Origin of the sequence: Streptomyces flaveolus (assembly GCF_014648815.1) — a bacterium.
Taxonomy (GTDB): domain Bacteria; phylum Actinomycetota; class Actinomycetes; order Streptomycetales; family Streptomycetaceae; genus Streptomyces; species Streptomyces flaveolus.
Genome location: NZ_BMRV01000001.1, coordinates 115344 through 172807, shown reverse-complemented (window position 1 = coordinate 172807; position 57464 = coordinate 115344). Strand labels below are relative to the sequence as shown.

At 73.4% G+C, this 57464-nt stretch carries 45 protein-coding genes, 3 tRNA genes and 1 pseudogene (2 of these 49 cut by a window edge); 28 read left to right on the top strand and 21 right to left on the bottom strand.

Going from position 1 to position 57464, the window contains the following annotated elements; all coding sequences use genetic code 11:
- Positions 1–643 carry the end of an NAD(P)/FAD-dependent oxidoreductase gene (locus IEZ05_RS00740; RefSeq protein ID WP_229869545.1) on the top strand. It extends 761 nt beyond the left edge of the window, so 643 of the gene's 1404 nt are visible here — the last part of the coding sequence; its start codon lies off the left edge, out of view; the stop codon is at positions 641–643.
- A gap of 192 nt (positions 644–835) precedes the next feature.
- Here the strand turns inward: IEZ05_RS00740 and IEZ05_RS00735 are convergent, their stop codons facing one another.
- Together IEZ05_RS00735 and IEZ05_RS00730 are read right to left on the bottom strand one after the other, a co-directional pair.
- Complete coding sequence (locus IEZ05_RS00735; protein ID WP_189227956.1) at positions 836–1684, bottom strand: SMP-30/gluconolactonase/LRE family protein; 849 nt, start codon at positions 1682–1684, stop codon at positions 836–838.
- Positions 1681–2454, bottom strand: coding sequence for an IclR family transcriptional regulator (locus IEZ05_RS00730; protein WP_189227955.1), 774 nt, complete (start codon positions 2452–2454; stop codon positions 1681–1683). The genes IEZ05_RS00735 and IEZ05_RS00730 overlap by 4 nt, the downstream gene beginning before the upstream one ends.
- 162 nt (positions 2455–2616) lie before the next feature.
- Between IEZ05_RS00730 and IEZ05_RS00725 the strand changes: the two genes are divergently transcribed.
- The gene (locus IEZ05_RS00725) at positions 2617–3216 is read left to right on the top strand and encodes an RNA-binding protein (protein WP_189227954.1); all 600 of its coding nucleotides are present in this window, start codon (positions 2617–2619) and stop codon (positions 3214–3216) included.
- On the opposite strand, the gene IEZ05_RS00720 is transcribed toward IEZ05_RS00725, so the two are convergent.
- On the bottom strand, positions 3167–4081 hold the full coding sequence (locus IEZ05_RS00720; RefSeq protein WP_189227953.1) for an ATP-grasp domain-containing protein: 915 nt from the start codon (positions 4079–4081) through the stop codon (positions 3167–3169). The genes IEZ05_RS00725 and IEZ05_RS00720 overlap by 50 nt on opposite strands.
- A 128-nt stretch (positions 4082–4209) precedes the next feature.
- On the opposite strand from IEZ05_RS00720, the gene IEZ05_RS00715 reads away from it, so the two are divergent.
- From IEZ05_RS00715 to IEZ05_RS00705, 3 genes are all read left to right on the top strand, one after another.
- Positions 4210–4839: an O-methyltransferase gene (locus IEZ05_RS00715; protein WP_189227952.1), complete on the top strand. Its 630-nt coding sequence runs from the start codon at positions 4210–4212 to the stop codon at positions 4837–4839.
- Between the two features lie 87 nt (positions 4840–4926).
- Positions 4927–6405, top strand: coding sequence for an acyl-CoA synthetase (locus tag IEZ05_RS00710; RefSeq protein ID WP_189227951.1), 1479 nt, complete (start codon positions 4927–4929; stop codon positions 6403–6405).
- Positions 6398–7762 carry a carboxyl transferase domain-containing protein gene (locus IEZ05_RS00705; protein WP_189227950.1) on the top strand — a complete coding sequence of 455 codons (1365 nt, stop codon included), beginning with the start codon at positions 6398–6400 and terminating at the stop codon, positions 7760–7762. Before IEZ05_RS00710 ends, IEZ05_RS00705 begins: the two co-directional genes overlap by 8 nt.
- A gap of 231 nt (positions 7763–7993) precedes the next feature.
- Here IEZ05_RS00705 and IEZ05_RS00700 read toward each other — a convergent pair whose 3' ends face one another.
- The gene (locus IEZ05_RS00700) at positions 7994–11602 is read right to left on the bottom strand and encodes a S8 family serine peptidase (RefSeq protein ID WP_189227949.1); all 3609 of its coding nucleotides are present in this window, start codon (positions 11600–11602) and stop codon (positions 7994–7996) included.
- Between the two features lie 273 nt (positions 11603–11875).
- Here IEZ05_RS00700 and IEZ05_RS00695 point away from each other — a divergent pair, with 273 nt between their 5' ends.
- From IEZ05_RS00695 to IEZ05_RS00680, 4 genes are all read left to right on the top strand, one after another.
- The gene (locus IEZ05_RS00695) at positions 11876–12913 is read left to right on the top strand and encodes a rod shape-determining protein (protein ID WP_189227948.1); all 1038 of its coding nucleotides are present in this window, start codon (positions 11876–11878) and stop codon (positions 12911–12913) included.
- 21 nt (positions 12914–12934) lie between these two features.
- A complete protein-coding gene (locus tag IEZ05_RS00690) occupies positions 12935–14356 on the top strand; it encodes a GAF domain-containing protein (RefSeq protein WP_189227947.1) in 1422 nt (473 codons plus the stop codon).
- 167 nt (positions 14357–14523) lie between these two features.
- Entirely contained in the window at positions 14524–15201 is a 678-nt protein-coding gene (locus tag IEZ05_RS00685; protein ID WP_189227946.1) for an ANTAR domain-containing protein, read from the top strand.
- An 81-nt stretch (positions 15202–15282) separates the two neighbouring features.
- Positions 15283–15435: a hypothetical protein gene (locus IEZ05_RS00680; protein ID WP_189227945.1), complete on the top strand. Its 153-nt coding sequence runs from the start codon at positions 15283–15285 to the stop codon at positions 15433–15435.
- Between the two features lie 63 nt (positions 15436–15498).
- Here the strand turns inward: IEZ05_RS00680 and IEZ05_RS00675 are convergent.
- From IEZ05_RS00675 to IEZ05_RS00665, 3 genes are all read right to left on the bottom strand, one after another.
- Positions 15499–15572 (bottom strand) — tRNA-Ile (locus IEZ05_RS00675).
- Between the two features lie 209 nt (positions 15573–15781).
- A tRNA-Asn gene (locus IEZ05_RS00670) sits at positions 15782–15854 on the bottom strand.
- Positions 15855–15859: 5 nt separating this feature from the next.
- Positions 15860–15932, bottom strand: a tRNA-Asn gene (locus IEZ05_RS00665).
- Positions 15933–16079: 147 nt separating this feature from the next.
- Here IEZ05_RS00665 and IEZ05_RS00660 point away from each other — a divergent pair.
- From IEZ05_RS00660 to IEZ05_RS00645, 4 genes are all read left to right on the top strand, one after another.
- A complete protein-coding gene (locus IEZ05_RS00660; protein WP_189227944.1) occupies positions 16080–16385 on the top strand; it encodes a YtxH domain-containing protein in 306 nt (101 codons plus the stop codon).
- A gap of 55 nt (positions 16386–16440) precedes the next feature.
- Complete coding sequence (locus IEZ05_RS00655; protein WP_189227943.1) at positions 16441–17895, top strand: xylulokinase; 1455 nt, start codon at positions 16441–16443, stop codon at positions 17893–17895.
- A gap of 126 nt (positions 17896–18021) precedes the next feature.
- On the top strand, positions 18022–19755 hold the full coding sequence (locus tag IEZ05_RS00650; protein WP_189227942.1) for an ABC transporter ATP-binding protein: 1734 nt from the start codon (positions 18022–18024) through the stop codon (positions 19753–19755).
- On the top strand, positions 19755–21686 hold the full coding sequence (locus IEZ05_RS00645; RefSeq protein WP_189227941.1) for an ABC transporter ATP-binding protein: 1932 nt from the start codon (positions 19755–19757) through the stop codon (positions 21684–21686). Before IEZ05_RS00650 ends, IEZ05_RS00645 begins: the two co-directional genes overlap by 1 nt.
- A gap of 33 nt (positions 21687–21719) precedes the next feature.
- On the opposite strand, the gene IEZ05_RS00640 is transcribed toward IEZ05_RS00645, so the two are convergent.
- The 5 genes from IEZ05_RS00640 to IEZ05_RS00620 all read right to left on the bottom strand — a co-directional run bounded on the left by IEZ05_RS00640 (position 21720) and on the right by IEZ05_RS00620 (position 28592).
- On the bottom strand, positions 21720–23015 hold the full coding sequence (locus IEZ05_RS00640; protein ID WP_189227940.1) for an RNA polymerase sigma factor: 1296 nt from the start codon (positions 23013–23015) through the stop codon (positions 21720–21722).
- A gap of 96 nt (positions 23016–23111) precedes the next feature.
- Positions 23112–25040, bottom strand: a complete 1929-nt coding sequence (gene dnaG / locus IEZ05_RS00635; RefSeq protein ID WP_189227939.1) for a DNA primase — start codon at positions 25038–25040, stop codon at positions 23112–23114.
- 29 nt (positions 25041–25069) lie between these two features.
- Positions 25070–26335 carry an NAD(P)/FAD-dependent oxidoreductase gene (locus tag IEZ05_RS00630; protein ID WP_189227938.1) on the bottom strand — a complete coding sequence of 422 codons (1266 nt, stop codon included), beginning with the start codon at positions 26333–26335 and terminating at the stop codon, positions 25070–25072.
- Positions 26336–26422: 87 nt separating this feature from the next.
- Positions 26423–27703, bottom strand: a complete 1281-nt coding sequence (locus IEZ05_RS00625; protein ID WP_189227937.1) for a deoxyguanosinetriphosphate triphosphohydrolase — start codon at positions 27701–27703, stop codon at positions 26423–26425.
- A gap of 112 nt (positions 27704–27815) precedes the next feature.
- Entirely contained in the window at positions 27816–28592 is a 777-nt protein-coding gene (locus tag IEZ05_RS00620; protein WP_189227936.1) for a sirohydrochlorin chelatase, read from the bottom strand.
- Positions 28593–28756: 164 nt separating this feature from the next.
- Between IEZ05_RS00620 and IEZ05_RS00615 the strand changes: the two are divergent.
- A pseudogene (locus IEZ05_RS00615) lies at positions 28757–29445 on the top strand (SanA/YdcF family protein).
- 114 nt (positions 29446–29559) lie between these two features.
- On the top strand, positions 29560–31671 hold the full coding sequence (locus IEZ05_RS00610) for a molybdopterin oxidoreductase family protein (protein ID WP_189227935.1): 2112 nt from the start codon (positions 29560–29562) through the stop codon (positions 31669–31671).
- A 34-nt stretch (positions 31672–31705) separates the two neighbouring features.
- Here the strand turns inward: IEZ05_RS00610 and IEZ05_RS00605 are convergent, their stop codons facing one another.
- Entirely contained in the window at positions 31706–32134 is a 429-nt protein-coding gene (locus IEZ05_RS00605; protein ID WP_189227934.1) for a gamma-glutamylcyclotransferase family protein, read from the bottom strand.
- Positions 32135–32249: 115 nt separating this feature from the next.
- Here IEZ05_RS00605 and IEZ05_RS00600 point away from each other — a divergent pair, with 115 nt between their 5' ends.
- Positions 32250–33893, top strand: a complete 1644-nt coding sequence (locus IEZ05_RS00600; protein WP_189227933.1) for a M4 family metallopeptidase — start codon at positions 32250–32252, stop codon at positions 33891–33893.
- A 62-nt stretch (positions 33894–33955) separates the two neighbouring features.
- On the opposite strand, the gene IEZ05_RS00595 is transcribed toward IEZ05_RS00600, so the two are convergent.
- Positions 33956–34540: an NADPH-dependent FMN reductase gene (locus IEZ05_RS00595; RefSeq protein WP_189227932.1), complete on the bottom strand. Its 585-nt coding sequence runs from the start codon at positions 34538–34540 to the stop codon at positions 33956–33958.
- A 292-nt stretch (positions 34541–34832) separates the two neighbouring features.
- Here IEZ05_RS00595 and IEZ05_RS00590 point away from each other — a divergent pair, with 292 nt between their 5' ends.
- Both IEZ05_RS00590 and IEZ05_RS00585 read left to right on the top strand, forming a co-directional pair.
- Positions 34833–35363 carry a hypothetical protein gene (locus tag IEZ05_RS00590; protein WP_189227931.1) on the top strand — a complete coding sequence of 177 codons (531 nt, stop codon included), beginning with the start codon at positions 34833–34835 and terminating at the stop codon, positions 35361–35363.
- 111 nt (positions 35364–35474) lie between these two features.
- Entirely contained in the window at positions 35475–36095 is a 621-nt protein-coding gene (locus tag IEZ05_RS00585; RefSeq protein ID WP_189227930.1) for a class F sortase, read from the top strand.
- Here the strand turns inward: IEZ05_RS00585 and IEZ05_RS00580 are convergent.
- Positions 36033–36422 carry a winged helix-turn-helix transcriptional regulator gene (locus IEZ05_RS00580; RefSeq protein ID WP_189227929.1) on the bottom strand — a complete coding sequence of 130 codons (390 nt, stop codon included), beginning with the start codon at positions 36420–36422 and terminating at the stop codon, positions 36033–36035. The two genes, IEZ05_RS00585 and IEZ05_RS00580, sit on opposite strands and share 63 nt — an antisense overlap.
- A 106-nt stretch (positions 36423–36528) precedes the next feature.
- Here IEZ05_RS00580 and IEZ05_RS00575 point away from each other — a divergent pair, with 106 nt between their 5' ends.
- Entirely contained in the window at positions 36529–37431 is a 903-nt protein-coding gene (locus tag IEZ05_RS00575; RefSeq protein WP_189227928.1) for an NAD(P)-dependent oxidoreductase, read from the top strand.
- Here the strand turns inward: IEZ05_RS00575 and IEZ05_RS00570 are convergent.
- Positions 37428–38210: a sulfite exporter TauE/SafE family protein gene (locus IEZ05_RS00570; protein WP_189227927.1), complete on the bottom strand. Its 783-nt coding sequence runs from the start codon at positions 38208–38210 to the stop codon at positions 37428–37430. The two genes, IEZ05_RS00575 and IEZ05_RS00570, sit on opposite strands and share 4 nt — an antisense overlap.
- Positions 38211–38452: 242 nt before the next feature.
- Between IEZ05_RS00570 and IEZ05_RS00565 the strand changes: the two genes are divergently transcribed.
- The 6 genes from IEZ05_RS00565 to IEZ05_RS00540 all read left to right on the top strand — a co-directional run bounded on the left by IEZ05_RS00565 (position 38453) and on the right by IEZ05_RS00540 (position 45437).
- The gene (locus IEZ05_RS00565) at positions 38453–39670 is read left to right on the top strand and encodes an NAD(P)/FAD-dependent oxidoreductase (protein ID WP_189227926.1); all 1218 of its coding nucleotides are present in this window, start codon (positions 38453–38455) and stop codon (positions 39668–39670) included.
- Positions 39670–42279, top strand: a complete 2610-nt coding sequence (gene nirB, locus IEZ05_RS00560; protein ID WP_189227925.1) for a nitrite reductase large subunit NirB — start codon at positions 39670–39672, stop codon at positions 42277–42279. Before IEZ05_RS00565 ends, nirB begins: the two co-directional genes overlap by 1 nt.
- Positions 42276–42641 (top strand): nitrite reductase small subunit NirD, encoded by a 366-nt coding sequence (nirD, locus tag IEZ05_RS00555; RefSeq protein ID WP_189227924.1) that lies wholly within the window; start codon positions 42276–42278, stop codon positions 42639–42641. Before nirB ends, nirD begins: the two co-directional genes overlap by 4 nt.
- 46 nt (positions 42642–42687) lie before the next feature.
- Positions 42688–43272: a TetR/AcrR family transcriptional regulator gene (locus tag IEZ05_RS00550; protein WP_189227923.1), complete on the top strand. Its 585-nt coding sequence runs from the start codon at positions 42688–42690 to the stop codon at positions 43270–43272.
- A gap of 73 nt (positions 43273–43345) precedes the next feature.
- The gene (locus IEZ05_RS00545; RefSeq protein WP_189227922.1) at positions 43346–44113 is read left to right on the top strand and encodes an SDR family NAD(P)-dependent oxidoreductase; all 768 of its coding nucleotides are present in this window, start codon (positions 43346–43348) and stop codon (positions 44111–44113) included.
- 169 nt (positions 44114–44282) lie between these two features.
- Complete coding sequence (locus IEZ05_RS00540; protein ID WP_189227921.1) at positions 44283–45437, top strand: alkaline phosphatase PhoX; 1155 nt, start codon at positions 44283–44285, stop codon at positions 45435–45437.
- Between the two features lie 12 nt (positions 45438–45449).
- On the opposite strand, the gene IEZ05_RS00535 is transcribed toward IEZ05_RS00540, so the two are convergent.
- Positions 45450–46382 (bottom strand): oxidoreductase, encoded by a 933-nt coding sequence (locus tag IEZ05_RS00535; RefSeq protein WP_189227920.1) that lies wholly within the window; start codon positions 46380–46382, stop codon positions 45450–45452.
- A 187-nt stretch (positions 46383–46569) separates the two neighbouring features.
- Here IEZ05_RS00535 and IEZ05_RS00530 point away from each other — a divergent pair, with 187 nt between their 5' ends.
- Positions 46570–47055 carry an excalibur calcium-binding domain-containing protein gene (locus IEZ05_RS00530; protein ID WP_189227919.1) on the top strand — a complete coding sequence of 162 codons (486 nt, stop codon included), beginning with the start codon at positions 46570–46572 and terminating at the stop codon, positions 47053–47055.
- Between the two features lie 57 nt (positions 47056–47112).
- Here the strand turns inward: IEZ05_RS00530 and IEZ05_RS00525 are convergent, their stop codons facing one another.
- Together IEZ05_RS00525 and ppdK are read right to left on the bottom strand one after the other, a co-directional pair.
- Positions 47113–48318 carry an acyltransferase family protein gene (locus tag IEZ05_RS00525; protein WP_189227918.1) on the bottom strand — a complete coding sequence of 402 codons (1206 nt, stop codon included), beginning with the start codon at positions 48316–48318 and terminating at the stop codon, positions 47113–47115.
- Between the two features lie 278 nt (positions 48319–48596).
- The gene (gene ppdK, locus IEZ05_RS00520; RefSeq protein ID WP_189227917.1) at positions 48597–51344 is read right to left on the bottom strand and encodes a pyruvate, phosphate dikinase; all 2748 of its coding nucleotides are present in this window, start codon (positions 51342–51344) and stop codon (positions 48597–48599) included.
- A gap of 552 nt (positions 51345–51896) precedes the next feature.
- Between ppdK and IEZ05_RS00515 the strand changes: the two genes are divergently transcribed.
- Entirely contained in the window at positions 51897–53765 is a 1869-nt protein-coding gene (locus IEZ05_RS00515) for an alkaline phosphatase family protein (RefSeq protein ID WP_189227916.1), read from the top strand.
- 22 nt (positions 53766–53787) lie between these two features.
- Here the strand turns inward: IEZ05_RS00515 and dusB are convergent, their stop codons facing one another.
- Positions 53788–54954, bottom strand: coding sequence for a tRNA dihydrouridine synthase DusB (dusB, locus tag IEZ05_RS00510; protein WP_189227915.1), 1167 nt, complete (start codon positions 54952–54954; stop codon positions 53788–53790).
- A gap of 106 nt (positions 54955–55060) precedes the next feature.
- On the opposite strand from dusB, the gene IEZ05_RS00505 reads away from it, so the two are divergent.
- Entirely contained in the window at positions 55061–56506 is a 1446-nt protein-coding gene (locus IEZ05_RS00505) for an MFS transporter (protein WP_189227914.1), read from the top strand.
- Positions 56507–56660: 154 nt separating this feature from the next.
- Here IEZ05_RS00505 and IEZ05_RS00500 read toward each other — a convergent pair whose 3' ends face one another.
- A protein-coding gene (locus tag IEZ05_RS00500) for a cation-translocating P-type ATPase (protein ID WP_189227913.1) crosses the window boundary here: on the bottom strand, positions 56661–57464 show its 3' portion. Its footprint extends 3585 nt past the window's final position; only the last 804 of its 4389 coding nucleotides appear in the window; its start codon lies beyond the right edge, outside the window — the gene reads right to left on this strand; the stop codon is at positions 56661–56663.

Here is a 57464-nt window from a genome sequence, read left to right as displayed (position 1 = left end):
CGAGCCGCCGGCGGACCCGGAGGGGTTCCGGCGCTACGCGCTGGAGCTGCCCGACCCGATCGTGGGCCGGCTGATCTCGGGCGCCGAGCCGCTCACCGGGGTGCACGTCAGCCGCAGCACCAGCAATGTGCGGCGCTACGTGGAGAAGGCCCCGCACTGGCCCGAGGGCTTCGTCGTCCTCGGCGACGCGCTGGCCACCTTCAACCCGGCCTACGGGCAGGGCATGTCGGTGGCCGCGCTGGGCGCGCGGGTACTGGCCGGGGAGGTGCGCAGGGCCGGTGTCACCGCGCCCGGTCTCGCCCGCCGCGTGCAGCGCGGGGCGGCCCGGTCGGTCGACGCGGCGTGGGCCCTGGCCGTCGGCCAGGACGTCAGGTACCCGGGCACGCGCGGCGGGAAGCCGAACGCCGCCGACCGGCTCGTCACCGCGTACACCCGGCGCCTGACGAGGACGGCGGCCGGTTCCTATCCGGCGGCCGCCGCCCTGTGGGACGTGACCAGCATCCTGACGGGCCCGGCCCGCGTCCTGCGCCCGGCCACCCTGCTGGCCGCGCTGGCCGGCCCCCCGCTGCCCCCGGCGACCGAGCCCCCGCTGACCCCGTCCGAACGGGACATCCTGCGCGCCCTGGACCGCACCGGCGCGTGAGCGCGCCGCGCGGCGGTCGACGACCTCCCGACCGGCCGCCGAACACCGGGGCGCAGCCGACCGGACCGCCTGGCGCGCGCCCCGCACGCCGCCGGCGGCCGAGCACGCGGGCCACGCCGCCCGGTATCCGAGCGCACGCCTCCGCCCCACGGTGGCCCGGTCCGCGCCGGGCCGCCGGGCGCCGCGCCCCGGTCAGCCCGCGAACGCCGGCTGCCGCAGCCCCTTGCCCGCTCCGGGCACCACCAGGACCGACCCGGCGAGCGGGTGCGGGGCGGTGAGGCCGGTGCGGGCCGTGGTGACGTACAGGTCGGTCAGGCCGGCGCCGCCGAACGCGCAGGCCGTGACGAGCGGGACGGGCAGGTCGATCACCCGGTCCAGCGTGCCGTCCGGCGTGTAGCGGCGTACCGCCGAGCCGCCCCACAGCGCCACCCACACGCAGCCCTCGGCGTCCACGGTGAGTCCGTCGGGGAAGCCGGCGTCCTCCTCGACGGTGACGAAGGGGCGCCGGTCGGCGACCCGGCCGTGCGCGTCGTCGTGGGCGAAGACGTCGATCCGGCGGGTCGGCGAGTCGATGTAGTACATCAGCCGCCCGTCGGGGCTCCAGCCGGTGCCGTTGCTGACCGCGACGTCGTCCAGGACGGTCGTCACGGTGCCGTCGCCGGTGAGGCGGGAGAGCGTGCCGCCGCCGGGGGCCTCGTCGTAGCGCATGGTGCCGGCCCAGAGGCTGCCGTCGGCGGCGACGGCGGCGTCGTTGGCCCGGCGGCCGGGGACGGGGTCGTGGTGGAGCAGGCGGAAGGTCCCGTCGGGGTCGACGACGCCGATGCCGTCCCGCAGGTTCAGGACGAGCCCGCCGCCGGTCCGCGGCTTGGCCGCGCCCACGTGCTGCTCGGTCGTGCGCACCGTCCGCCGCCCGGAGACCGGATCGTAGGTGTGCACGCGGCAGCCCAGGATGTCCACCCAGATCAGCCGGCCCGCGTCCGCGTCCCAGGTCGGTCCCTCGCCGAGGGCGGCCTCGGCCCGTACCGCCACCTCGTACGTCATGCCACGCTCCGGTGGCCGAGGCGCTCGGACAGGTCGGCGGCGCCCTTCACGGCGAGCTCCTCCAGTTCGGCGCGGCGCTCCTCGCTCCAGCGGATCATGGGCACGGAGATCGACAGCGCGGCGACGACCCTGCTGGTGCGGTCCCGGACCGGGGCGGCCACGCAGGACACGTCCGGGTTGGACTCGCGGTTCTCCACCGCGATGCCGCGCTCGCGGATCTCGGCCAGGGCCGCGCGCAGCGAGGCCGGGTCGGTGATGCTGTTCGGCGTCATCGCGGTCAGCTCGGCGCCGTCGGGGAAGCGGGCTTCGACCTCCGGCTCGGGCAGGGAGGCCAGCAGCATCTTGCCGACGGACGTGCAGTGGGCGGGCAGCCGGCGCCCGGCCGCCGAGACCATGCGCACCGCGTGCGTGGAGTCGACCTTCGCGATGTAGATGACGTCGGTGTCCTCCAGGATGGCCACGTGCACGGTCTCGTCGCAGGTCTCGGCGACGCTCCGGGCGACCTGCTGCCCCTCGGCGGCGAGGTCGAGGTGCTCGGCGTAGCGGGCGCCGAGCTGGTAGGGACGCACCCCGAGCCGGTACCGTCCGGGCTGGCCGGCCACGGGGACGATGTACTTGCGGGCGGCGAGCGTGGTGACCAGTTCGTGCACGGTGGTGCGCGGCAGCTGGAGCCGGCGCACGATGTCGGGGGCGGAGAGCGTGCCGTCCCCGTCGAGGAAGAGCTCGAGTATGTCGAGAGCCCGGGTCACGGCTGGTACGAGACGTCCCATGTCCGGCCCCCTCCCTAGGTGTCTCAGGCGCCTGCGGTCGCGATACCCGATGTTCGAGATATCAACAGGCGATCGGAATGGCGAACACAGGCTACTCATACTGCGTTTGCCGGGGCAATGGGCACGCGCGTCCGTCCTGCCCCGGTGAGCGACGATGGGCCCATGTCCTCCTCCCAGCGCCCCGCCGGCCCGTTCACGCCGCTCGACTTCCAGCTGGTGCTGCTGCGCCGCATGGCCGACCACAACCCGGGCCTGGTCGAGGACGCCCGCCGCGAGCTGGGCGCCTCGATCGCGGACATGCGGGAGGCCAACCGGCGCTGGCAGGCGATGATCCGCTCCCCGCGGTCCCGCTCCGCCGCCTCGCGCTACCGCTCGGTGCTGGGCGAGCCCGAGTCGGCGGCCCCGCGCCGCATCGGGGACCTGGAGTGCGAGGCCCGGCAGTGGCCGCTCCCCCTCTGGCCGGACCTGCGCTTCGAGGTGCTCGTGGCCGAGAAGGGCGTCGTCTGGAACGAGTGGCTGGTCCGCGCCCCGGGCGCCGAGGGCCCGCGGCTGCGCACGCTGGACGACCTGACCCCCTGGTCCTGCACGGTCGACGAGGCCGCCCGCGCCTTCTCACCCGCCCGCCCGCTCCAGGGCTCGGCGCCCACCCGGTGGGGCCTCGCCTTCACCGCCCCGGACGCGGAGGGCAGGCCGCACGAGGTGGTCGCGGAGTTCACCTGGGGCCTGCTCCAGCGGACGGCGGCCGACGGCCGGCTGCCCTGACGATCTCCTCGACGACGCGCGGCACCGAGCCCTCGTGCAGCCACAGGAACAGGTTCGGCTCGACCAGCTCCAGCTCCATCACCCGGGGCAGCCCGTCCTCCCCGTCCACCAGGTCGACCCGGGCGTACAGCAGCTCGGGTGCGCCGGGCACGGCGGCCAGGGCCCGTTCGGCGACGGCGCGTTCGGCCGGGGTGGCCTTCCAGGGCTCGAGGCCGGGGTGCGCGACCTTCCGCTCGTCGTAGGGCGTGCCGGGCGTCAGGACGGCCCCCTTGCGGCTGGCGTGCAGCAGTTCCCCGCCGACGTATTGCAGGGCCCGCTCGCCGGCCGTGTCGATGCTGCGCACATACGGCTGCACCATCGCCGTGAACCCCTCGGCGTGCATCCGCTCCACCTGCCGTACGGCGGTGGCGTGCCGGTCGGGCGTGTAGCGGGCGGCGAAGCGGGCGCCGGCGCCGGAGGTCGGCTTGACGACGTACTCGTGGTCGCCGGGCAGGCCGACGGGGTCGCCCGGCGCTATGTACCGGGTGGGGACGACGGGCACCCCGGCCGCCGCCAGCTCCCCGAGGTAGCGCTTGTCGGTGTTCCAGCGCACCACCGCCGCCGGGTTCGCCAGCCGCGTGACCTTCCCGCACGCCTCGGCCCAGGCCGTGAACTCGGCCGCCCGCCAGCTGTAGTCCCAGGTGGACCGGATGACGACGAGATCGAACCCGCCCCAGTCCACCGCGTCGTCGTCCCACACCTCGACGGACGCCTCGGCCCCCGCGCCCCGCAACGCCGCGACCAGCACGGGCAGATCCCGATCGACACTGACCTGCGGCCCGGGACGACAGGTGACGAGAGCGATGCGGGGCGGGGCGGACGGCACGGGGACTCCTCCTGGGGCGCTGCGACCAGCTCGTACGGCAGTGCGACTGCCGGGCAGGCTAACAACATGACGACAACGGGGGGGCCGAGGCCGTGACCCGGTACGCCCGCTGCGGCAGGATCGGCGGCATGTCGATCTCCGGGACGGACGCCTACGACACGGCGGCCGGGATGCTGCCTCCGCTGGTCGGACGGGCGGTGGCCGCCGCCCGGGCCCATGGGTTCCCGTACTCCTGCCGGCCCGAGCAGGGGCGGCTGCTGCACGCCCTGGCGGGCGGGGCGCGCGGGATCATCGGGGAGACGGGCACGGGCTGCGGCGTGGGGCTGGCCTGGCTGGCGTCCGGGGCGGGCGCGGGCGTACGGCTGGTGAGCGTGGAGCGGGATCCCGGGCGCGCGCGGATCGCCGCGGAGGTGTTCGCCGACCGGCCCGGGGTGGAGGTGCTCACCGGCGACTGGGCGCGGATCGGCGAGCGGGGCCCGTACGACCTGCTGGTGCTGGACGGCGGCGGGCAGGGCAAGTCGGAGCACGACCCGGCCGCCGACGTGAGCCGGCTGCTCACCCCCGGCGGCACGGTGGTCCTGGACGACTTCACCCCGGCCACCGGCTGGCCCCCGACGCACGAGGGCCGGGTCGACCGGGCGCGGCTGCACTGGCTGGAGCACCCGGCGCTGCGCACGGTCGAACTGCCCCTGGCCCCGGACCTGGCCACGCTGGTGGGGACACGGCGACGGCCATGCGTGAGTGGGCACGGGACGTGACCGGCGTCAACCTCCCTCGGCGTCGGATCGCCCCGGGGCCGGGGTAGGAAGGGGGTGCCCGTTCCCCGAGTCCTCCAGGAGTGCCGCGTGTCCTCCCTCTTCCCCGCCCTCACCAGCGACCCGGGTGACCACGTCGCCCTGCGGTTCGGCGAACGCTCCCTCACCTACCGGGAGCTGGCCGCGGCGGCCGGGGCCGTCGGCGCACGGGTGCGCGGCGCAGGCCGGGTCGCCGTGTGGGCGGCGCCGGCGATGGAGACCGCCGTCGCCGTCGTGGGCACGCTGCTCGCCGGTGTCGCCGCCGTGCCGCTCAACCCCAGGTCGGGCGGGAAGGAGCTCGGCCACATCCTGTCCGACAGCGCCCCGGCCCTGGTGCTGGCCGCGCCCGGCGACGAGCTGCCCGAGCCGCTCGCCGGGCTGCCGCGCGTGGACGTCGACGTGCGCGCCGCCGGACCCGCCCCGGCGGACGAGGGCGGTGCGGAGGATCCCGCGCTGATCGTCTACACCTCCGGCACCACCGGCCCGCCCAAGGGCGCCGTCATCCCCCGGCGGGCGCTGGCCGCCACCCTGGACGCGCTCGCCGACGCCTGGCGGTGGACCGGCGACGACGTACTGGTGCAGGGGCTGCCGCTGTTCCACGTCCACGGACTGGTGCTCGGGATCCTCGGCCCGCTGCGGCTCGGCGGATCGGTGCGCCACCTCGGCAGGTTCAGCACCGAGGGCGCCGCCCGGGAGCTGAGCGGCGGCGCCACCATGCTGTTCGGGGTGCCGACGATGTACCACCGCATCGCCGAGGCCCTGCCCGGCGACCCGGAACTGGCCAAGGCGCTCGCGGGGGCCCGGCTGCTGGTGTCCGGGTCGGCCGCGCTGCCCGTGCACGACCACGAGCGGATCGCCGCCGCGACCGGACGGCGCGTGATCGAGCGGTACGGCATGACGGAGACCTTGATGCTGTGCTCCTCCCGGTGGACACCCCCGGACCCCCGGCCGAGCGTCCGCGCGGACGGCGAGCCCCGCGCCGGGACCGTGGGCGTGCCGCTGCCGGGGGTGGAGCTGCGGCTCGTGGAGGAGGACGGCACGCGGATCACGGCGTACGACGGGGAGACCGTCGGCGAGATCCAGGTGCGCGGCCCGAACCTGTTCACGGAGTACCTCAACCGCCCCGACGCCACCGCCGCCGCCTTCACCGGCGACGGGTTCTTCCGCACCGGCGACATGGCGGTGCGCGATCCGGACGGCCATGTCCGCATCGTCGGCCGCAAGGCCACCGACCTGATCAAGAGCGGCGGGTACAAGATCGGGGCCGGCGAGATCGAGAACGCGCTGCTCGAACACCCGGGGGTGCGGGAGGCGGCCGTCACCGGGGAGCCCGACCCGGACCTGGGCGAGCGGATCGTGGCCTGGATCGCGCCGGCCGATCCACAGGCGCCGCCTTCCCTGGAGGAGCTGGCCGAGCACGTCGCCGCCCGGCTCGCCCCGCACAAGCGGCCCCGCGTCGTCAGGTACCTCGACGCGCTGCCCCGCAACGAGATGGGCAAGATCATGAAGCGGGCGTTGGACCATGGCTGACCGGCTCTCCGCGCGCGCGTTCCTCGCCCTCCTCACCGACGACTTCGCCGAACTGCCCCGTCCGGACGGCGACGAGGAACCCGACGGCCCGCTCGGCTGGCCCGGCTACGGCGCCCAGCGCGCCCGCGCCGCCGAACGCACCGGCGAGACGGAGTCCGTCGTCTGCGGCACCGGGCACGTCGAGGGCGTCCGGGCCGTGCTGCTCGCCTTCGAGTTCGGGTTCCTCGGCGGCTCGCTCGGCCGGCGCACCGGCGACCGGCTGGAGGCGGCCTACGCGTACGCGCGGGAGCACCGGCTGCCGGTCGTGCCGCTGGTCGCCACCGGAGGCAGCCGGATGCAGGAGGGCATGCTCGCGCTGACCCAGCTCCAGCGCGTCGCCCGGCAGTCGGCGCTCACCCGTCACGCGGGCCTCGCGCAGGTCGCCGTCCTGCGGGACCCGGCCACCGGGGGCGGCTGGGCGACGCTGGGCGCGGGCGCCGACGTGGTCCTCGCGCTGCCCGGCGCCCAGGTGGGCTTCGCCGGTTCCCGGGTCCGGCCGCCGGATGCCGACCCGGCGGCGTACACGGCCGAGGCGCAGGTGGCGGCGGGCAGCGCGGACGCCGTCGTGCCGCCCGGGGAGCTGCGCGGGACGCTGGGGCGCTGGCTGCGGCTGCTGACGGCGCCGTCGGACGCCCCGGCGCCGGTGCCCGGGCCGCTGGGCGCCACGGACCTGCCCGCCACCGGGTGGGACGCGGTCCGGCGGGCCCGGGCGCCCGAACGGCCCCGCGCCGCGGCCTACCTGGACGCCTACTTCGCCCACCGCGTCGCCCTGTCCGGCGACCGCTGCGGCGGCACGGACACCGAGGGCATGCTGTGCGGCTTCGGCGAGCACGCGGGGCGGACGGTCGCGTACGCCGCCCAGACCGGCACGGCGACCGGGCCCGCCGGATTCCGCACCGCCGCCCGGCTGATCCGCCTGGCGGACCGGCTCGGCATCCCGGTGCTGACCCTGGTGGACACCCCGGGCGCGGCGAACGACGCGGAGGCCGAGCGGCAGGGGGCCGGTGCCGCCATCGCCGATCTGTTCGGAGCCGTGGCCTCGGCCAGGACCCCGGTGACCACGCTGGTCATCGGCGAGGGCGGCTCGGGCGGCGCGCTGGCCCTGGCCGCGCCCGGCAGCACCTGGGCCACGCCGGACAGCTACTTCTCCGTCATCGCGCCGGAGCTCGCCGCGGCGATCCTGAAGCGCACACCGGCGGAGGCGGAGGTGACGGCTGACCAACTGCGTTTGAGACCACAGGACTTGGCCGACCTGGGCGTACTGCGGCTTCGAACAGGGGATCAGTTGTTCCCTGGAACAGGTGATCGTCGCTCGTGAGATCGCATGGGGCCCGTGCTCCCAGAGATACTCACGGTGCGCGAGCGACGGGCTGCAGACCGTAGTCGAGCACAGGTCCCACACGATGAATGCGCAAGGAGCTGCACGATCATGAACCTTCTCACCGACATCCTCGCCGGCCTCGTCCACTTCGTCGGCTGGCTGGTCTGACGGTCCGAGAAACACGACGGCGCCGCCTCCCCGTCCCAGGGAGGCGGCGCCGTCCGCGTGCTACCGGACGCCCACGGCCCGCACGATCTCCTGCGTGACCGAGCCGCCCCGGTCGTCGCGCGCCGAGGCCCGCAGCGAGACGTGCTCGGCGCCGCGCGGCACGTCCAGCGTGCCGTGCCAGGACGCGCCCTTGCCGGTCAGCCGGACGGACTTCCAGGTCTTGCCGTCGTCGTAGGACACCTGGAGCGTCCCGCCGCCGATCGTCCCGGTGTCCGGGGCACCCGCCACGTACTCGGCGCCGATGCCGACCGACAGCTTCCGCCCGCCGCGCGCCTCGCCCGCGAGGTCGGTGTCCACGTCGAAGGACAGGTTGATCAGCGGCAGGTAGGTCCAGCGGTCCTCGGGGGTCGCGGCCGACCGGAAGGTCCACTCGGCGTGGCCCCTCGTCCCGATCCCCCAGCGGTCCGCGTCCAGCGCGGTGTCCGTGACCAGCTTGTACGTGTGCTCGTCGGCGGGCGCGTCCCACACGTACGCGGCGGACGACGGCCCGTCGTCGACCAGCTCGCCGTCCAGGTACACCGCCGTGGTCTGGGTCATCCCGCTGCTCTCGCTCCACACGTCGCCGAAGCCGGTGTGGTCGGGACCGGAGTCGCCCCAGCCGGGGGCGTTGAACTGGAGCCGGTTGCCGGCCCGCTGCTGGCCCCAGCCGAGCCCGGTGCCGAGCCACGGGTGCCAGACGGGCTTGAACCAGTCGAGCCCGGGACGCGACCCGCCCTCGTACCGCACCAGACCGCTGCGCTGCTCCAGCGCGCCGTCGGCGGCCTCCACGGACTCGTGCCACAGCTGGCCGCGCCCGGTCGACACGTACTCGGTCCGCTCGGCCGGGTAGTCGATCCGCTCCTTGAAGCCGATGCCGACCGGGAAGGTGTCGGTGATCGAGTACCGGAACTCGCCCCCGCTCACCGGCCGGGCGGCGTGGTACTTCGTGTGCACGGCGGCCAGGTCCCGCTTGCCCGGCGCGTACGTCAGGTCCCGGTCGGGCACCGCGCCGGGGTGCCCCTCGGACAGGTCGTACACGTACGGCGTGTTGCGCGTGCCGGTCATGTCGACGCGGCCCGCGGCGCGCAGCCGGGCGGCGTCGGCGGCGTTGACCGTGGCGATCGGGAGCGGCCGGTCGGCGTTGTCGTCCGTGCCCCACCACGCCATCAGCCGGCCGGGCGCGTCGTCGGTGACGAACAGCGCCTTCGCGCCCGCGTCCTGGGCGGCCTGGGCGAGGGCGGCCGGTTCGGTGCCCTCGGTGAGCCGGGCGAGGACCGCCTTGCCCTTCACCCCGGTGAACGGGCCGGCGCCGACGTCGACGAGCGGCAGTCTGGTCCGGCCCTCGGCGAGGGTGCCGCCCGGCTGCACGACGGCCTCGCCGATCCCCCTGGCCTCCAGCATCGGCTTGCCGAGCCGCCACACGGTCCGGTACTCGAAGCCGCCCTGGGTGACCTTCCCGGTGGGCGCGGCGAAGACGCTGTCGTACATCAGGGGCACCTGCACCGCGCCGAACAGGTCGGAGCCGTTCGCGCTGCGGTCGAACTCCATGAGCAGCTGACGGGTCTCGGTGCGCCGGCCGACGTCGGCGCGGACCTCGCGCAGCTTCCGGCCGTCGAGGGTGATCTCCCGGTCCCGGTCGAGGACGACCTCGGGCGCCGCGAGGAAGCCGAGGCCGAGCGAGTCGGCGCCGTGGCTGCCCCGCACGTCGAGGAAGGAGGTCAGGCTGTACGTCCCCGGGACGAGCCGCAGCTCCAGGGTGCCCGAGTCGCCGACGTGGGCGGGCACGGTGTCGACGCCCGCGGCCAGCCGCTGGACGGCGAGGTCGGCGGCGGTCGCCGCGCCCGCGCGGTCCTTGACGTGGACGGTGAGCGTGTACCGCTCCTCCTCCTTGACCAGTCCGAACGCGGTGTGCGCGACGGGTGTGCCGCCGGCCGAGGCCACGATCTGCCCGCTGGTGCCGCCGACCGGCGCCTTCGCACCGTCCCCGGTCACGGTCGTGGACGCCGTGCCGTGGGCGGGCACGGTGAGCGCGGTGTCGGCGAGCGCGGCGACACCGTCGGGCGCCCCCCGCACGGACAGGCTCAGTTCGACGGGAGCGTCGGAGGAGTTGGTGTAGGTGACGGTGCGGGTGACCGGCTTGTTGCCCTCGTAGGGCCAGGAGTAGAAGCCGAGGTCGGCGCTGCCCGTCGCCGTGATCCGGGCGGCGACGGCGTCGGGCACGCTGACCCGGCCCGCGCCCAGTCGGTAGGCGGAGGCGTCGAGCTGCTTCGACGTGGACATCAGCGCGTCCTTGAGCTGCGCGCCGGTCCAGTCGGGGTGCTTCTCGGCGAGCAGGGCGGCCACCCCGGCGATGTGCGGGGTCGCCATCGACGTGCCGTCCATGGAGGTGTAGTCGCCGGTGCCCTCGCTGAGCCGGGACCGGGCGGCGAGGATGCCGACGCCGGGGGCGGAGAGGTCGGGCTTGAGGGCGTTGTCCCCGTAGCGGGGGCCGGCGCTGGTGAACCAGGCCGCCTGGTCGCCGGAGTCGACGGCGCCGACGGTCAGCGCCGCGTCGGCGGCACCCGGCGAGCCTATGGAGGAGGGCGCGCCGGTGTTCCCGGCGGCGATCACGAACAGCGCGCCGGTCTCACGGGAGAGGGTGTTCACGGCCTGCGCCATGGGATCGGTGCCGTCGCTCGCCTCGGTCGAGCCGAGGCTCATCGAGACGATGTCGGCGTCCACGTCCCGGGCGGCCCACTCCATCCCGGCGATGATCTCGGACTCGCTGCCCGAGCCCTGGTCGTTCAGGACCTTGCCGACGGCGAGCGTGGCGCCGGGGGCGACGCCCTTCTCCTTGCCGTCCGAGGCGGCACCGCTGCCGCCGACGGTGGAGGTGACATGCGTGCCGTGGCCGTGCCGGTCGGCGACCTCCTCCCCCGCGATGAAGCTGCGGCTGCGCGCGATCCGTCCGGCCAGGTCGGGGTGGCCGGCGTCCACGCCGCTGTCCAGCACGGCGACGGTGACGCCCTTGCCGGTCAGCCCGGCCTGCCAGGCGTCGGGGGTGCCGATCTGCGCGTTGCTCTCGGCCATGGCGGCGGTGACCCGCCCGTCGAGCCAGACGCCGTCGATGCCGGCCTGCCCGGTGAACGCCCGCCAGAAGGTACGCCCCTTGTCGGCCTCGACGGCGGCGCCGCGCACGCTGGGCAGCGACCGCGTCCGCTCGGCACCGCGCGGGGTGACGGTCCGCGCGTTCTTCTCGTACGTCACGATCAGCGGCAGCTCGCCGCTCTCACCGTCGGCGAGCCCCTGGCGCAGCAACTCGTCGACGTCGAAGAGCCGTTCGTCGAGCCGCCCGTCGCGCAGATAGGGCAGGGCCTCGTCCGGTACGACGCTGATCCCGCCGTTCGCGTTCTGGGTGCGTACGGCGCCGACGGCGCCCACCGGCCGCTCGACGGTGACGGTCCTCCTGCCGCCGCCGAGGTCGGTGACGGTCACCCGGTCCCCGGTGACGAGGGTGACGGTACGGGTGGCCGCCTGGATGCGCGTTCCCTCGGGAGCCTCCTGCGCCGCCGCCGGCCCGACCGGCAACAGCCCGATCACAAGCCCGGCCGACAGGAGGGTCGCCCCGCGTCTGACTGGTCCTCTGCTCATCCTCGCCTCTCTTCGTGAGTGCTGCGAAGAGTCTCAGGGGGCATGTGTGACAGGGGAGTTGTCCGGACGTGGCGGGTTGGCGCCCCGGCGGGTTCCCGCCACGGGACCGGCGGCGCCCGCTCAGCGGCTCGACCGCCCGCGACCGTACCCCCCATTCAGCGGCCCCCCGCCCGGCCCTCTCCAGAGGGCGCGCGCTCCCGCCCCCGCGCACGATGCCTAGGAGACCGGCCACCCGCCGGCCCCGCACGGTCTGCGCTCTCGGGAGGAACTGCCATGACCGCCACTCTGGAGCAGCTGCGCCGCTGCCATTTCGGCGTCGACCTCGGCGCGTCGAGAACCCGGGTCTATGTGAAGGGCTCCGGGCTGGTCGTCGACCAGCCGTCCGCCGCCGCGGTCAACACCCGTACCGGCGCGCTCATCGCGGTGGGCGAGCTCGCGGAGAAGATGACCGGCCGCACCCCCGGCTACATCCGTGTCGTGCGCCCGGTCTCCGGCGGCACGATCGTCGACATCGAGATGGCCCAGCGCATGCTGCGGCACCTGCTCGGGGACAAGATCCGCCGGGCGCTGCGCCGCAAGCCCCGGCTGCGCGCCGCCGTCTGCACGCCGCACGACGCCGATCCGCTGGCCCAGCGCGCGGCGATCGAGACGCTGGTCGGGCTCGGCGCCCGGCGGGTGGAGCTCGTCGACACCCTGATCGCCGCGGCGGTCGGCTGCGGGCTGCCCGTGGAGCAGCCCGAGGCGACGATGATCATGGTGTGCGGGGCGCACGCCACGCAGGTCGCGGTGCTCTCCCTCGGCTCGATCGTCACCGCCGAGCGCATCCCGGTGGGAGGGGAGGCCGTCGACCACGCGATCGTGCAGCACCTGCGCCACCAGCACGAGCTGGTGCTGCCCAGCCAGTCGGTACGCCCGCTGCAGCTCGCCCTGTCCGGCAACGGGCTCACCCCGCAGGGCCCGGCGTCCACCGAGATCCACGGGCGGGACGTGGCGACCGGCCTGGCCCGCAGTGTGAAGGTCGACACCGCCGCGGTGCGCAACGCGATCCAGACGCCGCTGACGGCCGTGCTCGACGGCATCGGCAAGGTGCTGCGCGACTGCCCGCCGGACCTGGTCGCGGACCTCGCCGACCGCGGGATCATGATGGTGGGCGGCAGTGCGCTGCTGCCCGGCTTCGACCAGATGCTGCGTCAGGCGACCGGCATGCCGGTGCACATCGCGGAGCGGCCCGACGTGTGCGCCGTCCAGGGGCTCGGCACGATGCTGGAGGGCCGGGTGGAGCCGCTGGTGCTGGACCCGCTGGCCGACTGACCCGCCGAGGAATCCGACGGCATGACCGCGCGGCCCGCGTCACGGCTGACCCGTCTCCTCGACGCCGTCCTCGGCGTCGGCACCGACCTGGATCTGCGCAGCACCCTGCGGCACGTCGTGGACGGCGCCGCCGAACTGACGGGCGCCGCCTGCGCGTCCCTGACCACCACCGACCCGGACGCGGCCGGCCTCCCCGGCATCGGCGCACCGCACCGGGACTGCCCCACCCCGCCCGGCACCGCCCACCGGCTGCGGGTGCCGATCCACGTGGGGGACGAGGAGTTCGGCGAGCTGTGTCTGGCCGAAGCGCCCGGTGGCGGCCCGTTCACGGCCGAGGACGAGCAACTGCTGCGGGTCCTCGCCACGCAGGCCGGCATCGCGATCGGCAACGCCCGGCTGTACGAGACGGCCCGGCAGCGCGAGCGCTGGATCGAGGGCGCGGCGGCCGTCACCACAGCGCTGCTCACCGGCGAGAGCGCGGACGACGCCCTGACGACGGTCGCGGAGCGGGCCCGGCTGCTCGCCGACGCCTCGGCCGGTGTGATCCTCCAGCCGACCGCCGAGGGCGGCATGGAGATCGTGACCGCCTCGGCGCCCGACGACGCGGACGGCATCGTCGGCGCGACCATCGCCCCGGGCAGCCCCGTCCTCGAGCAGCTCCTCGGTGGCGAGCCGGTGTTCGTCGCGGACTCGGCGACCGACCCGCGCATGACGACGCACGTACGGCACCGGTTCGGCCCCAGCATGATGCTGCCGCTGCAGGCGAACGGCCGGCTGATCGGCACTCTCGCCCTGCCCCGCCGCCGCGGCGGCCACCCCTACACGGCCGTCGAACGGCTGCTCGCGACCCAGTTCGCCTCCCAGGCCGCGCTGGCCCTCGTCCTCGCCGACGCCCGGCACGGCCGGGAGCGCCTCGCGGTGTACGAGGACCGCGACCGCATCGCCCGCGACCTGCACGACCTGGTGGTGCAGCGGCTGTTCGCCACCGGCATGATGCTGGAGTCCACGCAGCGCCGCCCCGGCGCGGACGAGGTCCGCGACATCCTCGGCCGGGCGGTGGACGAGCTGCGCTCCACGGTCCAGGAGGTCCGTACGGCGATCTTCGCGCTCCAGCAGCCCCCGCCCGGCCCGCCGGCCGGACTGCGCGGCCGGGTGCTGCGCGAGACCGCCTCCGCCGCCGCCCTGCTCGGCTTCCCGCCCTCCACCCACTTCACGGGCGCCGTCGACAGCCGCGTACCGGACCGGGTCGCCGACCGCCTCCTCGCCGCCCTGCGCCGCGCCCTGGCCGCCGTCTCCCGCGGCCACGGCGTCTCCCGCGTCGAGGTCTCCGTCGACGCCACCGCGTCCCTGCCGGACGGCCGCGACGCGGTGCGGCTCACGGTCTCGCACGACGGCACGGCCGACGGCGCCCGGCCGACGGCCACCTGGCAGTCGCCCCTGTGAGGGGACGGCCCGGCCACGTCCGGCAACGCCTTTACCCCTCCATGGACCGGTCATTCCCCGCAGCCGGGTGTACTCCGGCCGGCCGGCGGGCAGGCGCACCAGCAGACGGGGGCCGGGTGACGTTGCGAACGTCGTCGGGGATCAACGAGGACGGACAAGGCGGTGACATGACCTCAGCGGCACCACCACGTCTGGCGGGGAGGCCGGCCACCCTGGTGATCGACGGCCATGTGGAGGCGGACCGGGCAGTGCTCGTCCCACGGGGGGAGCTGGTCCACGGGTGCGCGGACACCCTGGCCGAAGCCCTGGCCGCATTGCCCGCGGGCATCGAGCGGGTCGACCTGGACATGGGCGACGTGGTTTTCATGGACACGGCCGGACTGCAGTTCCTGGAGCTGCTGCGCGGCTACGGCGACCGGCGGGCGGTGCCGGTGACGGCGCGGAACTGGACCGGCCAGCCACGCCGGATCCTCGAGCTGCTCGGCCTGGACACCACCGCACCCCTCGACGGCACGCCGCACCCCCGCACCGCGGAACCGGCGGGCTCGGCGGTGGCGGCGGAGCGGTCCGAGCGGCTGAGCGTGCTGCAGGAGGAGGTGGAGCAGCTCCGGCAGGCCATCGCCTCCCGTCCGGTCATCGACCAGGCGCGGGGCGTGCTGATGGCCCTGCACGCCTGTACGCCGGACGAAGCGTGGCACATCCTGCGGGAGGCCTCGCAGCTGTCCAACACCAAGCTGCGCACGGTGGCCGCGGCGGTGACCGCCGGCGCCCGCAACGACGGCCCGCCGCCACCGCCCGAGGTGCGCTCGGCGCTGCGGACGGCCCTGGAGCGGGCCGGCCGCTGAGACACCGGTCCCGATGGCGTGGTGCCGTCGGCGCGGGCGGGGTACTCGGCGCGGAAACCCGGTCCGGCAGGAGGTGCCACGATGAACGGACAGACCCCGTCCCAGGCGGAGGGCGAGCGCGACGACGAGCGGGACGCCACGGACGGCCAGAACCCGTCGCAGACCACGCCCTCCCAGGCGGAGGGCGAACGCGACGACGAGGACGGCAACGAGAACGGCGAGGGCGGCCGGTGACCCGGCTTCCCTCGCCTGCGTGCCGCCACCCGGCCAGAAGGTTTCTGCGCGGGTGGCGCGGAGTGGGGCGGGTGGGACTCGAACCCACGGCCGACGGATTATGAGTCCGCTGCTCTAACCGGCTGAGCTACCGCCCCATACACGGCGTGTCGCGTACCCGTGTGCGCGCCGTCTGCCGCAGCATAGCCGCTCATACGATCTCCTGCCTCGGCTGGTCGGCTCACTGCGACGCCTTCACGACCTTGAGGACTCCGCAGCGTGGCGCACGGTTCCCGTGAGTTCCCAGAAGATCGCCCGGCATGTGTCCGGACATGAAAAAGGACCCCGAAGGGCCCTCGTTCACCTGCTCCCCCGACTGGACTCGAACCAGTAACCTGCCGGTTAACAGCCGGCTGCTCTGCCAATTGAGCTACGGAGGACCGAGCTCCCCCGACTGGACTCGAACCAGTAACCTGCCGGTTAACAGCCGGCTGCTCTGCCAATTGAGCTACGGAGGAATGCCTCGTTGCATCGAACGCATCTGCCTGGGTATTCGCCAGGGGGCGCGCGCTCGCTGCGACACATACATTAGCGCAAGCAGGGGGGTGCTTTGCCAATCGGTACTCCCCGGCACTGTCAGAGCTACGCAAGGGAAGGTGGCCGCCATGCGTTACCGGCTCACATTCGTCGTCGGACTCGCCGTCGGTTACGTGCTCGGAACGAAGGCCGGGCGCGAGCGGTACGAGCAGTTGAGGAAGTCCGCGCGGCAGGTCGCACAGAACCCGGCCGTCCGCAACACCGCCGAGTCGGCGGCACAGCAGGGACGGCACTTCGCGGACAAGGCCTACACCGTGGTGAGCGACAAGGTCGGCGACCGGATGCCCGACTCGGTCGCCCAGCGGGTGCGGTCGCTGCGCGAGCGCAACGCCAACGGCACCGGCTCGGACGACTGGGGCACCAGCAACACCTGAGGCGCGTGCCCCCACCCGGTACGGACACCTCCCGCGGTGCGGCAGAATTTTGCGCATGGGGATAGTCGCCGGGTTGGACAGTGCGCCCGATTTCACTCGAATCGTCGTCTGTGATGCGGACACGGGGGCCGTGCTCCGGCAGGGGTACGCGCCGCATCCGGTCGAGAGCCCCGACGGCGGTGGCCGTCCCTCCGACGTCGACCCGCAGGCCTGGCTCCTGTCCCTCGGGGAGGCCGCCGGCGGCGGGCTGCTGGAGGGCGTCCAGGCCATCGGGGTCTCGGCCCAGGCCAACTCGGTCGTGCCGCTGGACTCCCAGGGCAACACCGTGCGCCCGGCCATGGTGGGCGGCGACAAGCGCTCGCAGGTGGCGGCGGCCGATCTGATCGACGCGCTCGGCGGGCGCGAGGCGTGGGCGCAGTCCGTGGGCTGTGTGCCGCAGGCCCCGCAGCCCGTGACCAAGCTGCGCTGGCTGGCCAGGACCGAGCCCGAGGCCGCCGCGCGGACCGCCGTTCTGCTCCAGGCCCACGACTGGCTGGTGTGGCAGCTGCTGGGGCGGCCGGCCCGCAGGACCACCGACCGGGGCGGCGCCTCCGGGACCGGGTACTGGTCGGCGGCGACCGGCGGGTACCGGCCCGATCTGGTCGAGCTGGCGCTCGGGCACCAGGCGATGCTGCCGGAGGTGATCGGCCCGGCCGACGCGGCCGGTACGACGCCGGAGGGCCTCCTGATCTCCGCGGGGACCGGCGAGACGATGGCCGCGGCCTTCGGGCTCGGGATCGGCCTCGGGGACGCGGTGGTCTCCCTCGGCGCCTCCGGCTCGGTGATGGCCGTGCACCCCGAGGCGCTCGTCGACCAGAGCGGCATGATCACCTCCCTGGCGGACGCCACCGGCATGCACCTGCCGGTCGTCACCACCCTGAACGCGGTACGGACCCTGCGCGGCACCGCCGAACTGCTCGGCCTGCCGGACCTGGAGAGCCTGTCCGACCTGGCGATGAAGTCGACGCCGGGCGCGCACGGACTGGTGCTGCTGCCGTATCTGGAGGGTGAGCGGACACCGAATCTGCCGCACACCGCCGGGACGCTGGCCGGGCTGCGGCGCGAGTCGATGAAGCCCGAGCATCTGGCGCGGGCCGCGTTCGAGGGCATGCTGTGCGGCCTCGCCGACGCCCTGGACGTGCTGCGCGGCCGGGGTGTGGACGTGCGGCGGGTGTTCCTGCTGGGCGCGGCGGCCGAGCTGCCGGCCGTGCAGGCGGTGGCTCCGGCGCTGTTCGGGGTGCAGGTCGTCGTACCGCAGCCGGCGGACTACGCGGCGATCGGCGCGGCCCGGCAGGCGGCCTGGGCGCTGGGAGTGTCGCAGGGCACGCTGGACCCGCGCACTCCCCCGGCCTGGCAGGGCGCGGTGGCGCAGGTGCTGGAGCCGGGCGAGGAGCTGGCCGTGGGTCAGGCGGTGCGGCAGCAGTTCGTGTCGGTGCGGGAGCAGACGCACCCGGGGGCGCTGCGCCCGTAGGGCCGCCCGAGCGGCCGGAAGCACGACGCTGTCGGCTTAATCGGTTGAGGTAACGCGGGTGGAGTGTTCGACGATAGGGGCCAGGGGCAACCAATCGCCCCTGTCGCCGACCCCGAGAGACCCAGCGTGCTCATACGACTGTTGCGGACCTTTCTCAGGCCCTACAAGAAACCCATCGCCCTGCTGGTGGCGCTGCAGTTCCTGCAGACCTGCGCCAGCCTCTACCTGCCGACCCTGAACGCGGACATCATCGACAACGGTGTCGTCAACGGCGACTCCGGCTACATCCTGGGCTACGGCGCTCTGATGATCGGCATCTCGCTGGTGCAGGTCGTGTGCAACATCGGCGCCGTCTACTACGGCGCCCGCACCGCCTCCGCGCTCGGCCGGGACCTGCGGGGCGCCGTCTTCGACCGGGTGCAGTCGTTCTCCGCGCGGGAGGTGGGCAACTTCGGCGCGCCCTCGCTGATCACACGGACGACGAACGACGTGCAGCAGGTCCAGATGCTGGCCCTGATGACGTTCACGCTGATGGTGTCGGCGCCCATCATGTGCGTCGGCGGCATCGTGATGGCGCTCGGCCTGGACGTGCCGCTGTCCGGGGTGCTCGTCGGCGTCGTGCCGGTGCTGGCGATCTGCGTGACGCTGATCGTGCGGCGGCTGCGGCCCCTGTTCCGGTCCATGCAGGTGCGCCTGGACACGGTGAACCGGGTGCTGCGCGAGCAGATCACCGGCAACCGGGTCATCCGCGCCTTCGTACGCGACGACTACGAGCAGCAGCGGTTCCGGAAGGCCAACTCCGATCTGACGGACGTGGCGCTGGGCACCGGCAATCTGCTCGCGCTGATGTTCCCGGTGGTCATGACGGTGGTGAACCTGTCGTCGATCGCGGTGGTGTGGTTCGGCGCCCACCGGATCGAGAGCGGCGGGATGCAGATCGGTGACCTGACCGCGTTCCTGGCCTATCTGATGCAGATCGTCATGTCCGTGATGATGGCCACCTTCATGTTCATGATGGTGCCGCGCGCGGAGGTGTGCGCCGAGCGGATCCAGGAGGTCCTGGACACCGACAGCAGCGTGGTGCCGCCCCTCGCGCCGGTCACCGAGCTGCGCCGGCACGGGCATCTGGAGCTCCGTGGTGCCGGGTTCCGGTATCCGGGGGCCGAGGAGCCGGTGCTGAGGAACATCGGCCTGGTGGCCCTGCCGGGCGAGACGACCGCCGTCATCGGCTCGACCGGCAGCGGCAAGTCCACGCTGCTGGGGCTGGTGCCCCGGCTGTTCGACGCCACGGACGGGGAGGTGCTGGTCGACGGGGTGGACGTACGCACCGTCGATCCGAAGGTGCTGGCCAAGGTCGTCAGCCTGGTGCCGCAGAAGCCGTACCTCTTCGCGGGCACGGTCGCGACCAATCTGCGCTACGGGAACCCGGACGCCACGGACGAGGAGCTGTGGCACGCGCTGGAGGTGGCGCAGGCCAAGGAGTTCGTGGAGCGGCTGGAGGGCGGGCTCGACGCGCCGATCGCGCAGGGCGGGACCAATGTGTCGGGCGGTCAGCGGCAGCGGCTGTCGATCGCCCGCACGCTGGTGCAGCGCCCGGAGATCTACCTCTTCGACGACTCGTTCTCGGCGCTCGACTACGCCACCGACGCCGCTCTGCGCGCCGCGCTGGCCCGGGAGACGGCCGAGGCGACCGTGGTGATCGTGGCGCAGCGCGTGGCGACCATCCGGGACGCCGACCGGATCATCGTGCTGGACGAGGGTCGGGTGGTCGGCGTGGGCCGGCACCACGAGCTGATGGCGGACAACGAGACCTACCGGGAGATCGTGCTCTCCCAGCTCACGGAAGCGGAGGCTGCCTGATGGCGGGGCCTGGCGGTCGCATGATGGCCGGGGGCGGCCCCGACCAGCGTTCGATGGACTTCAAGGGGTCGGGCAAACGGCTCGTCGCCCGGTTCCGGCCGGAGCGGGTGACGATCTACGCGCTGCTGGCCTGCGTGGTCGTCAGCGTCGGCCTCAGCGTGATCGGACCGAAGATCCTCGGCAAGGCCACCGACCTGGTCTTCGCGGGCATCGTCGGGCGGAACATGCCGTCCGGGGCGACGAAGGAGCAGGTCCTCGCGTCCATGCGGGAGCGCGGTGACGGCGATGTCGCCGACATGCTGCGCAGTACGGACTTCACGCCGGGCGAGGGCATCGACTTCACCGCCGTGGGGCACGTGCTGCTGCTGGCGCTGGCGGTGTTCGCCGTGGCCGGACTGCTGATGGCGGTGGCGACCCGGCTGGTGAACCGAGCGGTCAACCGGACGATGTTCCGGATGCGCGAGGACGTGCAGACGAAGCTGTCGCGGCTGCCGCTGTCGTACTTCGACAAGCGTCAGCGCGGCGAGGTGCTGTCCCGGGCGACGAACGACATCGACAACATCGGGCAGACGCTCCAGCAGTCGATGGGCCAGCTGATCAACTCGCTGCTGACCATCATCGGCGTGCTGGTGATGATGTTCTACGTCTCCTGGATCCTCGCGCTGGTCGCGCTGGTGACGGTGCCGCTGTCCTTCGTGGTGGCCACGCGGGTCGGCAAGCGGTCGCAGCCGCAGTTCGTGCAGCAGTGGCGTTCGACGGGCCAGCTGAACGCGCACATCGAGGAGATGTACACCGGGCACGCGCTGGTGAAGGTGTTCGGCCGCCAGGAGGAGTCGGCGAAGCAGTTCGCCGAGCAGAACGACGCGCTGTACGAGGCCGGATTCAAGGCGCAGTTCAACAGCGGGATCATGCAGCCGCTGATGATGTTCGTGTCGAACCTGAACTACGTGCTCGTCGCGGTCGTCGGCGGCCTGCGGGTGGCGTCGGGCGCGCTGTCGATCGGTGACGTGCAGGCCTTCATCCAGTACTCCCGGCAGTTCTCGATGCCGCTGACGCAGGTCGCGTCGATGGCGAACCTGGTGCAGTCCGGCGTGGCGTCGGCGGAGCGGGTCTTCGAGCTGCTGGACGCGGACGAGCAGTCGGCGGACCCGGTCCCCGGCGTGCGGCCCGAGGAGCTGCGCGGGCGGGTGGAGCTGGAGCACGTGTCGTTCCGCTACGACCCGGAGAAGCCGCTGATCGAGGATCTGTCGCTGAAGGTGGAGCCGGGTCACACGGTCGCCATCGTCGGCCCGACGGGCGCCGGCAAGACCACGCTGGTCAATCTGCTGATGCGGTTCTACGAGGTGTCCGGCGGCCGGATCACCCTGGACGGCGTCGACATAGCGAAGATGTCCCGGGACGAACTGCGGGCCGGGATCGGCATGGTGCTCCAGGACACCTGGCTGTTCGGCGGCACCATCGCGGAGAACATCGCGTACGGCGCGTCCCGCGAGGTCACCCGCGGGGAGATCGAGGAGGCCGCGCGGGCGGCGCACGCGGACCGGTTCGTGCGGACGCTGCCCGACGGCTACGACACCGTGATCGACGACGAGGGCACGGGGGTGAGCGCGGGTGAGAAGCAGCTCATCACCATCGCGCGGGCGTTCCTGTCCGACCCGGTGATCCTGGTGCTGGACGAGGCGACGAGTTCGGTGGACACCCGTACCGAGGTGCTGATCCAGAAGGCGATGGCCAAACTGGCCCACGGGCGCACCTCGTTCGTCATCGCGCACCGGCTCTCCACCATCCGGGACGCGGACACCATCCTCGTCATGGAGAACGGGTCGATCGTCGAGCAGGGCGCGCACGCCGACCTGCTGGCGGCCGACGGGGCGTACGCGCGGCTGTACCAGGCGCAGTTCGCGCAGGCCGTGGCCGAGGTCGACGGCTGAGCGGGCGGGGGCCCGGCCCGTCGGGCCCCCGGGTCAGTCGAGGTAGCCCCTGAGCTGGTCCGCGAAGGCGTGATCGCGGAGTTTGTTGAGGGTCTTGGACTCGATCTGGCGTATCCGCTCCCGGGTGACGCCGAAGATGCGGCCGATCTCCTCCAGGGTGCGGGGGCGGCCGTCGACCAGGCCGTAGCGGAGCTGGACGACCTTGCGTTCGCGTTCGCCGAGCGTGGAGAGCACGGCCTCCAGGTGCTCGCGCAGCAGCAGGAACGCGGCGGACTCGACGGGGCTGGTGGCGTCGCCGTCCTCGATCAGGTCACCGAGGGCGACGTCGTCCTCCTCACCGACGGGGGCGTGCAGGGAGACGGGCTCCTGGGCCAGGCGCAGCACCTCGCCGACGCGCTCGGGGGGCAGGTCCAGGTGGGCGGCGACCTCCTGCGGGGTCGGTTCGCAGCCGCGCTCCTGGAGCATGCGGCGCTGGACGCGGACGACCCGGTTGATCAGCTCCACGACGTGGACGGGGACGCGGATGGTGCGGGCCTGGTCGGCCAGCGCGCGGGACATGGCCTGGCGGATCCACCAGGTGGCGTACGTGGAGAACTTGTAGCCGCGGGCGTAGTCGAACTTCTCCACGGCCCGGATCAGGCCCAGGTTCCCCTCCTGGACCAGGTCGAGCATGGTCAGCCCGCGCCCGACGTACCGCTTGGCGACCGACACGACGAGCCGCAGGTTCGCCTCGATCAGGCGGCGCTTGGCGAGGCGGCCCAGGACGACGAGCCGGTCGAGGTCCAGGGCGAGGCTGCTGTCCAGGTCGGGGGTGAGCCGCAGCTTCTCCTCGGCGAACAGCCCGGCCTCCACGCGGCGCGCGAGGTCGACCTCCTCGGCCGCGGAGAGCAGCGGGATCCGGCCGATCTCGCGCAGGTACTGGCGGAACAGGTCGGAGGAGGGCCCACCGGTCTCGGTGCGGGTGGGCGCCGGCGGCTCGGCGGGCTCCTCGGCCTCGGCGGCTTCGGCGGGCTCCTCGGCGGTGCCGGCCGGCGGCTCGTCGGGCGCGGGCTCCGGGTCGTGCACGGCGCGGTGCCGCGGGGGCATGGCGAGGAGGGCGCCGGTGTCCGCGTCCGGCTCCGCGCCGTCGGCAGGCGCGTCGGTCTGGGCGAGGGTCTGGGTCTGCACGGGGGCGACCTCCAGGAGGGACGCTGCCGGCGGGGGCGGCAGCGGTACTTCGGGGGCGGAGTCGGCGCGCTCGCCGCCGTCCGTCCCGTTCGTATTGAGCGCGACCCGGGGGTTCCGGGATCCGCCGGGGACGGATCGGCCGCGCTCCGAGGACTCGGGCACCGCCCTTAGTGTGGGGTACGACACATCGCCGCCACGAGGGGCGTGCGGTGACTTTTTGCGTCCGGTCCGTGACCGCGTGGTGATCGGGGGGCGCCGTTACAGCGCGGCGGCGCCGTGTTCGCGCAGGGTCTGGTCGTACTGCTGGAGGACCCACAGCTCGTTCTGCACGGCGGCGAGTTCGGCGGGGTCGCCGTGGCCGCCCAGGCGGGTGAGGCGGCCGGTGATGTCGCGGATGCGGCGTTCGACGGCGCGGCGCCGGACGGTGACCAGCTGGGCGCCCGCGTAGACCTCGTCGACGCCCTTCACGCCCCGGTGCAGCATGATCGCCTCGACGGCGAGTTCGGTGACCATGGCGCGGACGGCGTCGTCGGGGGCGGCCTCGCGGACGCGGACCAGGTAGTCCTGCGGGTCCTGGACGCCGAACTCGGCGCCGCCCGCCTCCATGATCGCCTGGCGTACCGCCGCGTAGGGCGGGGCGGTGAACTCGTCCACGCCGTACGCGTCGAAGGCCGGGGAGACCAGCTCGGGGCGCTGGAGGGCGAGCTTGAGCAGCTCGCGTTCGGTGGCGAAGACGGGGTTGCGCAGGTTCAGTGCGGGGCCGCGGGGGGTCGCCCGGTCGGTGGGGGCGTACTCCTGCGCGCCACCGCCGCCGCGCTGCGGCCGGTCGGGTGCGGGGCCCTTGCCGCCGCGTTCGCGGGCCCAGCGGGCCAGCTGGGCGACGCGCTTGACCACGAACTGGGTGTCGAGGATGCCGAGCATGCCGGCGAGCTGCACGGCGACCTCGTGCTGCGCGCCGCTGTTCTTGATGCGGGCGACCACCGGGGCGGCCTCGTCGAGGGCCGCCGCGCGGCCGGCCGGGGTGTCCAGGTCGTAGCGGGCGACGATCTGGCGCAGCGCGAACTCGAACAGCGGGGTGCGCGGCTCGACCAGGTCGGCGACGGCGTCGTCGCCCTTGGCGAGGCGCAGGTCGCAGGGGTCCATGCCGTCGGGCGCGATGGCGATGTACGTCTCGGCGGCGAACTTCTGGTCGTCCTCGAAGGCGCGCAGGGCCGCCTTCTGGCCGGCCGCGTCGCCGTCGAAGGTGAAGATCACGCGGGCCGAGCCGTTGTCCATCAGCAGGCGCCGCAGGATCTTGATGTGGTCGCCGCCGAACGCCGTGCCGCAGGTGGCGATGGCGGTGGTGACGCCGGCCAGGTGGCAGGCCATGACGTCGGTGTAGCCCTCGACGACGACCGCGCGGGACGCCTTCGCGATGTCCTTCTTCGCGAGGTCGATGCCGTAGAGGACCTGGGACTTCCGGTAGATCGCGGTGTCGGGCGTGTTCAGGTACTTCGGGCCGTTGTCGGCCTCGTAGAGCTTGCGGGCGCCGAAGCCGACGACGTCGCCGCCGATGTCGCGGATGGGCCACATCAGCCGGCCTCGGAAGCGGTCGATGGGGCCGCGGCGGCCCTCCTGGGCAAGCCCGGAGAGGATCAGCTCCTTGTCGCTGAAGCCCTTGCCGCGCAGGAAGCGGGTGAGGTGGTCCCAGCCCTGGGGGCTGTAGCCGACGCCGAAGTGCTCGGCGGCGGACTGGTCGAAGCCGCGGTCGGCGAGGAAGGCGCGGCCGGTGTCGGCCTCGGGGCTGGTCGCCAGCTGCTCCGCGTACCACTGGGCGGCGATCTTGTGGGCCTCGACCAGCCGGATGCGCTCGCCGCGCTGGTGGGCGGGGTTGTAGCCGCCCTCCTCGTAGCGCAGGGTGATGCCGGCCTGACCGGCCAGGCGCTCGACCGCCTCGGAGAAGGTGAGGTGGTCGATCTTCATCACGAACGTGATGGTGTCGCCACCCTCCTGGCAGCCGAAGCAGTGGAAGAGACCCTTGCTCGGGCTGACCTGGAAGGACGGCGACTTCTCGTCGTGGAACGGGCACAGCCCCTTGAGGTTGCCGCCGCCCGCGTTGCGCAGCTGGAGGTACTCGGAGACGACGGCGTCGATCGGGACCGCGTCCCGTACCGCCTTCACGTCCTCGTCGTTGATCCGTCCTGCCACGTGTGAAGTCTACGGGGACGGAATCGGAGCTAGGGAATGAGGCTTTCGAGGGATACGTGCGGGTCCGCGAGGGCCTCCGTGTCCACCTGGGCCCGGGAGCGGATCAGCCGCTGGATCGGGTCCGTGACGTCCCACACGTTCACGTTCATCCCGGCCAGCACGCGGCCCTCCTTCACCCAGAAGGCGATGAACTCGCGCTTCGCCGCGTCCCCGCGGATCACCACCTGGTCGTACGAGCCCGCCGGTGCCCAGCCGGAGTACTCCATCCCCAGGTCGTACTGGTCCGAGAAGAAGTAGGGCACGCGGTCGTAGAGGACGTCCTTGCCGAGCATCGCGCGGGCCGCGGCGGGACCGCCGTTGAGGGCGTTGGCCCAGTGCTCCACGCGCAGGCGGGTGTCGAACAGGGCGTGCGGGAAGGAGGCGACGTCGCCGGCCGCGTGGATGTCGGGGTCGGAGGTGCGCAGCCGCTCGTCGACGACGATGCCGCCGCCGTGCGCGCGGTCGGCGATCTCCAGGCCCGCGGCCTGCGCGAGCGAGGTGCGCGGGGCGGCGCCGATCGCGGCGAGCACGTCGTGCGCGGGGTGCTCCTCGCCGTCGTCGGTGCGGGCGGCGAGCACCATGCCGTCCTGGCCGACGATCTCGGTCAGCTGCACGCCGAAGTGGAAGCGGACGCCGTGCGCCTCGTGCAGCTCGGCGAAGACGGAGCCCAGCTCGGGGCCGAGGACGCCGTGCAGCGGGGTGGGTCCCGGCTCGACGACGGTGACCTCCGCGCCGTACTCGCGGGCCGCCGCCGCGACCTCCAGGCCGATCCAGCCGGCGCCGGCGATCACGAGGTGGCCGTTGTCCCGGCCGAGGGAGGCGAGGACGCCCTTGAGCCGCTCGGCGTGGGCGAGGCGGCGCAGGTGGTGGACGCCCGCGAGGTCGGTGCCGGGCACGTCGAGGCGGCGGGGCTCGGCGCCGGTGGCGAGGAGCAGCTTGTCGTACCGGGCGAAGGTGCCGTCGTCACCGTAGTGGACGGTCTTCGCGGCGCGGTCGACGGCGACGACGGTCTGGCCGAGGTGCAGCTCGATGTCGTGCTGCGCGTACCAGGCGGGCTCGTGCACGAAGACGCTGTCGCGTTCCTCCTTGCCGAGCAGGTAGCCCTTGGACAGCGGCGGGCGCTCGTAAGGGTGGTCGCGCTCGTCGCAGATGAGGATCACCCGGCCGGTGAATCCCTCCGTGCGGAGTGTCTCGGCCGCCTTGGCGCCGGCCAGGCCTCCTCCGACGATGACGAATGTCTGATCCGCGTCGACCACTTGTTGCCTCCTCGTCAGTGCCGCCACATGCGAGCGTCCCGCACACGGCGTGGCGCGGGAAGGGGGAGTGACCCGATCAGGCCATCGTCAGTCTCCCGGATGCCCCGTCAGCCGGGCGTGAAGCGAGCGGGCCGAGGCGTCCGTGAGGGAGGCGATCTGGTCGACGATCACCCGTTTGCGCGCCTTGTCGTCGCCGGCCCGGTCGAACAGGGCGCGGAACTGGGGGTCGAGGCCGTCGGGGGCGCGGGCGGTGAGCGCCTCGGCCAGTCCGGCGACGACGATGCGCTGGTCGGCGCGGAGCCGCTCCTGTTCGGCGCGCTGCATGACGTACCGGTCGGCGACCGCCTTGAGGACGGCGCACTCCAGGCGGGTCTCGCGCGGGACGACCAGTTCGGCGGTGTACCGGGTGAGGCGGCCGCCCCCGTACGCGGCCCGGGTGGCGGCCTCGGCGGCGAGGCAGAAGCGGCCGATGAGCTGGCTGGTGGCGTCCTTCAGGCGGGCCTGGGCGACGGCCGAGCCGTCGTAGCCGTGCGGCCACCAGTCCTGGGCGAGCAGGCGGTCGAGGGCGGCGGCCAGTTCGGCGTGGTCGGTGCCGGCGGGGACGTAGCGGCCGACGGCGACCTCGAAGACCGCCTCGCGCTCGGGGTCGGCGAGCAGGCAGTTCGGGTCGATGTGACCGGCGTGCAGGCCGTCCTCGACGTCGTGCACGGAGTACGCCACGTCGTCGGACCAGTCCATGACCTGCGCCTCGAAGCAGGTGCGGCCGGCGGGGGCGCCCTCGCGCAGCCACGCGAAGACGGGCCGGTCGTCCTCGTAGACGCCGAACTTGGGCGACGCCGGGTCGGTGGGGTGGGCGCCGCGGGGCCAGGGGTACTTGGTGGCGGCGTCGAGGGTGGCTCGGGTGAGGTTGAGGCCGACGGAGCCCTCGTCGGTGAACCGCTTGGGCTCGATGCGGGTGAGCAGCCGCAGGGACTGGGCGTTGCCCTCGAAGCCGCCGCAGTCCTCGGCGAACTCGTTCAGCGCGGTCTCGCCGTTGTGGCCGAAGGGCGGGTGGCCGAGGTCGTGGGAGAGGCAGGCGGCCTCCACCAGGTCCGGGTCGCAGCCGAGGGCGGCGCCGAGTTCGCGGCCGACCTGGGCGCATTCCAGGGAGTGCGTGAGGCGGGTGCGGGGGCTGGCGTCCCACATCGGATTGCCCTCGCCCGGCGTGACGACCTGCGTCTTGCCGGCGAGGCGGCGCAGGGCGGAGGAGTGCAGGACCCTGGCGCGGTCGCGCTGGAAGGCGGTGCGGCCGGGGCGTTTGTCGGGCTCGGTGGCCCAGCGGGCCACTGACGTGGGGTCGTACGGGGTGGGGGGTGCGGTGCCTTCCATGTCTTGAACAGTAAGGGGGAGGTGTGACAGTTGGGCGCCTTCCCGTCTGCGGGGTGCGGTCCGTTTGCGTGTGCGGGTGACGTCGTGGCTGGTCGCGCAGTTCGCCGCGCCCCTAGGGCATGGCCATGGCCCGGCGTTCAGAAGCGCTGCCCGTTTTGAGCGCCTCGTCGTAGCGGTGCAGGAGCAGGTGGGCCATCGCCGGGTGGATGCCCAGGGGGGCCGACGCGATCCAGGGGGCTGCGGCCGCGCACTCCGTGGCGAAGCGGCCCGGGGCCGTGAAGCAGGAGGCCACGGCGATGCGGTCGTAGCCCTGGGCGGTCAGTGTGCGGACGGCTTCCGGGACCGTCGGGGCCGCCGCCGAGGCGTACGCGGGCATGACCGGGACGCCGAGGCGGGCCGCGAGGAGCCCTGCCGTGCGGGCCGTGTCCGCGCGGGAGGCCGGGGCGCGGGAGCCGGCGGAGGCGAGGACGACGGCGCTGTTGCGGGGGGCGCGGGTGGGCCAGCCGGCCTCGGTGAGGCGGTCGTGGAGGGCGTCCACGAGGAGGGGGTGCGGACCGAGCGGGGCGGCCACGCGGGTGCGGGCCGGGGAGGCGGCCGCCATGTCGGGGATGTCCCGCTCGACGTGGTAGCCGCGGCTGAGGAGGAGGGGGACGAGCACCGCCTCCCCGTCGCCGAGGGCGGCCAGCGTGTCGGGCAGCAGGGGGGCGTTGAGCTCGATGTGCCCGAGGTGCACCGGCAGGGCGGGGCGCAGGGCGCGCACCCGGTCGAGGAGGGCCCGTACGGTGCTCAGCGCGCGCGGGTCGCGGCTGCCGTGGGCGACGACGACCAGGGCGGGCGGGCCGCCGGGATGCGCCGTGCCGGTCGTGCTCGTCACTGTCATTGCCGTCATGCACCGAGAGTGGCGGCACGACGTTGCCTCCCCGTTGCGTGGACGTCACGGGAATTTTCCGTCGGTTCACCCGGCGGCGGCCGCCCCGTGTGAGCGGGCGGCGAACCGGACGGCGCGTCCGCACGTCCCTGGGAGCAGGAGACGACCGGGGAGGGGACCGACCGATGCGCCGCTGGAGACCTGGCAGACCGCGCCTTCCGCGCACCCGCGGGGGGGGCAGCGACGGCTGATCCAGGCGGTGATGGCCGGGTGCGTGCTGGCGCTGCTGCCGGCGACCTGGATGTACGTGGTGACCGGCGACCGGCTGCGCACCACCGCCGACGTCCCCCGTACCGAGGTCGCGGTCGTCTTCGGTGCCGGGCTGTGGGACGGCGAGCCGTCGCCGTACCTCGCGCACCGGCTGGACGCGGCGGCCGAGCTGTACCGCGCGGGGCGGATCGAGGTGGTGCTCGTGACCGGGGACAACAGCCGGGAGGAGTACGACGAGCCGGACGCCATGCGCGCGTACCTCGTCCGGCACGGCGTGCCCGACGGGCGGATCGTCAGCGACTACGCGGGCTTCGACACCTGGGACTCCTGCGTCCGCGCGAAGAAGATCTTCGGGGTCGACCGGGCGGTGCTGATCAGCCAGGGTTTCCACATCCGGCGGGCCGTGGCGCTGTGCCAGGAGGCGGGGGTGGCGTCGTACGGCGTCGGGGTCGACGCCGAGCACGACGTGACCTGGTACTACGGCGGCGCGCGGGAGGTCCTCGCGGCGGGCAAGGCCGCGCTGGACGCGGTGTTCGAGCCGGACCCGCGCTTCCTCGGGCCCAGGGAGCCGGGGGTGGCCGAGGCGCTGGCCGGCGGGCGCTGAGGCGGCCCCGGCCACGGCCTCACCGTGGCCGGGGGGCGGCGGGGAGGTCACCGTCCCGGCGGCGTAACAATCGGCCGCCCGGTCGCGTAACACGGGCGACGCACGCTGGTCGGCATGCAGAACACCTCGACGCCCACGCACTGCCCGTACTGCGCGCTGCAGTGCGGGATGAACCTGACGCCCGCCGCCGACGGGAGCGTCGAGGTGACCGAGCGCGCGGACTTCCCGGTGAACCGGGGCGCGCTGTGCGGCAAGGGCCGTACCGCGCCGGCGCTGCTCTCGTCGGGGGTTCGCCTGACCTCGCCGCTGGTCCGCGGCGGGGACGGCGCGCTGGTGCCGGCCTCGTGGGACGAGGCGCTGGACCGGATCGCCGGGAACCTGGCGCGCACGCGGGAGGAGTACGGCGCGGACGCGCTCGGGGTGTTCGGCGGGGGCGGTCTGACGAACGAGAAGGCGTACGCGCTGGGCAAGTTCGCCCGGGTGGCGCTGGGGACCTCGCAGATCGACTACAACGGGCGGTTCTGCATGTCGTCGGCGGCGGCGGCCGGCACGAAGGCGTTCGGTCTCGACCGGGGGCTGCCGTTCCCGCTGGAGGACATTCCGCGGACCGGGTGCGTGATCCTCGTCGGGTCGAACCCGGCGGAGACGATGCCGCCGTCGCTGCGCTACTTCAACGAGCTGCGCGAGAACGGCGGCACGCTGATCGTCGTCGATCCGCGCCGCACGAGGACCGCCGAGCAGGCCGACCTGCACCTGGCGCCCCGGCCCGGCACCGACCTGGCGCTCGCGCTGGGCATGCTGCACCTGGTCGTCGCCGAGGGGCGGGTCGACGCGCGGTACGTCGAGGAGCGCACGGCGGGCTGGGAGGACGCGCGGGCCGCGGCGATGGCGCACTGGCCGGAGTACGTGGAGCGGATCACGGGGGTGTCCGTTCCCGAACTCCGGGAGGCGGTGCGGCTGTTCTGCGCGCCGGAGGCGGCGATGGTGCTCACCGCGCGCGGGCCCGAGCAGCAGGCCAAGGGCACGGACACGGTGGGCGCCTGGATCAACCTGTGCCTGGCGACCGGACGGGCCGGGCGGCCCCTGTCGGGGTACGGCTGTCTGACCGGGCAGGGCAACGGGCAGGGCGGGCGCGAACACGGGCAGAAGGCCGACCAGTTGCCGGGCTACCGCAAGCTGACCGACCCGGCGGCGCGGCGCCACGTGGCCGAGGTGTGGGGGGTGGACCCCGACTCGCTGCCGGGGCCGGGGCGCAGCGCCTACGAGCTGCTGGACGCGCTGGGCACGGACATCAGGTCGCTGCTGGTGATGGGCTCCAACCCGGTGGTGTCGGCGCCGCGCGCGGCGCACATCGAGGGGCGGCTGCGGTCGCTGGACTTCCTGGCCGTGTGCGACGTGGTGCTCTCCGAGACGGCGGCGCTGGCGGACGTCGTCCTGCCGGTGACGCAGTGGGCGGAGGAGACGGGCACCACGACCAGCCTGGAGGGGCGGGTGCTGCTGCGGCGGCGCGCGATCACGCCGCCCAACGGGGTGCGCAGCGATCTGGAGGTGCTGCACGGGCTGGCCCGGCGGCTCGGGGACGGTGCGGGGCTGGAGAAGGGCTTCCCGACCGATCCCGAGGAGGTCTTCGAGGAGCTGCGCCGGGCCAGCGCGGGCGGGCCCGCGGACTACTCGGGGATCAGCTACCGGCGGCTGGCGGAGGAGAGCGGGGTGTTCTGGCCGTGCCCGGCGCCCGCGCCGGACGCCGTCGGGGCCGAGCCGCACCCGGGCAGCCCCCGCCTCTTCCTGGACCGCTTCGCCACCGAGGACGGCCGGGCCCGCTTCGCCCCCGTCACGCACCGCCCGAGCGCCGAGGAGCCCGACGACGAGTACCCCGTGCTGCTGACCACGGGGCGGGTCGTGTCGCAGTACCAGTCCGGCGCGCAGACCCGGCGCGTGGACGAGCTGAACGCCGCGGCGCCGGGCCCGTTCGTGGAGCTGCACCCGCGGCTCGCGGCGCGGCTGGGGGCGGCCGAGGGCGACCCGCTGGCCGTCGTCTCCCGGCGGGGCCGGGCGGTGGCACCGGCCCGCATCACCACCGGCATCCGTCCCGACACCGTGTTCATGCCGTTCCACTGGCCCGGCGAGGGCCGCGCCAACACCCTGACCAACCCGGCGCTGGACCCGACCTCGCGGATGCCGGAGTTCAAGGTGTGCGCGGTGCGGGTGGAGACGGTGGCGCCCTAGCGCCGGCCGGTCACCGGACCCACCGGCCACCGCGTCACCGGATCCACCAGTCGCCGCTCTCGATCGGGACGCCGCGCGCCCGCAGCCGGGCGGCGACGGCCGGGGCGGCGACGTACACCCAGGCGCGCACGGGCGTCCCGTCGGCCTCCCGGACGACGTCCCTGGCCACGCGGTCGTAGAGGTTGCGCGGATCGCCCGGCGCGTACTCCTCCAGCCGGTCGAGGGCGGCCAGCAGGTCGTCGTACGCCTCCGGCGAGGGGGTGACGAGGTCGCCGCGGACCACGCCGCCGGCGTCCTCGACGGCGTAGGGGTAGCCGGGGCCGGGATACAGCGTGGCGCCGGTGAGACGGGCCGGCTCCTCGGCCCGGGTGCGGCCGCTGAGGAAACGGGCGTGGTGGGGGCCGCCGGGGCGGAGCGTCCCGTAGACGAAGAACGGCAGGTGCTCGGCATCCACGGGGGTCATTCTCTCCCCTCACGATCTCCACGTGAGCGCTATGGACATGACATACGGCGGGCTCTTGAATCCGAGTCAGCACCAGCGTCCCCACGCGCCGAGAGCGCCTGTCCCGAGGAGATCGATGAGCCGAATACGGCACGTCAGAGTTTCCCGCCCCACCACGGTCGGCATCGCCGCCACCGCCGCCTCCCTCCTGGTCGCCGCCCTCTCCCCCACCGCGGGCGCCGCCGACGGGCCGACCCCCGCCGCCGCCCTCGACCACGCGGCGGCGGCCCTCGCGGACCATGCCGCGAGCCTGGGCCTGACGGGCGCCCAGGACACGCGGGTCCGTGACGTCATCGTCGACGCGGACGGCACCCAGCACGTCCGCTACGACCGCACCTACCGCGACCTTCCCGTCCTGGGCGGCGACTTCATCGTCCACCTCGCCCCCGACGGCGACTACCGGGGCGCAGACCGCGCGACGCGGGCGTCCGTCTCCCTGGCCACCGTCACACCGAAGCTGTCGGCACCCAGGGCCGCCGACCTGGCCGCGGACGCGCTGCGCGCCGCCAACCCGGGCGAGCTCCTGAAGCGGCTCACCGCCAAGCCCGAGCTGGTCGTCGACGCCCTGCACGGCGCCCCGAAGCTGGCCTGGCGCACGAACGCGGCGGCGCTGGACTCCCTCGGCAACCCCGTCGCGCGCACGGTGCTCACCGACGCGCGCACGGGCGCCCGCATCGACGCCTGGGACACCATCGAGACGGCCTCGGGCGACGGCCGGTCGCTGTACGGGGGCACGGTGCCGCTCCAGACGACGCAGTCGGGGTCGGCGTACCAGCTCAAGGACGCGACGCGCGGCGGCACGTACACGGGCGACGCGGCGAACAAGACCGACCTGTGCTTCCTGACCATCTGCCTCAGCCGGGCGCCCTCGACGGTGTTCACCGACGCCGACAACCACTGGGGCACGGGCACGGCCGCCGACCGCGCCTCCGCCGCGGTGGACGCGCAGTACGGCACCGACGTGACGTGGGACTACTACCGGAACGTCCACGGCCGGTCCGGCATCGCGGGCGACGGCAAGGGCTCCTACAACCGGGTGCACTACGGCACCCGGTACAACAACGCCTTCTGGGACGACACGTGCTTCTGCATGACCTACGGCGACGGTGACGGGACGACCTTCGGGCCGCTGGTGTCACTGGACGTCGCCGGGCACGAGATGTCGCACGGGGTGACGTCGTCGACGGCGGCGCTGACGTACTCGGGCGAGTCCGGCGGCCTGAACGAGGCCACCTCCGACATCTTCGGCACGCTCGTGGAGTGGTACGCGGGCAACTCCGCCGACGCCGGGGACTATCTGATCGGCGAGAAGGTCGTCCGCTCCGGCTTCGGGCGCGACGCCCTGCGCTACATGGACCGGCCCAGCAGGGACGGCGCCTCCGCGGACTGCTGGAGCACCTCGGTCGGCGATCTCGACGTGCACTACTCGTCCGGCGTCGCGAACCACTTCGCGTACCTGCTGGCCGAGGGCAGCGGCGCGCGGACCGTGGGCGGGGTGAGCTACGACTCCCCCACCTGCGACGGCTCCACGGTGACCGGGATCGGCCGGGACAAGCTGGGCGCCGTCTGGTACCGGGCGCTGACGGTCCACATGACCTCGTCCACGGACTACGCGGGGGCGCGCGCCGCCACCCTGAGCGCCGCCGAGGACCTGTACGGCGCCGGCAGCACCGAGTACGCCGCGGTGGGCGCGGCGTGGAGCGCGGTGAACGTGGGCTGACCGCTCATCGGTACCCGGCGGCGGCCGGCATCCCTCCCGGGGTGCCGGCCGCCGTGCGGTCGTCACGCGCCGTAGGGACGCTTCTGCCTCGCCTCCCGCAACGCCTGCCCCCACCAGACCAGTTCGTCCAGCATGGTCTTGGCCGCCGCGTCCGGGCCGGAGGGGTCCCGGAGCGTGCCGGCGTCGTCGAAGGCCGCGCCCGCGTTGTGGAAGGAGACCGTGTCGCGGACGGTGACGGCGTGCAGTTCGGCGAAGACCTGACGCAGGTGCTCCACGGCGCGCAGGCCGCCGGCGAGACCGCCGTAGGAGACGAGGCCGACGGGCTTGGCCCGCCACTCGCCGTAGTGCCAGTCGATGAGGTTCTTCAGGCCGGCCGGGAACGAGTGGTTGTACTCGGGGGTGAGGACGACGAACGCGTCGGCGCCCGCCAGTTTGGGGGTGATCCCGGCCAGCACGGCGGTCGCCTCCGGGGTACGGGCGAGGTCCGTGGGCAGGTCGGTCCCGGCGACGTCCACGACCTCGGGGACCAGGTCGTCGCGGTCGCGGAGGTGACCCAGGAGCCAGTCGGCGACGACAGGGCCGAAGCGGCCGTGGCGGTTGCTGCCGACGATCAGGGTCACGTGGAGGGGAGCGGTCTCTGTGGTCATGCGGAACACCCTGGTACCTCAACTTTGCTTCAGGTCAAGCCCGCACCTCCTGCGTCCCGTCCCTGACGCCCGGTCACCCGTTCACACGCGCGCCGCGCACCCTTCCGGATCTTTTCCTCCACCGCCCCGTGCTGCCGCGGTGACCTGCGGAAAGGCGATCACCGGCGGGCTCTTCGGGCTCGTCGGTGACACCCGTTCATCCCATTCGCGGGGCGCGCTCGACAAGCGGGGCGCGCCCGGTGCCGATTTCCTCGGTAGGGCAGGGGCCACCGAAGAGCTCGAAGGAGCACCGATGCGACGTACCGCCCGCCTGCTGACCGGTACCGCGCTCGCCGTCGCGGCCGCGGGACTCGCCACCGCGCCCGCGTACGGCGGGGACGCCGCGGCCACCGGCCGACTGGAGGTGTACCCCTCCTCGGTCGTGCCGGGTGAGGAGGCCGTGGTGACCACCTCGGCGTGCGGCGAGGACGGCGCCGCCACGGGCGACGCCGGCGCGGTGGGCGCGGGCCGGTTCCCGATGGCGCCGGACACGCCCGGGGACGAGGTCGTCGGGCGGTTCGACGTACCGCCGAGCGCGCAGCCGGGGACGTACGAGATCGTCACCACGTGCGCCGAGAGCGGCCGTCGGGTGACGGGCGACCTGGTGGTCACGCTGACCGCCGCCCGCGAGCAGGTGTATCCCCGAGGAAGCGTCAAGACGGGGGTCGGCGGCGCTCTTGGCCCCGACCCCGTGCAGACCGCGGCCGGCGTGGCGGCTCTCGCCGTCGCCGCCGCGGGCGGTACCTGGCTCCTGCATCGCCGGGCGAGAGGCGACGGGATCTGACGGGCACCCTCCGCTGCCCGTCCGCCGGTACCGCACTTCCCCACCCCCTCCGGGTCCGATGCCCCTCGCGGCCCGGAGGGGGCAGGGGATCCCCCGAGGAGAGTGGTCGTCATGCGCAGGGTCGGCAACACCGCGATAGCGGCCGTCACCGCGGTCGCCCTGTGCGCCGGGGCCTATCTCCTCGACGGCGGTTCTCGGGCCGGGGCCCCGCCCCAGCCGTCGGCCGCGCAGGCCGGCTCGGGGCGGGCGCGGGAGGCGCCCGGCGCACCGGCGTTGCCGCCCTCCCCGCCCGACCGCGTCCGCGTCCCGGCGATCGGCGTGGACGCCCCGCTGACCGGCCTCGGACTGACGCCCACGGGCAGTCTGGACGTCCCGCCCGCCGAGAAGAAGAACCTCGCCGGCTGGTACGAGGCGGGCACCACACCCGGCGAGACGGGCACCGCGATCGTCGCCGGACACGTCGACAACGCGGAGGGCCCCGCCGTCTTCTACCGGCTCGGCGCCCTGAAGAAGGGCGCCGTGATCGAGGTCGACCGGCGCGACGGCGGCGTCGCGGTGTTCACCGTGGACGCGGTGGAGGTGTACGCGGCGACCGACTTCCCCGACGAGAAGGTGTACGGCGCGGCGGACCGGCCCGAACTGCGCGTCATCACCTGCGGCGGCGGCTGGTCACGCGGTACCGGCTACCAGGGGAACGTGGTCGTCTTCGCCCACCTCACCGGCAGCCGGTGAGGCGTCCAGGACGTTCGCCCTCCCCCACGCGCCGAGCGGCGCCAGCGCCTCGTTGAGGGTGACGCCCCGGGCGGTCAGCGAGTACTCCACGCGTGGCGGCACCTCCTCGTACTCCTCGCGGTGCACGATGCCGTCGGCCTCCAGCTCCCGCAGCTGCGCGGCGAGCACCTTCTCCGTCACCCCGGGCAGCTCACGGCGCAGGGCGCCGAAGCGGTACGGCCGCTCGGCCAGCGCCCACAGGATGAGCCCCTTCCACTTCCCGCCGATCACCTCCATCGCCGCGTCGATCCCGCAGATGTACGCCCCCGGCCGCCGTGCCGTCCCCATACCCGTCCCCCGTCCCCGCCCACTGCCTGCATCCTTCCCCCAAGGTAACCACCCACTTGCGAGTACGTACTTGAGCGGGCGTCCTCCTCGGCGGAGTCTGATCACCATGACTGCCAAGACACCCGTTTCCCGTGTTCCGCTCACCGTCCTCGGCACCGGCGCCATGGGCACCGCCCTCGTCCGCGCCTGGCTCGCCGCCGGGCATCCCGTGACCGTGTGGAACCGCTCCCCCGCCCGCGCCGAGGCCCTCGCCGCCGAGGGCGCGACGGTCGCGCCGAGCGCCGCCGCGGCGGTGGCCGCGAACCGACTGGTGATCGCCTGCCTGCTCGACGACGCCTCGGTCGGCGAGGCCCTCGACGGGGCCGACCTGACCGGGCGGGACCTGGTGAACCTCACCACCGGCACGCCCGCCCAGGGTCGCGCCCGCGCCGCGTGGGCGACGGCGCGCGGGGCCCGTTTCCTGGACGGCGGGATCATGGCCGTGCCGCCGATGATCGGGGACGCCGACTCCGGCGGGTACGTCTTCTACAGCGGCTCCCCCGAGCTGTTCGAGGAGCACCGGGACACCCTCGCCGTCCCGGCCGGCACCCGTTACGTGGGCGAGGACGCGGGCTTCGCGGCGCTGCACGACGTGGCGCTGCTGAGCGCGATGAGCGGCATGTTCGCGGGCATCGTGCACGCCTTCGCGCTGATCGGCCCGGAGGACATCGCCCCGAAGGACTTCGCGCCGCTGCTGGCGTCGTGGCTCGGCGCGATGACCGGCTCCGTCCATCTGGCGGCCGACCAGATCGAGAGCGGCGACTACGGCAAGGGCGTCGTCTCCAACCTCGCGATGCAGGTGGCGGGCAACGCGACGCTGCTGCGCACGGCCGAGGAGCAGGGGGTGAGCCCGGAGCTGCTGACGCCGTACACGGCGCTGATGGAGCGGTGGCTCGCCGAGGGGCACGGGGAGGAGGACACGACCGGGATGGTGGAGCTGCTGGACCTGCGGCGGGACGGGAAGGCCTAGGCCAGCCACTGCTCGTACGCGAGGTTCGCCACCAGGGCGAAGACGACCGTCAGCAGGACGACGCGGACGAAGCCGCTGCCCTTCTTGAGGGCCGTGTGGGCGCCGAACATGCCGCCGCCGAGGTTGAAGACGGCCATCAGGGCGGCCAGCTGCCACAGCACCGCGCCCTGCCAGGCGAAGGTGGCGAGGGCGCCCGCGTTGGTGCAGCAATTGACGATCTTGGCGGTGGCGGAGGCCGTCACCAGGTCCAGGTGCAGGACGGCGGTGAGCGCCAGGACCAGGAAGGTGCCGGTGCCGGGGCCGATCAGGCCGTCGTAGAAGCCGATGCCGAGGCCCGCGAGGCCGATCGCGGCGAGGATCTGGCGGCGGGTGGCCGGGCCGGTGGCCGGGGCGGTGCCGAAGGCGGGGCGCAGGATCACGAAGGCCGCGACGGCGAGCAGCACCACCATGATCACCGGCTTGAGCACCTCGGTGCTCATCCCGGCGGCGAAGAAGGCCCCGCCGGAGGACCCGGCGAGGGCCGCCAGGCCGATGCGTACGGCGGTGCGCACGTCCACGGGCGCCTTGCGGGCGTACGTCACCGCCGCGCCCGTGGTGCCGACGATGGCGACCGCCTTGTTGGTGCCCAGGGCGTGCGCGGCCGGGGTCCCGGCGGGCAGGCCGAGCAGCAGCGCCGGCAGCAGCAGGAGCCCGCCGCCGCCCACCACGGCGTCGATCCACCCGGCCGCGAAGGCGGCGAGGCACAGCAGAACGACCGTGGTCAGCGATATGTCGGGCATGATCGCGACCCTATGGACGGGATGGATGTGCCGTCCATCGAGATGAGGGACTTCTGAGGTTCGCGCACGGGCCCGGCACCCCTCCCGCACGGGCCCGGCACCCCTCCCCGACGGGCCCGGCACCCCTCCCTGACGGGCGCCGCACCCCTCACACCCACCCCCCGCCCCCGCTGAGGGCAGCGTTCCCCGTGGGAAACAGAGGGGATGCCGTCGGGTAACACCCGCACCGCACGCTCGTTGCCATGACCTCGAATGCGCGTGTGGTGGTGATCGGCGCCGGGCTCGCGGGCGTGACGCTCGCCCGGCGGCTCGGTGAGCTCGGCACGCCCGCACTGCTGGTCGGCGACGAGGAGCACCGCCCGTACAACCGGGTGCTGCTCGCGGAGGTGCTGGCCGGACGGTTCGGCCCCGAGGTGACCGCCCTGCCGGCGCCGGCGGAGCTGACCCGCGCCCGGGTCACCGGCATCGACCGGGCCGGGCGCACGGTGCGCTGCGCCGACGGCTCGGTGATCGCCTACGACACGCTGGTCCTCGCCACCGGCTCCAACGCCGTGCTCCCGCCGCTGCGCGGCCTGTTCACCCCGGACCGCGAACTGCCCGAGGGCGTCCACGCGTTCCGCACCATGGACGACTGCCTGGCCCTGTCCAAGGCGGTACGGCCGGGGGTGCGGGCGGTCGTCGTCGGCGGGGGCCTGCTCGGCGTCTCCGCCGCCCGCGCGCTGGCCGTGCGCGGCGCGCAGGTCGTCCTCGCCCAGCAGTCCGAGCGGCTGATGGAACGCCAGCTCGACCCGGCCGCCTCCGCGCTCGTCCGGCGCCATCTGGAGGACCTCGGTGTCGAGGTGCACACCGAGTGCCGGGTGCGCGACGTGCGCTCGGTCGGCGGGGCGGTGCGATCGGTCGAGATGGCCGACGGGTACGCCCTCGGCGCCGACCTGGTGGTCCTCGCCTGCGGGGTCCGGCCCCGGGTCGGTCTCGCGCAGGCGGCCGGCCTGGACGTCGCGAAGGGCGTGGTCGTCGACGACGAGCTGCGCACCCGCGACCCGCACATCCGCGCCGTCGGCGACTGCGCCGAGCACGCGGGCACGGTGTACGGACTGGCCGCGCCCGCCCTCGAACAGGCCGGCGTGCTGGCCGCGCTGCTGGCCGGCGACCGCGCCGCCCGCTACACCGGCACCCGGTCCCTGACCCGGCTCACCCTCACCGGGCCGGACAGCCCCTTCGACCTCGCCGCGTTCGGCGAGACCGACCCCCGCCCCGGCGACGACGTCGTGCAGCTCGCCGACGCCACCCGGGGCACCTACCGCAAGGTCGTCGTCCGCGACGACCGGCTGGTCGGCGGGGTCCTGGTCGGCGAACTCGGCACCGTCGGCGCGCTGGCGCGCGCCTGGGAGGGAGCAGAGCCGCTCCCCTCCGACGGCGGCCCCCTGCTCCACCTGCTCACCAACGACGGAGGCTCCTGATGACCGCCACCCCGGGGCCCACCCCCACCCTCGTGCTCGTCGGCCACGGCATGGTCGGCCAGCGCTTCCTGGAGGCGCTCGCCGAGCGCGGACTGACCGCCACGCACCGCGTGGTCGTGCTGTGCGAGGAGCCGCGTCCCGCCTACGACCGCGTCCAGCTCACCTCGTACTTCTCGGGCAGGTCCGCCGAGGACCTGTCGGTGACCGACCCGGCCTTCATCGCCGAGCACGGCATCGAGCTGCGCGTCGGCGACCCGGCCGAGACGATCGACCGCGAGGCCCGCCGGGTGACCGCCCGCTCGGGGCTGACCGTCGACTACGACGTCCTGGTCCTCGCCACCGGCTCCTACCCCTTCGTCCCGCCGGTCCCCGGCAAGGACGCCGAGGGCTGCTTCGTCTACCGCACGATCGAGGACCTCCTCGCCATCGAGGAGTACGCGAAGAACGCGACGACCGGCGCGGTGGTCGGCGGCGGGCTGCTCGGCCTGGAGGCGGCGGGCGCGCTGAAGGGACTCGGACTCACCTCGCACATCGTGGAGTTCGCGCCGCGCCTGATGCCGGTGCAGGTCGACGAGGGCGGCGGCGCCGCACTGCTGCGCACCATCGAGGACATGGGCCTGTCCGTCCACACGGGCGTCGGCACGCAGGAGATCGTGACCGGCGACGACGGCGCGGTCACCGGCATGAAGCTGTCCGACGGCTCCGAACTCGCCACCGACCTGGTGGTGTTCAGCGCCGGTGTCCGCCCCCGCGACCAGCTGGCCCGCGACTGCGGCCTCGCGGTCGGCGAGCGCGGTGGCATCAGCGTCGACGAGCAGTGCCGCACGGTCACCGACCCGCACGTGTTCGCGATCGGCGAGTGCGCGCTGGCCGCCGACGGCCGGGTGTACGGCCTGGTGGCGCCCGGGTACGAGCAGGCCGAGACGGCCGCCGCGACCATCGCCCGGGACGAGGCGGCGTTCACCGGCGCCGACCTGTCCACCAAGCTGAAGCTGCTCGGCGTGGACGTGGCGTCCTTCGGCGACGCGCACGGCACCGCCGAGGACTGCCTGGACGTCGTGTACTCCGACTCGCGCGCCGGCCTGTACAAGAAGCTGGTCATCGGCCGCGACGGCACGCTGCTCGGCGGCATCCTGGTCGGCGACGCGGAGGCCTACGGCACGCTGCGCGCCTTCACCGGCTCGGTCCCGCCGGTCTCGCCGGAGTCCCTGGTGCTGCCCGCCGGTGCCGGGGCGCCGGCCCAGCTGGGCCCGTCCGCCCTGCCCGACGACGCGGTGATCTGCTCCTGCCACAACGTCACCAAGGGCACGATCCGCGGCGCGGTCACCGACCACCAGTGCACGACCGTGCCCGAGGTGAAGAAGTGCACCAAGGCCGGCACCGGCTGCGGCTCCTGCGTCAAGGTGCTCGGCCAGCTGGTCACCGCCGAGCTGGAGGCGAGCGGCGTCGAGGTCGACAAGGGCCTGTGCGGCTGCTTCGCGCAGACCCGGGAGGAGCTGTACGAGATCGTCCTCGCCCTGCGGATCACCTCCTACCAGGAGCTGCTGGACCGGCACGGCCGCGAGGACGCCCGGGGCGGTGAGGGCTGCGAGGTCTGCAAGCCGGCGGTCGGCTCGATCATCGCCTCCCTGGCCCCGGCGATCGGCGCGAGCGGCTACGTCCTGGAGGGCGAGCAGGCGGCCCTCCAGGACACCAACGACCACTTCCTGGCCAACCTCCAGAAGAACGGCTCGTACTCGGTCGTCCCGCGCATCCCCGGCGGCGAGATCGCCCCGGAGAAGCTCATCGTCATCGGCGAGATCGCCCGCGACTTCGGGCTCTACACGAAGATCACCGGCGGCCAGCGCATCGACATGTTCGGCGCCCGCGTCGAGCAGCTGCCGGTGATCTGGGCCCGGCTGGTGGACGCCGGCTTCGAGTCGGGGCACGCCTACGGGAAGTCGCTGCGCACCGTGAAGTCCTGCGTGGGGCAGACCTGGTGCCGCTACGGCGTCCAGGACTCCGTGCGCATGGCGATCGACCTGGAGCTGCGCTACCGGGGGCTCAGGTCCCCGCACAAGCTCAAGTCGGCGGTCTCGGGCTGCGCCCGCGAGTGCGCGGAGGCCCAGTCGAAGGACTTCGGCGTGATCGCCACCTCCAACGGCTGGAACCTGTACGTCGGCGGCAACGGCGGCGCCACCCCGCGCCACGCGGACCTGCTCGCGCAGGACCTCTCCGACGCCGAACTGGTCCGCCTGATCGACCGGTTCCTGATGTTCTACATCCGCACCGCCGACAAGCTGGAACGCACCTCCACCTGGCTGGAGCGCATCCCCGGCGGCCTGGACCACGTCCGGGACGTGGTGGTGCACGACTCGCTCGGCATCTGCGACGAGCTGGAGTCCCTGATGCGGGCGCACGTGTCCCACTACCGCGACGAGTGGGCCGAGACCATCAACGACCCCGAGAAGCTGGCCCGGTTCGTGTCCTTCGTCAACGCGCCGGACACGCCCGACCCGGTCGTCGGCTTCGTGCCCGAACGCGACCAGATGAAGCCCGACCTGCCGCTGCTGGACATCGGCATGCGGCGCACCGAGGAAGACGTCCTGGAAGGAAGCACCCGGCGATGACCCTGGCACCCCAGACCCTGGCACCCGAGACGACCGGCCTGAAGGTCCGGCTGAGGCTGGCGGACGACTGGTTCACGGCCTGCGACCTCGGCGCCCTGCTCCCGGGCCGCGGCGTGGCGGCCCTGCTGCCGGACGGCGGGCAGGTGGCCCTGTTCCGCGACCGCGGCGGCGAGCTGTACGCCATCGACAACCGCGACCCGTTCACCGGCGCGGCCGTCCTCTCCCGCGGCCTGACCGGCAGTCACCGGGGCCGCCCGTTCGTCGCCTCCCCGCTGCTCAAGCAGCGCTTCGACCTCACGACCGGGCAGTGCCTGGACGACGAGACGGTGCGGGTGGCGACGTACGAGGTGAAGGCCGCCTGACCCGGTTTCTTGACTGATCGTTCTATCAGGACCTAGCCTGCGACACGTGGCCAGGACCAAGGAATTCGATCCGGACGCCGCGCTGCGGGCAGCTCTGGAGCTGTTCTGGCGGCGCGGCTACGAGGCGACGTCGATGTCCGACCTCGTGGAGCACCTCGGCATCGGGCGCGCCAGCCTCTACGCGACCTTCGGCAACAAGCGCGAGCTGTACCTGAAGGCGCTGGAGCGCTACGAACAGGGGTTGCTCCCGGACCTGCTGGCGGACCTGGCCCGACCGGGCCCGGCCCTGCCGGGCGTGCGGTCCCTGGTGCGGCGCTACGCCGTCGAGGCGACCGCCGAGGGCCTGCGGGAGCGCGGCTGCTTCGTCACCAACACGGCCGCCGAGCTGGCCCCGCACGACCCGGACGCCGCGCGGCGGGTCGAGCGCAACTGGGACCAGCTGGAGACCGTGCTGCACTCGTCGCTGGTCCGCGCCCGGGACGGGGGCGAACTGCCGCCCGGCCGCGACCCGGTGGCCCTCGCCCGGATGCTGCTGGTCCTGCTCCAGGGCATGCGGGTGGTCGGCAAGGCGTCGGCGGACCCGGCGCGGGTGCGGGACGCGGCGGAACAGGCCCTGGCACTGCTCGACTGAGACACCCCTCTGCCGGAGGGGTGTTTCTTTCGCCCTCATAATGAACCGATCGGTCAAGAAAAAGGGGAGATTCATGACCACCCAGCGCTTCACCGGCAGGACCGCCCTCGTCACCGGCGCCGGCTCCGGCATCGGACGGGCCGTCGCCCTGGCCTTCGCCCGGGAGGGCGCGAACCTCGTCGTCGCCGGGCGCAGAAGGGAGCCGCTGGACGAGACGGTGGCCCTGATCGAGGAGGCGGGGGGCAAGGCGCTGGCCGTCGCCGCCGACGTGTCCCGGGCCGCCGACGTCCGGGCCGTCGTGGAGGCCGCCGTCGACCGCTTCGGCTCGCTGGACGTGGCGGTCAACAACGCGGGCGTCTTCCGCGGCGGAACTCCCGTGGCCGACCTGCCCGAGGAGGACTGGCACGCGCAGCTCGACATCAACGTCACCGGCGTGTTCCTCGCCCTCCAGGCGGAGGTCCGCCGGATGCGCACCCAGCCGGGCGGCGGGGCGATCGTGAACATCGCCTCGACGTTCGGCCTGCACAAGCGCAGCCCGGGCGCCACCGCCTACGCCGCCACCAAGGCGGCCGTCTCGGTGCTCACGCGGGGCGCCGCCCTGGACCACATCGCCGACGGCGTCCGCATCAACGCCGTCAGCCCGGGCGCCACGGCCACCTCCATGTCCCTGCGGCCCGGCGAGACGGAGGCCGGGCGGGCGGAGCGCATGCGGGGCGAGACGCCGCTCGGCCGGGTCTCGTCGGTGGAGGAGGTCACCGCGGCCGTGCTGTACCTGGCCTCGGACGACGCGTCGTCGGTGGTCGGCACCGACCTGGTCGTGGACGGCGGCCAGACGGCCTGAGCCCTCCCCCCGCCGCCGGGGCAGGAACCCGTCCGCCCGGGGAACGGGACGCGCCGCCCAGCCGTCATGAGTTGTCCATGGACCGTCAACCCAGCCGTCCTAGGGTCCATGACCGCACGCTCCCGCCGCCGGCCGGCGGCGGGAGAGGTCATGACACCCGGAGGCAGCAGTGGATCGTCGTACCCTCCTGCGCACGGCCGTCGTCGGCGGCTCGGCCGTCCTCGGCGGAACCCTGTGGCGCGGTGCCGCGTACGCCGCCCCCGCCCAGCCCGGCAGCGGACCCTACGGAGCGCTCGGCTCGCCCGACGCCAACGGCATCCGCCTGCCCGCCGGCTTCACCAGCAGGGTGATCGCCCGTTCCGGCCAGAAGGTCGCGGGCACCTCGTACACCTGGCACAGCGCTCCGGACGGCGGCGCCTGCTACGCGGACGGCTCCGGCTGGATCTACGTCTCCAACTCGGAGATCAACCCCTCCGGCGGCGCGAGCGCCGTGCGGTTCTCGTCCACCGGGACGATCACGTCGGCGTACCGCGTGCTCTCCGGCACCCGGCAGAACTGCGCGGGCGGCCGGACCCCGTGGAACACCTGGCTGTCCTGCGAGGAGGTGGACCGCGGCTACGTCTACGAGACCGACCCGTGGGGCGTGAAGGCCGCGGTGCGGCGGGACGCCATGGGCCGCTTCAAGCACGAGGCGGCGGCGGCCGACCCGGCCCGGGGGGTCATCTACCTGACGGAGGACGTCACCGACGGCTGCTTCTACCGCTTCCGCCCGACGACCTGGGGCGACCTGTCCACCGGCACGCTGGAGGTGCTGGTCGCGGGGTCGGCCACCAGCGGCCCGGTGACGTGGGCGCGGGTCCCCGACCCGTCCGGCGCCACGGCCACCCGGAACCAGGTCTCCGGCGCCAAGCGTTTCAACGGCGGCGAGGGCTGCTACTACGCGGACGACACCTGCTGGTTCACCACCAAGGGCGACAACCGCGTCTGGCAGTACAACGCCGCCGCCCAGACCATCGAACTGACCTACGACGACTCCCTGGTGACGTCCGGCACGGCCCCGCTGACCGGCGTCGACAACGTGACCGGCAGCTCCTCCGGTGACCTGTTCGTGGCGGAGGACGGCGGCAACATGGAGATCTGCGTGATCACGCCGAACGACGTGATCGCCCCCTTCCTGCGCATCGACGGCCAGTCCGGCTCGGAGATCACCGGCCCGGCGTTCTCCCCCGACGGCACCCGGCTGTACTTCTCCAGCCAGCGGGGCACGAGCGGGAGTTCGTCCGGCGGGATCACCTACGAGGTGCGCGGACCGTTCCGGGCCTAGTACGCCCCGCGCTCAGGTCCGCAACGCCTCGTAGGTGACCCCCGTCAGCCGCTCGGAGGCGGCCCACAGCCGCTCCCCCATGACGTCGTCACGTGTCCGGGGCGCCCGCCAGGACGGTGCGGGCGCCCCGCGCCACATCGCGAAGGACGGGCCGGTGAAGGAGTCGGGGGCCACGGCGGGCGCGGTGGCCGCGTACAGGACGGGCAGCGCGCCCGCCTCGGCGGGCTGGGCGACGACCCGGTTGGTGAGCAGCATCAGGCGCTCGGCGAGACGCCGCCCCTCGGCGCGCGGCCCGGCGGTCTGGAGGTTGGTCTCCGCGTATCCCGGGTGCGCGGCGGCCGCCGTCACGTCCGGGCCGCCGTCCCGCGCCGCCAGCCGGCGCGCGAGTTCGTGCGTGAAGAGCAGGTTGGCGGACTTCGAGCGGGCGTAGGCGGTCCACCGCCCGTAGCGCCGTACGTTGTTGAGGTCGCGCGGATCGACGTCGGCCAGCGCGTGCAGCATGCTGGAGACGGTGACGACCCGGGCGCCGGGCGCGGCGAGCAGCGCCGGCAGCAGCAGTCCGGTCAGGGCGAAGTGCCCCAGGTGGTTGACGCCGAAGTGGGTCTCGAACCCGTCCGCCGTCGTGCCGTAGGGCAGGGCCATCACCCCGGCGTTGTTGACCAGCAGGTCGACCCGCCCGTACGGCAGCGCGCTCACGAACTTCCGTACGGAGGCCAGGTCCCCGAGGTCGAGCCGCGCCAGTTCCACGTCGGCGTGCGGCACCTCGCGGGCCAGCCGCTCCACGGCGGCCTCGCCCCGCGCCTCGCTGCGGCACGCGAGCACGACCCGCGCCCCCTTGCGCGCCAGCTCCCGGGCGACCACGTATCCGAGTCCGCTGTTGGCCCCGGTGACGACGGCGGTCCGTCCGCCCTGGTCAGGGATGTCGCGCACACTCCAGCCGGCCATCCACGGCTCCTTCCCGATCTCCCGGACCCCACCTCACCGTACGCGCCGGAGGGGCGGGAGCGGACAGTTACCGTCCGGTCACGTCACGTTCCCGTCACGGCTCCCCCATATCGCCACCACACTCCCCTCACCTCACTAGCTTCGGCACCTCCGACACAGCCGCTCCACACCATTCCCGGGACACTCGATGAACCTGCTCCGCAAGCCGGCCGCCGTGGCCCTCGCCGCTCTGGCCCTGGCCGCCCTGCCGGCCGTCGCCGAGGCACACGACGGCACCCACCCCTTCAAGAACTGCACCGAGGCGTACGACGCCGGGTACTCCAACATCGAGAAGGGCGACGAGCACTACGGCGCGCACCTCGACCGGGACAAGGACGGCGTCGGCTGCGACAAGCCGCCCGCGGACTTCGTGCCCGCCGACGACCAGGGCACGGACGCCGGGAAGGACACGGACTCGGGCACGGACTCGGGCACGGACACCGGCACCGGCACCGGCACCGGCACCGGCAAGGCCGCAGATGACCAGGCCGCCGGGAAGCAGGGCACCGACCTGGCCGAGACCGGTGGCGACGACAACACGCCGTACCTCGCGGCGGGCGGCGCGGTCGTCGTGCTCGCCGGCGGCGGCCTGCTCCTGGCGGCGCGCAGGCGCCGGGACACCGGCACCCGCTGACCGGCTCCGGAACGGCGACGGGCCGGGAACGACTCGCTCCCGGCCCGCCCCGTCCGCTCAGCGGCGTCGCTTGGGCGGTTCCAGACTGAACGCGGCGCTGCTCAGCAGCCGCCGCATGGCCACCGCGATCGGGCGTTCCACGAACCGCTGTACGAAGTACGACAGCAGGATCAGGCCCGCCACGGTGACCCCGACCAGGAGCCAGGGATCGACCCGGTCGCCGAAGCGGTGGGCGACGGTCATGCCGATGACGTCGTGCAGCAGGTAGAGCGGGAAGGTCAGCGTCCCCGCGACCGTCAGCCACCGCCAGCGGATCCTGCTGGTCCAGCCGAGCGCGATCACCGCGATCAGCAGGAAGAACACCGTGGTCACCAGGACCAGCCAGCCGCGCCACGGCGCCCAGGTCTCCCAGTTGTTGCGGCCCCCGCGCGGCGCCAGCATGAAGTGCAGCGCCAGCAGCCACGACATGGCGACGATGCCCCACAGCAGCGGAGTCGGCCGGTAGCGGTACATGAGGTAGAAGGCCATGCCCGCGATGAAGAACGGCGCGGACGTCGGGTTCACCATCAGGGTGAGCAGCGGGATGTGGGCGCTGGGCGCCAGCACCGCGGCGACCGTCCACAGCCCGCAGAAGATGACCACGCGCTGATAGGTGAGCCCCTTCCACACCACCACCACGAAGGTGAGGTAGAAGCACAGCTCCGGCCAGAGCGTCCAGTAGACCGAGTCGAGGTTGTCCACCCCGAGCGGGGTCTGCAGCATCGTCAGGTTGGCGAAGAGCACGCGCGGGTTGGGGTGCCCGAACGGGGTGTCGAAGAGGTAGATGACGCTCGCCGACACCGCGATCGCCACCCAGTACATGGGATACAGACGGGTGACGCGGGAGATGAAGAAGTCGCGCGGGGTGCGCCCCCACGCGCTCATACAGATGACGAAGCCGCTGATCAGGAAGAACAGGTCGACGCCGAGCCGTCCGAAGGCGAAGTAGCGGTGCGCGTCGGGGAAGGTCTCCTGGTAAGGGCGGCCCCAGATGGCGATCATGCCCCAGGGGGTCTGGCCGACGAAGTGGAAGAGCACCACCGCGAGGGCCGCCAGGAACCGCAGCCCGTCCAGCGCGGCGAGCCGGTTGCCGCGGACGACCGGCCCGGCCGGGACGTCCACGCGCGCACCGGCGGCGGGTGGTGACACTTCCGGCGCCACCACCTCGGCACCGTCGTGCTCCGCGGCCTTGTCGACCGGCCTTGCCTGCTCCGTCTGGGACATCCGTCCACCATTTCCGGCGTCGTTTCACTACTGTCAGGGGCGTAGGACCATCGTGCAGATGACCAACGGGTGAACCCGATGGTTGTGGTGCAACTTTGAAAGAAGAGTCACACCCCTGACACAGCCCACGCACAGCGGACAGCGGACGCACGGAAACGCGAGGGGCGGCACCCCCGCACAGGGTGCCGCCCCTTCTCGTGAGCCGGAGCCGCCGCCGATCGGTGAGGGTGGTCGGGTGACAGACGGCGGCTCCGGGGTCTTGCGTGCCCCGCGCGGGGTCAGCGGTGGTCGCTGCCCTTCGAGGTGACCGCCGCGCGGCCGGCCTCCAGGCGGGCGACCGGGATGCGGAACGGGGAGCAGGAGACGTAGTCCAGACCCACCTCGTGGAAGAAGTGGACCGACTCCGGGTCGCCGCCGTGCTCACCGCAGACGCCGAGCTTCAGGTCGGGGCGGGTCTCGCGGCCGGCCTTGGCGGCGGCGGCGACGAGCGAGCCGACGCCGTCCTTGTCGATCGTCTCGAACGGGGAGACGCCGAAGATGCCCTTCTCCAGGTAGGCCGTGAAGAAGCTGGCCTCCACGTCGTCGCGGCTGAAGCCCCACACGGTCTGCGTCAGGTCGTTGGTGCCGAAGGAGAAGAACTCCGCGGCCTCGGCGATCTGACCGGCGGTCAGCGCGGCGCGCGGCAGCTCGATCATGGTGCCGATCGACAGCTTGAGCTTCGCGCCGGTGGCCGCCTCGACCTCGGCGATGACCTGGTCGGCCTCGTCACGGACGAGCTCCAGCTCCTGGACGGTGCCGACCAGCGGGATCATGATCTCGGCGCGCGGGTCGCCCTTGGCCGCCTTGCGCTCGGCCGCGGCCTCGGCGATCGCCCGGACCTGCATGGTGAACAGGCCGGGGATGACCAGGCCGAGCCGGACGCCGCGCAGACCCAGCATCGGGTTCTGCTCGTGCAGGCGGTGCACGGCCTGGAGCAGGCGCAGCTCGTTCTCGTGCGGCTCCTGACGGGACTCGGCGAGAGCGACACGGACCGACAGCTCGGTGATGTCGGGCAGGAACTCGTGCAGCGGCGGGTCGAGCAGGCGGACGGTGACCGGGAGGCCGTCCATCGACTCGAAGAGCTGGACGAAGTCCTGCTTCTGCAGCGGCAGCAGCTCCTTCAGGGACTCCTCGCGCTCGGCCTCCGTGTCGGCCAGGATCAGCCGCTCGACCAGCTCGCGCCGGTCGCCGAGGAACATGTGCTCGGTACGGCACAGGCCGATGCCCTGGGCGCCGAAGCGGCGGGCGCGCAGCGCGTCCTCGGCGTTGTCGGCGTTGGCGCGCACCCGCAGCCGGCGCTTGCGGTCGGCGAAGGCCATCATGCGGTGCACGGCCTCGACCAGCTCGTCGGCGTCGTCGGCGCCCGGGTGCATCCGGCCCTCGAAGTACTCCACGACCGGGGACGGGACCACCGGGACCTCGCCCAGGTAGACCTTGCCGGAGGAGCCGTCGATCGAGATCACGTCGCCCTCCTCGACGACGTGCCCGCCGGGCACGGTCATCCGGCGGCGCTTGGTGTCGACCTCCAGCTCCTCGGCGCCGCAGACACAGGTCTTGCCCATGCCGCGCGCGACGACGGCCGCGTGGGAGGTCTTGCCGCCGCGCGAGGTCAGGATGCCCTCGGCGGCGATCATGCCGTCCAGGTCGTCGGGGTTGGTCTCACGGCGGACGAGGATGACCTTCTCGCCGGAGCGGGACCACTTCACGGCGGTGTAGGAGTCGAAGACCGCCTTGCCGACCGCCGCGCCCGGCGAGGCCGCGATGCCCCGGCCGACCTTCTCGACCTTGGCGCTCTCGTCGAAGCGGGGGAACATCAGCTGGGCGAGCTGGGCGCCGTTGACGCGGCTGAGCGCCTCGGCCTCGTCGATCAGGCCCTGGTCCACCAGCTGCGTGGCGATGCGGAAGGCCGCGCCCGCGGTGCGCTTGCCGACACGGGTCTGGAGCATCCACAGCTGGCCGCGCTCGATCGTGAACTCGATGTCGCACAGGTCCAGGTAGTGGTTCTCCAGCGTCTCCATGATCTGCATCAGCTGGTCGTACGACTTCTTGTCGATCTGCTCCAGCTCCGCGAGCGGCACGGTGTTGCGGATGCCCGCGACCACGTCCTCGCCCTGGGCGTTCTGGAGGTAGTCGCCGTAGACGCCCTGGTGGCCGGAGGCGGGGTCGCGGGTGAAGGCGACGCCGGTGCCGGAGTCCGGGCCGAGGTTGCCGAAGACCATGGAGCAGACGTTGACGGCGGTGCCGAGGTCGTGCGGGATGCGCTCCTGGCGGCGGTAGAGCTTGGCGCGGTCGCCGTTCCAGGAGTCGAAGACCGCCTTGATGGCGAGGTCCATCTGCTCACGCGGGTCCTGCGGGAAGTCCCGGCCGGCCTCCTTCTTGACGATCTTCTTGAAGGCGGTGACCAGCTTCTTCAGGTCGGCGGCCTCCAGGTCGGTGTCGACCGTGACCTTCTTGGCCTCCTTGGCCTTCTCCAGCGCCTCCTCGAAGAGGTCGCCGTCGACGCCGAGGACGGTCTTGCCGAACATCTGGATGAGGCGGCGGTAGGAGTCCCACGCGAAGCGGTCGTCGCCGGCCTGCTTGGCCAGGCCCTGCACCGACTTGTCGGAGAGGCCGATGTTGAGGACGGTGTCCATCATGCCGGGCATGGAGAACTTGGCTCCGGAGCGGACCGACACGAGGAGGGGGTCGTCGGCCTGGCCGAGCTTCTTGCCCATCTTCGCCTCGAGGGCGTCGAGGTGCGCACTCACCTCGTCACGCAGTGCCGCCGGCTCCTCGCCACTGTCGAGGTAGGTCTTGCAGGCCTCGGTGGTGATGGTGAAGCCGGGAGGGACCGGAAGGCCCAGGTTGGTCATCTCGGCGAGGTTGGCGCCCTTGCCGCCGAGGAGGTCCTTGAGGTCCTTGTTGCCCTCGGTGAAGTCGTAGACGAACTTCACGCCCTCAACGCCGGTGCCCTGCTCGGCTACCTGGGGTTCTTTGTTTTCCGACACGGGTCTCGACTCCTCGAGGACGCGGTGGCTGCCCTGACGGCAGGGAATGTACCCAGATCGAAGGCACCTGGGTACGTCCACTTGCGCGTCATGCGCCTGTAACCACCCGTCCGCCAGCGGATTGAAAGTCAAGGCTTGGCAAGCGAGCGGCGGCTTGTGTTTTCACTTCTTGAACGAATCAACTCCCGTAGACACCTCAAGCCGCTCACCTGAGCGCCATATTCTACGTTTGAGTTCGATCGATGAACGATCAAGCTATGGCACTCAGTGCCACAGTTTGGAGAAGTGGACTCGGTCAAGATCCGCTCATCTGAGCGCTACTCCTATCAGAGGTGGCGAGAATCACGCTGCCACAGCCCAGCGGATTTCACCATGCGGACGCGTTCCGAGACGCGTTCCGAGACGCTTCCGAGAACGTGCGCGGGGACGTGATCGCAGACGTGATCGCGCAGGCTGAACGCACCCCGCGCCCGGGACGTACGACAGTGCGGCGGACCCGGGCCCCCACGCCGGGTCCGCCGTCCACCGGGTTCCACAGGGAAGGACCTTCGGGTGCCTGTCTTCACGCGCTTCCGCCGGCCACCGCACACGGCCGCCGACGCCGATACCGACACCGCCACCGCCACCGCCACCGGCCTCACGGAAACGGAGACGGAGACGGCGCCGGGGGCCGCCGTCGAGTCGGCCCCCGAGCCCGCTCCGCGGCCCAGTGCCCCCACGGCGAGCCCCGCACTCCACCCTTTCAAGGCCCGCCTCGCCCACTGGCGCACCTGGCGCACCCGCCACCCCGTCCCCGCCCGCGTCCTCCGCCGGACCACCACGGCCCTGGCGGCCGTCCTCGTCCTCGCCGCGCTGCTGCTGCCGAACACCTACATCGCCCTGGAGCCGAACCGCTTCACGCAGATCCCGGCGGAGGCGATCGTCGGCGCCGCCGTCCTGCTCGGCCTGCCGCGCCGCCCCCGGCGGATCGTGGCCGTGCTGTACGGCGCGGGCCTGGGCGTACTGACCCTGCTGAACCTGCTGGACATGGGCTTCGGCGAGTACCTGGGCCGCGGCTTCAACGTCGTGCTCGACTGGGGACTGCTCGACGACGCCCGCAGCTACGTCGAGGACTCGCTCGGAGGGACGGTCGCGACCCTGGCCGCGCTCGGCGCCGTCGCCCTCGCGCTCCTCCTGCTGGTGTGCATGATCCTGGCGACGGTCCGGCTGGGCGACCTGCTGGCCGGGCACCGGGAGCGGGCGATGCGCGGGGTGCTGGCCGCCGGCACCGTGTGGATCACCTGCTCGATCCTCGGCCTGCACGCCTTCGGCATGCCGCTCGCCTCCGGCCGGGCCGCGTACGCCCTCCGGGCGCAGACCGAGCGGGTGGTGGACACGGTGCGGGACGAGGCGGCCTTCGCCGAGGAGGCGAGGGCCGACGCCTTCGGTGCCACGCCCGGCGGGCAACTGGTGCCGGATCTGCGCGGCAAGGACATGATCTTCACCTTCATCGAGAGCTACGGCCGCAGCGCCATCGAGGACCCGGTCATGGCCCCCGGCGTGGACCGGACGCTCGACGCGAGCACGAAGGCGCTGGCCGGGGCGGGCTACCGGGCGAAGAGCGGCTGGCTGACCTCGCCGACGTACGGCGCCGGCAGCTGGCTGGGCCACTCCACCTTCCTGTCCGGCCTGTGGGTGGACAACCAGCAGCGCTACCGCACCGTGACGTCGGGCGACCACCGCACGCTGACGAAGATGTTCGGCGACACCGGGGCCTGGGACACGGTCGGCATCATGCCGGGCGTGCAGAAGGCCTGGCCGGAGGCCAGGTTCCACGGGCTCGACAAGGTCTACAACGCCTACCGGCTCGGGTACGAGGGCCCGAAGTTCAGCTGGTCGACCATGCCGGACCAGTACGCGCTGGAGGCCTTCCAGCGGCTGGAGCACGGCAGGAAGCGCGACAGGCCGCTGATGGCCGAGATCATCCTGACCTCCAGCCACCAGCCGTGGGCTCCGATCCCGAGGATCGTCGGCTGGGACGAACTCGGCGACGGTTCGGTGTTCGACGGCATCGAGGCGGCGGGCGAGAAGTCGCAGGACGTCATCGCCGACTCCACGAAGTCCCGCGAGGAGTACGGCAAGTCGATCCAGTACTCGGTCACCTGCCTCACCCAGTGGCTGGAGCGCTACGGCACCGACGACACCGTCCTGGTCTTCCTCGGCGACCACCAGCCGATCGCCCGGGTCAGCGGGGAAGGGGCGAGCCGGGACGTGCCCGTCTCGATCGTCGCCAAGGACCCGAAGGTGCTCGACGCGATCGACGACTGGAACTGGACCGACGGCCTCCGTCCCGCCCACGACGCCCCGGTGTGGAGGATGAGCTCCTTCCGCGACCGCTTCCTGACGGCGTACGGCTCGACCCCGCATCCGTCCGAGGGATGAACGCGGCGGAAGGCGGGCGGGGTCAGCCGCCGGAGGTGTCCAGCTCCGCTTCCTCGCCGACGCCCGCGCAGTCGTACGGGTCCTTCAGCCAGCCGTCGGGCAGGACGACCCGGTTGTTGCCGGAGGTACGGCCGCGGGGGCCGTCGGCGCCGGTGGGCCAGGGCTGGTCGAGGTCGAGCTCGTCGAGCCCGGCGCGCAGTTCCTGGAGCGAGGACGTGATCGCAAGGCGCTTGCGCATCTCGGAGCCGACGGCGAAGCCCTTGAGGTACCAGGCGACGTGCTTGCGGAAGTCGATCACGCCGCGGGACTCGTCGCCGATCCACTCGCCCAGCAGGGTGGCGTGCCGGACCATCACGTCGGCGACCTCGCGCAGGGTCGGCCGTACGAAGGCGTCCGTACGCCCCTCGAAGGCGGCGACCAGGTCGGCGAACAGCCACGGGCGCCCGAGGCACCCGCGCCCGACCACCACGCCGTCGCAGCCGGTCTCGCGGACCATGCGCAGGGCGTCCTCGGCGGACCAGATGTCGCCGTTGCCGAGCACCGGGATCTCCGGGACGTGCTCCTTGAGGCGGGCGATGGCCTCCCAGTCGGCGGTCCCGCCGTAGTGCTGGGCGGTGGTGCGGCCGTGCAGGGCGACGGCGGTCACGCCCTCCTCGACGGCGATGCGGCCGGCGTCGAGATAGGTGAGGTGGTCGTCGTCGATGCCCTTGCGCATCTTGATGGTGACGGGCAGGTCACCGGCACCGCTGACGGCCTCGCGCAGGATCGACCGGAGCAGGTTGCGCTTGTACGGGAGGGCCGAGCCGCCGCCCTTGCGGGTCACCTTGGGCACCGGGCAGCCGAAGTTCAGGTCGATGTGGTCGGCGAGGTCCTCCTCCGCGATCATGCGGACGGCCTTGCCGACGGTCGCGGGGTCGACGCCGTACAGCTGGATCGAGCGCGGCGTCTCGGTCGCGTCGAAGTGGATCAGCTGCATGGTCTTCTCGTTGCGCTCGACCAGCGCCCGGGTCGTGATCATCTCGCTCACGAACAGGCCCTTGCCGCCACTGAACTCCCGGCACAGGGTGCGGAAGGGCGCGTTGGTGATCCCGGCCATCGGCGCCAGCACCACGGGCGGTGCGGCGGTGTGCGGGCCGATCTGCAACGGCGGGTTCGCGGTGGCGGGGGCGGGCGTGGTGGGCGTGGACATTCCTCCATTGTCACGCACGCGGGGCGGTGCTCGGGGTACGCGGACGAAAGATCGTGTAGCGGTCATTAGTTAACCGCACTATCGAAATGGGCGTACGATGGAGTTCATGCCCGAGCTCACCCAACGCCGACGTCTGCTCGTGCTCGCCATCTGCTGTATGAGCCTGCTGATCGTGAGCATCGACAACACGATCCTGAACGTGGCCCTGCCCTCCATGCAGCGTGACCTGCACGCGAGCACGTCGGGACTCCAGTGGGCGATCGACGCGTACACCCTGGTGCTGGCCGCGCTGCTGATGCTCGCGGGCTCCACGGCCGACCGGATCGGCCGGAAACGGGTCTTCATGACGGGCCTGGTCGTCTTCACCGTCGGCTCGCTGCTGTGCTCGCTGGCGCCGGACCTGTCGTCGCTGGTGGTCTTCCGGATGGTCCAGGCGGTGGGCGGTTCGATGCTCAATCCGGTGGCCATGTCGATCATCACCAACACCTTCACCGACGCGCGCGAGCGTGCCCGCGCGATCGGCGTGTGGGGCGCGGTCGTCGGCATCTCGATGGCCGCCGGTCCTCTGGTCGGCGGACTGCTGGTGGAGTCGGTGGGCTGGCGCTCGATCTTCTGGGTCAACCTGCCCGTCGGTCTCGCCGCGCTCCTGCTCACCCTGCGCTTCGTGCCCGAGTCCCGAGCCCCCAGGGCCCGCCGTCCCGACCCGCTGGGCCAGCTGATGGTGATCGTGCTGTTCGGCTCCCTGACGTACGCGATCATCGAGGCGCCGAGCGCCGGGTTCGTCTCCGTACTCCCCTACGCCGCGCTGGCGCTGGCCGCGCTGCTCGGGCTGCTGCGCTACGAGCCGCGCCGCGCCGAGCCCCTCATCGACCTGCGCTTCTTCCGGTCGGTGCCGTTCAGCGGGGCCACCGTCACGGCGATCAGCGCCTTCGCCGCGCTGGGCGGCTTCCTGTTCCTGTCCACGCTGTACCTGCAGAACGTGCGGGGGCTGAGCGCCCTGCACGCCGGTCTGTGGATGCTGCCGATGGCCGTGCCGACCTTCCTGTGCGCCCCGCTGTCCGGGCGGCTGGTCGGCAGCCGGGGGCCGCGGCTGCCGCTGCTGATCGCGGGCGGCGCGCTGACCGTGAGCGGCGTCCTGTTCGCCGCCTTCGAGGCGGAGACGTCGAACGTCACCCTCTTCATCGGGTACGTCCTGTTCGGCGTCGGCTTCGGCTTCGTCAACGCGCCCATCACCAACACGGCGGTCTCCGGCATGCCGCGCGCGCAGGCCGGCGTGGCCGCCGCCGTCGCCTCCACCAGCCGCCAGCTGGGACAGACCCTGGGCGTGGCGGTGGTCGGCGCGGTGCTGGCGGCGGGCGTGGGCACGTCGTCGTACCGGTCCGCGTTCGTCTCCGCCGCCCGCCCCGGCTGGTGGATCCTGGCCGCCTGCGGGCTGGCGGTCCTCGTCCTCGGCGCCGTCACCAACGGCCGCTGGGCCCACCGCACGGCGGAACTGACCGCCGAGCGCCTGAAGTCCCCGGAGATACGGGAACCGGCCCGCTCCTCCGCGTGACGCGGCCCCGTGAAGGCACGGAGAACAGAGCGCCCGACCCCCGTTGCACGCCCTCAGGGGCGCGGGGAACCGCGCGACCAGCCCCCACCCAGCCGCACGCGACACACCACCCGACACCGCCCGACGCCCCCGCCGCCTCACACCGCGCCGCGCCTCACCTCATCGCCGCCGGCAGAACCTCCGTCACCTTCGGCCAGTACCTCGCCACCGCCTCCTCCAGCACCGGCAACGCCCGCTGCCCCGCCAGCGCCAGCGTGATCGCCGCGGCCACGCCCGTCCAGGCGACCGGCCCCAGCGGCGTGCAGCCGAAGAGCTGGCTCGCCCCCGGCGTCTGCACCAGCGCGACCAACGCGACGGCCGAACCGACGGACGTCACCTGCACCAGCCGGCTGCCCCGCCGGTCGGCGAGGGTCTGGGCCAACTGCGTGCCGACCACGGCGCACAGGGCCATGGTCGTCGAGCGGCGCCCCGTGCCCGGGGTGAAGCGGCCGAAGAGCCAGGCCGCGGTCGCCCCGAGTGCGGTGGTCATGGCCCGGTGCCGGATCTGCCGGATCAGCGGCGCGCCCAGCACCGCCGTACCGAGCGGCGCGCCCGCGTCGTCCTTCTCCTGCTCGGCGTCCCCCGTCTCCGTCACCGCCACGGCCATCGCCGGGAACAGGTCGGTGAAGAGGTTGACCAGCAGCATCTGGCGGGTGGACAGCGGAGCGGAGCCGCCGAGGACGGTGCCGAGGATGCCGAAGGCGACCTCGCCCGCGTTGCCGCCGATCAGGATGGCGATGGCGTCGGCGACGCTGTGCCACAGCGCCCGGCCCTCCCGCACCGCCTCCACCAGCACCAGCAGGTCGTCGCCCGTGACGACCAGGTCGGCGGCGTTGCGGGCGGCGGCCGAACCGCGGGCGCTGATGCCCACGCCGATGTCGGCGGCACGGATCGCCGCGGCGTCGTTGGCGCCGTCACC

Bases quoted from the DNA above. Each gene is read 5' to 3' on its own strand.
- IEZ05_RS00535 (WP_189227920.1), bottom strand. From the start codon at position 46,382: ATGGCCGGCTGGAGTGTGCGCGACATCCCTGACCAGGGCGGACGGACC.
- IEZ05_RS00655 (WP_189227943.1), top strand. From the start codon at position 16,441: ATGGGGATAGTCGCCGGGTTGGACAGTGCGCCCGATTTCACTCGAATC.
- IEZ05_RS00645 (WP_189227941.1), top strand. From the start codon at position 19,755: ATGGCGGGGCCTGGCGGTCGCATGATGGCCGGGGGCGGCCCCGACCAG.
- IEZ05_RS00590 (WP_189227931.1), top strand. From the start codon at position 34,833: ATGCGACGTACCGCCCGCCTGCTGACCGGTACCGCGCTCGCCGTCGCG.
- IEZ05_RS00570 (WP_189227927.1), bottom strand. From the start codon at position 38,210: ATGCCCGACATATCGCTGACCACGGTCGTTCTGCTGTGCCTCGCCGCC.
- IEZ05_RS00505 (WP_189227914.1), top strand. From the start codon at position 55,061: ATGCCCGAGCTCACCCAACGCCGACGTCTGCTCGTGCTCGCCATCTGC.
- IEZ05_RS00695 (WP_189227948.1), top strand. From the start codon at position 11,876: ATGACCGCCACTCTGGAGCAGCTGCGCCGCTGCCATTTCGGCGTCGAC.
- IEZ05_RS00585 (WP_189227930.1), top strand. From the start codon at position 35,475: ATGCGCAGGGTCGGCAACACCGCGATAGCGGCCGTCACCGCGGTCGCC.
- IEZ05_RS00625 (WP_189227937.1), bottom strand. From the start codon at position 27,703: ATGGAAGGCACCGCACCCCCCACCCCGTACGACCCCACGTCAGTGGCC.
- IEZ05_RS00620 (WP_189227936.1), bottom strand. From the start codon at position 28,592: ATGACGGCAATGACAGTGACGAGCACGACCGGCACGGCGCATCCCGGC.
- IEZ05_RS00565 (WP_189227926.1), top strand. From the start codon at position 38,453: ATGACCTCGAATGCGCGTGTGGTGGTGATCGGCGCCGGGCTCGCGGGC.
- IEZ05_RS00730 (WP_189227955.1), bottom strand. From the start codon at position 2,454: ATGGGACGTCTCGTACCAGCCGTGACCCGGGCTCTCGACATACTCGAG.
- IEZ05_RS00690 (WP_189227947.1), top strand. From the start codon at position 12,935: ATGACCGCGCGGCCCGCGTCACGGCTGACCCGTCTCCTCGACGCCGTC.
- IEZ05_RS00660 (WP_189227944.1), top strand. From the start codon at position 16,080: ATGCGTTACCGGCTCACATTCGTCGTCGGACTCGCCGTCGGTTACGTG.
- IEZ05_RS00700 (WP_189227949.1), bottom strand. From the start codon at position 11,602: ATGAGCAGAGGACCAGTCAGACGCGGGGCGACCCTCCTGTCGGCCGGG.
- IEZ05_RS00705 (WP_189227950.1), top strand. From the start codon at position 6,398: ATGGCTGACCGGCTCTCCGCGCGCGCGTTCCTCGCCCTCCTCACCGAC.
- IEZ05_RS00610 (WP_189227935.1), top strand. From the start codon at position 29,560: ATGCAGAACACCTCGACGCCCACGCACTGCCCGTACTGCGCGCTGCAG.
- IEZ05_RS00680 (WP_189227945.1), top strand. From the start codon at position 15,283: ATGAACGGACAGACCCCGTCCCAGGCGGAGGGCGAGCGCGACGACGAG.
- IEZ05_RS00530 (WP_189227919.1), top strand. From the start codon at position 46,570: ATGAACCTGCTCCGCAAGCCGGCCGCCGTGGCCCTCGCCGCTCTGGCC.
- IEZ05_RS00725 (WP_189227954.1), top strand. From the start codon at position 2,617: ATGTCCTCCTCCCAGCGCCCCGCCGGCCCGTTCACGCCGCTCGACTTC.
- IEZ05_RS00605 (WP_189227934.1), bottom strand. From the start codon at position 32,134: ATGACCCCCGTGGATGCCGAGCACCTGCCGTTCTTCGTCTACGGGACG.
- nirB (WP_189227925.1), top strand. From the start codon at position 39,670: ATGACCGCCACCCCGGGGCCCACCCCCACCCTCGTGCTCGTCGGCCAC.
- IEZ05_RS00545 (WP_189227922.1), top strand. From the start codon at position 43,346: ATGACCACCCAGCGCTTCACCGGCAGGACCGCCCTCGTCACCGGCGCC.
- IEZ05_RS00580 (WP_189227929.1), bottom strand. From the start codon at position 36,422: ATGGGGACGGCACGGCGGCCGGGGGCGTACATCTGCGGGATCGACGCG.
- IEZ05_RS00735 (WP_189227956.1), bottom strand. From the start codon at position 1,684: ATGACGTACGAGGTGGCGGTACGGGCCGAGGCCGCCCTCGGCGAGGGA.
- IEZ05_RS00575 (WP_189227928.1), top strand. From the start codon at position 36,529: ATGACTGCCAAGACACCCGTTTCCCGTGTTCCGCTCACCGTCCTCGGC.
- IEZ05_RS00600 (WP_189227933.1), top strand. From the start codon at position 32,250: ATGAGCCGAATACGGCACGTCAGAGTTTCCCGCCCCACCACGGTCGGC.
- IEZ05_RS00595 (WP_189227932.1), bottom strand. From the start codon at position 34,540: ATGACCACAGAGACCGCTCCCCTCCACGTGACCCTGATCGTCGGCAGC.
- IEZ05_RS00685 (WP_189227946.1), top strand. From the start codon at position 14,524: ATGACCTCAGCGGCACCACCACGTCTGGCGGGGAGGCCGGCCACCCTG.
- IEZ05_RS00715 (WP_189227952.1), top strand. From the start codon at position 4,210: ATGTCGATCTCCGGGACGGACGCCTACGACACGGCGGCCGGGATGCTG.
- IEZ05_RS00525 (WP_189227918.1), bottom strand. From the start codon at position 48,318: ATGTCCCAGACGGAGCAGGCAAGGCCGGTCGACAAGGCCGCGGAGCAC.
- nirD (WP_189227924.1), top strand. From the start codon at position 42,276: ATGACCCTGGCACCCCAGACCCTGGCACCCGAGACGACCGGCCTGAAG.
- dusB (WP_189227915.1), bottom strand. From the start codon at position 54,954: ATGTCCACGCCCACCACGCCCGCCCCCGCCACCGCGAACCCGCCGTTG.